The organism is Trabulsiella odontotermitis (genome assembly GCF_001297775.1).
GTDB lineage: Bacteria > Pseudomonadota > Gammaproteobacteria > Enterobacterales > Enterobacteriaceae > Trabulsiella > Trabulsiella odontotermitis.
Window position 1 is genome coordinate 1 of sequence record NZ_LIFX01000016.1, and the last position, 57671, is coordinate 57671.

Below are 57671 nucleotides of genomic sequence, written 5' to 3' on the forward strand. Positions count from 1 at the left end.
TTGATTCAGAGTCCGAAGGATTTTGCGCTGAGACAAGGCGGCAAACGAAGGAAAGGAAGGAGCATACAGAGGTATGTGACTGACTTTACGAGAGCAGCCAACGCGGTATCAGTGTAAAAGACACAGGACAGAGCACAAGAATTTGCCTGGCGGCTTTAGCGCGGTGGTCCCACCTGACCCCATGCCGAACTCAGAAGTGAAACGCCGTAGCGCCGATGGTAGTGTGGGGCTTCCCCATGTGAGAGTAGGACACTGCCAGGCATCAATTTAGCAGTAACCCGGATAAAACCGGGGGTTGTAGACAGTTTCGGTGGAGCGGTAGTTCAGTCGGTTAGAATACCTGCCTGTCACGCAGGGGGTCGCGGGTTCGAGTCCCGTCCGTTCCGCCACCCTAATTAGGGGCGTAGTTCAATTGGTAGAGCACCGGTCTCCAAAACCGGGTGTTGGGAGTTCGAGTCTCTCCGCCCCTGCCATAAAAATAATCCTTTGCTTCGGCAAAGGATTTTTTTTATCTGCTATTTACCGATCGCTTCACGAGGGCATTACGCCCTCATTGTTAATCCAGTACGCTGGTTTTCAGAATGTCGCGGATCTGTGTCTGTTTATCACTGTTTTGTAGCCAGATGGCATACAACGGACGGGAAAGCGTTGCGCTGTCTGTCACCGTATGTAATCCCCCTTTCTCTTTCGCCCAGCTCATGGGTAACCAGGTACAACCATTAAGCGGAGAAAGTTGCTGTCGCGCCAGTTCCGCAGAACTGGTCGTCAGGCTGGGGATGTCATCGCTGGCCAGCAAGCCCACTTCATGTTGTTGAAAATCCGGCCCCCATTCCAGGCGCAGATAATTGAGATCCGCCTTCACTTGCGCAGGTTCGGCTGCATACAGCGCAAGTGTGAAATGACCCAGCAACTGGCTGCTAAATTCATCCATTTTCGGCGATTCAGTGGTGATCAGCAGATCAAGCTGCCGTTCATGCAATTGCTTGACCAGTGACTGACGTTGGGCAATTCGTGCTTCGAACTGCAGGTTATTGGGTATTTTGTAGAGCCTGCCCAGCCAGCTATTCAGCATACATTCCCAAAGTGATGCGCTGGCACCAATGGAAAACTCATTGTGTCGTGACGTATGCGCAACCTCTTTACGCGCGGCCTGCCAGGTATTCATCAATGTTTCTGCGTAAGGCAGCAGTTTTTCGCCAGCGGGCGTAAGCCGTATGTTATTGCGGTGTCGGGTAAAAAGGTTTACGCCGAGCTGATTTTCCAACTGACGAATGCGAAAACTGACGGCTGATTGTGTCAAATAGAGCGCTTCAGCAGCGCGTCCAAAGTGACGAGTTCTGCTGACTTCGAGGAAAGTTTTAAGCAATTCCGTATCCACAACCTTCTCCGCAAAATTATTTGTCGTTATGATTTAAATCTTTTGTTTTACACTCTGTCAAGCGTAACTAATACTCCGCGCCATAAATAGCTCGGCCAAAGAATTAGGAGCGTGTAGGATGGCGGAAAGCTTTACGACGACAAATCGTTTTTTCGACAATAAAAATTATCCGCGTGGTTTCTCCCGTCATGGTGATTTCACCATCAAAGAGGCACAACTACTTGAACGTTATGGTTATGCCCTTAACGAACTGGAGCTGGGTAAGCGCGAACCTGTAACCGAAGACGAGAAACAATTTGTTGCGGTGTGCCGCGGTGAACGTGAACCAACCACAGAAGCAGAGCGTGTATGGTTTAAGTATATGGCGCGGATTAAGCGTCCGAAGCGTTTCCATACGCTGTCCGGTGGTAAACCGCAGATGGAAGGCTCTGACGATTACACAGAAAGCGATGATTAAATAAATAAAGGGCTCCGGCCCTTTTTTTACGCCAGCAGTTTCTGCAAATGAATCAGTAAGCGATCGATCGCCCGGTAACTTAATGCCTCCTGCAGATGCTGCCGCGTAATACGCTCAGCCTGCTCCAGATCGGCAATCGTGCGAGCCACTTTCAGCAGGCGCTGCCATGCGCGTATCGATAACCCCAGTTGCGTCAGCGTTTGTTCTAACCAAAGGGCATCGTCGTCATTCAGCAGGCAATGCTCCCGTATTTCTCCCCCTTCAAGGCGTGCGTTGAGCTTTTGCTGTCGCGCATACTGACGTGCCTGCGCCTGTATTACCCGTTCCCGAATCGTCGCGGTGCTCTCACCGGGGGCCGTTACCTTGCTCAGCAATCCCGGCGGTGGAAGGGGGATCTCCAGTGAGAGATCGAAACGGTCGAGAAAGGGGCCGGACAGGCGGCTCAGGTAGCGCATCGTCTGTTCCGGCGTCGTGCGATTATGATTTCCCTGATAGTGGCCTGTCGGGCTGGGATTCATGGCGGCAATAAGCTGGAAACGTGCCGGATAAGTGATTTTTGCTCGCGTGCGCGAAATGTGGATCTGACCCGATTCAATCGGTTCCCGCAGCGCATCCAGTACGCGCCGTTCAAATTCAGGGAGCTCATCAAGAAACAGAATGCCGTTGTGCGCCAGCGAAATCTCGCCAGGCATGGGAATGGAGCCACCACCTACCATGGCGTTCAATGATGCGCTGTGATGCGGAGAACGAAAGGGACGCTGGCGCCACTGCGCTTTAACACTCGTCGCATTTACCAGACTAATGATTGCCGCGCTTTCGAGCGCTTCGTCGTTGCTCAGCGGAGGCAGCAAACCATTCAGTCGGCTGGCAAGCATCGTTTTGCCGGTTCCTGGCGGGCCGATGAACAGCAGATTGTGACCGCCCGCAGCGGTGATCTCGAGCGCACGTTTTCCCTGGCTTTGGCCGATCACATCGCGAAGATCATCATGCGGCGATTCTGCTGCCTCTGCGTGCGTTTGCGGTGCCAGGTTCAGCGTGTGTTTCCCCTCCAGGAAAGCACAGACTTCCTGCAGATGATTTGCGATAAAACAACATGTGCCGCCAATCAGCCCCACTTCGGCGGCGTTATCTTCCGCCACGATAATGCTCCGCCCGGCTCGAATGGCTTCCATGGCCCCTGAAATAGCGCCAGGGATCCCCCGTAGCGCGCCGGTAAGGACCAGTTCACCCACAAACTCATACTGGCTCAGTTTTGCCCCGTTAAGCTGTTCAGAGGCCACCAGAAGCGCTATAGCGATAGGTAAATCGTATCGACCGCCTTCTTTGGGCAGATCAGCAGGAGCAAGGTTGATGGTGATTTTTTTCGCCGGGAACTCATAACCACTGTTTATGATTGCGCTGCGTACCCGATCTCTGGCCTCTTTGACGGTCGTTTCCGGCAGACCAACCAGCGTTAAGCCGGGTAAACCATTGCTGATATGTACCTCGACGGTAATAAGCGGCGCGGTAACGCCAAGTGCTGCACGAGTGTAGACCACTGATAACGACATAGAGCCTCCTGAGGGCGACACTATATCGGTTGATAAACGCGGTAATAGAGGCAACTTATGTAAAATACGAGGCAGATTCCTGCTTTTTTACGGATTTTCACCGCATTGCAGTAAAGCTGGAACCCCTCTCGCAGGGACGAAAATAATGACTGACGGTCCCCCAGTGAGGCTGAAAATAACTGAAATTTTTTCAATTGCGATTTTTCTTATAAAAAACAATGTGTTTAACGTAATTCGTTAGCGGGCTCACGAAACGCGTCATAAAAAAATCTTGTGTTACCTCCACTGCCTGTGATAACTCTTTAGGTATTCCTTCGAACAAGAAGCCGAAAGTAGACAAAATGAAAGCCCTTCTACGAGTGATTAGCCTGGTCGTGATTAGCGTGGTGGTGATTATTATCCCACCGTGCGGGGCTGCACTTGGACGAGGAAAGGCTTAGAAATCAAGCCTTAACGAACTAAGACCCCCGCACCGAAAGGTCCGGGGGTTTTTTTATGACTTAAATACTGAAGCGAGGAACAGACAATGACCAACAGCACAATATTCTGTTTCTCACAATTTATGGCGGGGATGTAACTATGAATGGAGCTCAGTGGGTGGTGCATGCATTGCGCGCACAGGGAGTTGACACTGTATTCGGCTACCCGGGTGGCGCAATCATGCCGGTTTACGATGCCTTGTATGACGGCGGCGTGGAACATCTTCTGTGCCGTCACGAACAGGGCGCTGCGATGGCGGCCATCGGTTACGCCCGTTCGACGGGTAAAACCGGCGTCTGCATCGCCACGTCTGGCCCGGGCGCGACGAACCTGATCACCGGCCTCGCAGATGCATTGCTCGACTCTGTTCCCGTCGTCGCCATCACCGGACAGGTGGCGTCACCGTTTATCGGTACCGACGCGTTTCAGGAAGTGGACGTTCTTGGTTTGTCGCTGGCCTGCACCAAGCACAGTTTTCTGGTGCAATCTCTCGAAGAGTTGCCGCGGGTAATGGCGGAAGCGTTCGAGGTGGCAAACTCAGGCCGTCCGGGCCCGGTACTGGTCGATATCCCGAAAGATATTCAACTGGCACAAGCGGCGCTGGAACCGCACTTCTCCACCGTTGAAACTCCCGAAACCTTCCCTCACGCTGAAGTTGAACAGGCATACCAGATGCTGGCGCAGGCGCAAAAACCGATGCTGTACATCGGCGGTGGCGTGGGTATGGCGCAGGCGGTTCCGGCACTGCGCGCGTTTATCGCTACCACGCAAATGCCCGCGGTGTGCACCCTGAAAGGCCTCGGCGCGGTGGAGGCTGATTATCCGTACTATCTCGGTATGCTCGGGATGCATGGCACCAAAGCGGCGAATCTGGCGGTGCAGGAATGTGATCTGCTGATCGCTGTCGGCGCGCGCTTTGACGATCGTGTGACTGGCAAGCTGAATACCTTTGCGCCGAACGCCAGCGTGATCCACATGGATATCGACCCGGCGGAGATGAACAAGTTGCGTCAGGTCCATATCGCGCTGCAGGGTGATCTGAATGCCATGCTGCCTGCTCTGACGCAGCCGTTGTCTATCGACGCCTGGCAGCAGCAGGTGGCTGAATTACGCGCCGAACACGCCTGGCGTTACGATCATCCGGGCGAGTCCATCTATGCGCCTCTGTTGCTGAAGCAACTGTCCGATCGCAAGCCAGCTGACTGTGTGGTCACCACTGACGTGGGCCAGCATCAGATGTGGTCGGCGCAGCACATGACCTACTCCCGCCCGGAAAATTTCATCACCTCCAGCGGTCTGGGGACGATGGGCTTTGGCTTACCTGCCGCCGTTGGCGCGCAGGTGGCGCGTCCGAATGATACGGTTATCTGTATCTCCGGTGACGGCTCGTTCATGATGAATGTTCAGGAGCTGGGCACCGTAAAACGAAAACAGCTGCCACTGAAGATCGTTTTACTGGATAACCAGCGATTAGGCATGGTTCGCCAGTGGCAGCAGCTGTTTTTTCAGGAACGTTATAGCGAAACAACCCTTACCGATAATCCCGATTTCCTCACGCTGGCCAGCGCCTTCGGCATTCCAGGACAGCACATCACCCATAAAGACCAGGTTGAAGCGGCACTCGACACCATGCTGTCAAGCGAGGGGCCTTATCTGCTTCATGTCTCAATCGATGAGCTTGAGAACGTCTGGCCATTGGTGCCGCCAGGTGCCAGTAACTCGCAAATGCTGGAGAAATTATCATGATGCAACATCAGCTCGCCGTTCAGGCTCGCTTCAACCCGGAAACATTAGAGCGTGTTTTACGCGTGGTACGCCATCGCGGTTTTCAGATTTGTTCTATGAATATGGAGACCGCAACTGATGCGCAGAATATTAATATCGAATTGACCGTTGCCAGTCCTCGTCCAGTCGAATTACTGTTTAGTCAGTTGAGCAAACTGGTCGACGTCGCCTGTGTCGAGATCCAGCAACGAACAACATCATCACAACAAATCCGCGCCTGAGCGCAAAAGGAAGAAATAATGACGACGAAAAAAGCTGATTACATCTGGTCCAATGGCGAGATGATTCGTTGGGAAGATGCCAAAGTGCACGTAATGTCCCACGCACTGCATTACGGTACTTCCGTTTTTGAAGGGATTCGCTGCTACGATTCTCACAAAGGGCCAGTGGTGTTCCGTCACCGTGAACACATGCAGCGTCTGCGTGATTCAGCCAAAATTTATCGTTTCCCGGTGTCTCAGAGCGTCGATGAACTGATGGAAGCCTGCCGCGCGGTGATCCGCAAAAACAACCTGACCAGCGCTTATATTCGCCCGCTGGTGTTTGTCGGTGACGTCGGTATGGGCGTGAACCCGCCTCCGGGATACACCACCGATGTCATCATCGCTGCCTTCCCGTGGGGCGCCTATCTCGGTGCGGAAGCGCTGGAGCAGGGCATTGATGCAATGGTTTCGTCCTGGAACCGCGCAGCGCCGAATACCATTCCGACCGCCGCGAAAGCGGGCGGTAACTACCTTTCCTCTCTGCTGGTTGGCAGTGAAGCGCGCCGCCACGGTTATCAGGAGGGTATCGCACTGGACGTTAACGGTTATATTTCCGAAGGCGCTGGCGAAAACCTGTTTGAAGTGAAAGATGGCGTGCTGTTCACCCCGCCGTTTACTTCTTCTGCGCTGCCAGGCATCACCCGCGACGCCATCATCAAACTGGCGAAAGAGCTGGGTATCGAAGTGCGCGAGCAGGTGCTGTCCCGCGAATCGCTGTATCTGGCCGACGAAGTGTTCATGTCCGGTACCGCCGCGGAAATCACGCCGGTACGCAGTGTTGACGGTATTCAGGTTGGCGAAGGCCGCTGTGGTCCGGTCACCAAACGTGTTCAGAAAGCGTTCTTTGGCCTCTTTACCGGCGAAACCGAAGATAAATGGGGCTGGCTGGATCCAGTAAATCAATAATTAATATTATATTTTCCCAAAATAATTCACGTTGCAGGAAGGCGGCAACGCAGCAAATCCCCAAGAGCATACTGGAGTAAGTGACTGGGGTGAGCGAGGCAGCCAACGCACCTGCAGCGTGAAGAATGAAGGGAAAAGACACCGGGAGTAAACAAAGCATGCCTAAGTACCGTTCCGCCACCACCACCCACGGCCGTAATATGGCGGGTGCCCGCGCGCTGTGGCGCGCCACCGGCATGACCGATGCCGATTTCGGCAAACCGATCATTGCCGTTGTGAACTCTTTTACCCAGTTCGTGCCAGGCCACGTTCATCTGCGCGATCTTGGCAAGCTGGTTGCCGAACAAATCGAAGCGGCAGGCGGCGTGGCGAAAGAGTTCAATACGATTGCTGTTGATGACGGCATCGCGATGGGCCACGGAGGCATGCTTTATTCACTGCCATCGCGCGAGCTGATCGCCGATTCTGTTGAATACATGGTCAACGCCCACTGCGCGGATGCGATGGTCTGCATCTCCAACTGCGACAAGATTACCCCAGGGATGCTGATGGCTTCCCTGCGCCTCAACATTCCGGTGATTTTCGTCTCCGGCGGCCCGATGGAAGCGGGTAAAACCAAACTCTCCGATAAGCTCATCAAGCTGGATCTGGTTGATGCGATGATTCAGGGCGCGGACCCGAAAGTGTCCGACGCGCAGAGCGATCAGGTGGAGCGCTCCGCGTGCCCGACCTGTGGCTCCTGTTCCGGTATGTTCACCGCCAACTCAATGAACTGTCTGACCGAAGCGCTGGGTCTGTCGCAGCCGGGTAACGGCTCGCTGCTGGCGACGCACGCCGACCGTAAACAGCTGTTCCTCAATGCCGGTTCACGCATTGTTGAGCTGACCAAACGGTATTACGAGCAGGATGACGCCAGCGCGCTGCCGCGCAACATCGCCAGCAAGGCGGCGTTTGAGAATGCCATGACGCTGGATATCGCGATGGGCGGTTCCACCAATACCGTGTTGCACCTGCTGGCGGCAGCCCAGGAAGCAGAAATTGATTTCACCATGAGTGATATTGATAAGCTGTCGCGCAAAGTGCCGCAACTGTGCAAAGTGGCGCCGAGTACGCAGAAATATCACATGGAAGACGTTCACCGCGCTGGCGGGGTGATTGGCATTCTGGGCGAACTGGATCGTGCGGGCCTGTTGAACCGTGACGTGAAAAACGTCCTTGGCCTGACGCTGCCGGAGTCGCTGGCGCAATATGATGTCATGCTGACCGACGATGCGGCGGTGAAAGCGATGTATCGCGCCGGTCCGGCGGGCATTCGCACCACCCAGGCATTTTCTCAGGATTGCCGTTGGGAAACGCTTGATGATGACCGCGCTGAAGGTTGCATCCGCTCGCTTGAACACGCTTACAGCAAAGATGGCGGGCTGGCGGTGCTGTACGGCAACATCGCCGAAAATGGCTGCATTGTAAAAACCGCGGGCGTTGATGACAGCATCCTGAAATTCACCGGCCCGGCAAAAGTGTACGAAAGCCAGGAAGAGGCGGTAGACGCCATCCTCGGCGGCAAAGTGGTGGAAGGTGATGTCGTCGTGATCCGCTACGAAGGGCCGAAAGGCGGACCGGGCATGCAGGAAATGCTCTATCCGACCACCTTCCTGAAATCGATGGGTCTCGGCAAAGCCTGTGCGCTGATCACCGACGGACGTTTCTCCGGTGGCACCTCGGGTCTCTCGATTGGTCACGTTTCACCGGAAGCCGCCAGCGGCGGCAGCATTGCGCTGGTTGAAGATGGCGACCTGATTGCCATTGATATCCCGAACCGTGACATTCAGCTGCAGGTCAGCAATCAGGAGATGGCGGCGCGTCGTGAAGCGCAGGAAGCGCGTGGTGATAAAGCCTGGACGCCACGCGATCGTCAGCGTGACGTATCCTTCGCCCTGCGGGCTTATGCGAGCCTGGCCACCAGTGCGGATAAAGGCGCTGTACGCGACAAATCCAAACTTGGAGGCTAATGATGGCCGAATCCCTATCTGCTGCCCCTGAGGGGGCAGAATATCTCAGAGCCGTGCTGCGCGCGCCGGTGTATGAAGCCGCGCAGGTCACGCCGCTACAGAAGATGGAAAAACTGTCGTCGCGCCTCGAAAACGTCATTCTGGTGAAGCGCGAAGACAGGCAGCCGGTGCACAGCTTTAAGCTGCGCGGCGCGTACGCGATGATGGCCGGGCTGACTGAAGAGCAAAAAGCACGGGGCGTCATCACGGCATCTGCAGGCAACCATGCGCAGGGTGTCGCGTTTTCGTCTGCACGCCTCGGCGTGAAGGCGTTAATTGTCATGCCGGTTGCCACCGCAGATATCAAAGTTGACGCGGTACGCGGCTTTGGTGGTGAAGTACTGCTGCACGGCGCGAATTTTGATGAAGCGAAAGCGAAAGCCATTGAACTGTCACAACAGCAGGGCTTTACCTGGGTGCCGCCGTTCGATCATCCAATGGTGATTGCGGGTCAGGGCACGCTGGCGCTGGAGTTGCTGCAACAGGATGCGCATATCGATCGCGTTTTTGTTCCGGTCGGCGGCGGTGGGCTGGCGGCGGGCGTGGCGGTGCTGATCAAACAGCTGATGCCGCAGATCAAAGTGATTGCCGTTGAAGCGGAAGATTCCGCCTGCCTGAAAGCGGCGCTGGACGCCGGTCATCCGGTTGAGCTGCCACGCGTCGGGCTGTTTGCCGAAGGGGTGGCGGTGAAACGCATTGGCGACGAAACATTCCGTCTGTGTCAGATGTACCTCGATGACATCATCACCGTTGACAGCGACGCCATCTGTGCGGCGATGAAAGATCTGTTCGAAGACGTGCGTGCGGTGGCGGAGCCGTCTGGCGCGCTGGCGCTGGCGGGTATGAAAAAGTACATCGCGCAGCACAACATTCGTGGCGAACGGCTGGCGCATATTTTGTCTGGCGCAAACGTGAATTTCCACGGCCTGCGCTACGTGTCTGAACGTTGCGAACTGGGCGAGCAGCGCGAGGCGTTGCTGGCAGTAACCATTCCTGAAGAGAAGGGCAGCTTCCTGAAGTTTTGCCAGTTGCTCGGCGGGCGTTCGGTCACGGAGTTCAACTACCGTTTCGCCGATGCCAAAGACGCCTGCATTTTCGTTGGCGTACGCCTGAGTCGTGGTCTGGAAGAGCGCAAAGAGATCCTCGACATGCTGCGCAACGGCGGTTACAGCGTGGTGGATCTCTCCGACGACGAGATGGCGAAACTGCACGTGCGCTACATGGTGGGTGGTCGTCCGTCGAAACCCCTGCAGGAACGGTTGTTCAGTTTTGAATTTCCGGAATCACCCGGCGCGTTGCTGAAATTTCTCTATACGCTCGGCACCCACTGGAACATTTCGCTGTTCCACTACCGCAGTCACGGCACCGATTACGGCCGCGTGCTGGCGGCGTTTGAACTGGGCGAGCACGAACCGGATTTCGAAACACGGCTTAACGAGCTGGGCTATGACTGTCATGACGAAACCCACAACCCGGCGTTTCGCTTCTTTCTGGCGGGTTAGTGATTATTAAGGACAAGCAGATGGCAGGACACTTTCAGGGATTTGCACAAGAAGGGCTCGATTTTCTTCAACAGGTCAAAGCGAAAAATGATAAGGCGTGGTTTGAAGAGCACCGGTTTATTTACGATCGCAGTGTACTGAACCCGTTTCGGGCGCTGGTGGATGATCTGGCGCTCGTGATGCTGGAGATTGATCCGTTAATTGAAACGCGGTCAGCGATTGGCAAGACGCTCTCGCGTATCCATCGCGACACCCGTTTCTCGCAGGATAAATCCCTTTACCGTGACCGGATGTGGCTGACCTTCAAGCGCCCGGCGAAAAACTGGGCCGATGCCCCGGCGTACTTTTTCGGTATCGCGCCGGATTCCGTACACTATGGCCTCGGGTATTACAGCGCCAGCAAATCGACGATGGATCTCTTTCGGCATACGCTGAAACAGCGCCCGACTCAGTTTCTGGAAGTCGCCGGGTGTTGCCGGGAACCGTTTGAGCTGATCGGCGAGAGTTACAAACGCCCCCTGATAAAAGATCTCGATCCCGCCATTGCCACCTGGTACAACCGCAAATCCTTCGCGGCCATTGTTGACAGCCCGGATATGAAACCCCTCTTCCACGCCGATCTGGTGACGCGACTGGCTGACGGATTCCGTCAACTGGAGCCGCTGTATCAGTGGCTAATGACGATAGAAACGATGAAGCAAATCGACCCGGCTGATTTATAACGCTCACTTTCCTTCGTCGATTTTTCTTTCCAGCACAATCTTCCAGAAGGCATCAATCAGCGGCTCATGCAGCCGCTTTTTTTGTGCGCATACGCCAAGCTCAAACGGCGTTTTCTCGTCGCTGCGCTCCAGAATCATCACACGATTACGCACGGGCTCCGGGCTGTTTTCCAGTACCACTTCCGGCAACAGCGCCACGCCGCAGCCGAGCGCGACCATCGACACCATCGCCTCGTGGCCGCCAACCGTGGCGTAGATCGACGGGTTGCTGATTTTCTGGCGGCGAAACCATAGCTCAATGCGACGGCGTACTGGCCCCTGATCGGCCATAATGAACGGGACTGTTGACCAGTCGGGTTTCTCCTGCGTGACCTGAGTGCGCACCGGGCAGGGCAGCGCCGGGGCAATCAGCACCACCGCCAGATTCTCCAGCATGGAAAACGCTACCGCGCCGGGCAGGGTTTCCGGTTTCCCGGCAATCGCCAGATCGGCTTCGCCGGTGACGACTTTTTCCATCGCATCGGCGGCGTCACCCGTGGTGAGCTTGATTTCAACGGAGGGATGCTCGGCGCGGAAGCGGTCGAGGATTGGCGGTAAATGGCTGTACGCGGCGGTCACGGAGCAGAAAATATGCAGTTCGCCAGACAGCGACGGCCCTTTCTGATCGATGGTGTGGCGCAGTTGCTGATACTGCAACAGCATCTGTTGCGCAAATGTCCGTAGCTCCTCACCCGCTTCAGTCAGTGTGACCGTGCGGTTGTCGCGCACAAACAGCGGCTGGCCGAGATCTTCTTCCAGCCGTTGGATCTGACGGGACAACGTGGACGGGCTGACGTGCATCGCCCGCGCGCTGCGGCCAAAGTGGCGGCTATCCGCCAGATGCAGAAAGGTTTTTAGATCGCGTAAATCCACGGGCGAGGCTCCACAGGTTGGTATTGCAGAAATTGCAATGTGACGTTGTGAATATATCAATTTCCGCAATACTTTTCCTGTCATATAGTGGGTTCATTCTCGCAAAAAGCGAACTGAACCGAACAATAAGCACGACACACATCACGGGGTTATAAACATGGCTAACTACTTCAATACACTGAATCTGCGTCAGCAACTGGCGCAACTGGGCAAATGTCGCTTTATGGCGCGCGACGAATTTGCCGATGGCGCGAGCTACCTTCAGGGTAAAAAAGTGGTCATCGTCGGCTGTGGCGCTCAGGGTCTGAACCAGGGCCTGAACATGCGTGACTCCGGCCTGGATATCTCTTACGCCCTGCGTAAAGAAGCGATTGCTGAAAAGCGCGCATCATGGCGTAAAGCGACCGAAAACGGCTTCAAAGTAGGCACCTATGAAGAGCTGATCCCGCAGGCTGATCTGGTGGTTAACCTGACGCCGGACAAGCAGCACTCTGACGTGGTACGTTCCGTACAGCCGCTGATGAAAGACGGCGCGGCACTGGGCTATTCCCACGGTTTCAACATCGTGGAAGTGGGCGAGCAGATCCGTAAAGACATCACCGTGGTGATGGTCGCGCCGAAATGCCCGGGTACCGAAGTGCGTGAAGAGTACAAACGCGGTTTCGGCGTGCCGACCCTGATCGCCGTTCACCCGGAAAATGATCCGAAAGGCGAAGGCATGGCGATTGCCAAAGCCTGGGCTGCCGCGACTGGCGGTCATCGCGCTGGTGTGCTGGAATCTTCCTTCGTTGCGGAAGTGAAATCTGACCTGATGGGCGAGCAGACTATCCTGTGCGGCATGCTGCAGGCCGGTTCTTTGCTCTGCTTCGACAAGCTGGTGGAAGAAGGCACCGACCCGGCATACGCGGAAAAACTGATTCAGTTTGGCTGGGAAACCGTGACCGAAGCGCTGAAGCAGGGCGGTATCACCCTGATGATGGATCGCCTGTCCAACCCGGCGAAACTGCGTGCTTATGCGCTGTCTGAGCAACTGAAAACCATTATGGCGCCGCTGTTCCAGAAACACATGGACGACATCATCTCTGGTGAGTTCTCTTCCGGCATGATGGCGGACTGGGCGAACGACGACAAAAAACTGCTGACCTGGCGTGAAGAGACCGGTAAAACGGCCTTCGAAACCGCACCGCAGTTTGAAGGTAAAATCGGCGAGCAGGAGTACTTCGACAAAGGCGTACTGATGATCGCGATGGTGAAAGCGGGCGTTGAACTGGCGTTCGAAACCATGGTTGATGCGGGCATCATCGAAGAGTCAGCGTACTATGAATCCCTGCATGAGCTGCCGCTGATTGCCAACACTATCGCGCGTAAGCGTCTGTATGAAATGAACGTGGTTATCTCTGATACCGCCGAATACGGTAACTATCTGTTCTCTTATGCGTGCGTACCGCTGCTGAAAGAATTCATGACCACCCTGCAGCCGGGCGATCTGGGTAAAGCAATTGCTGAAGGCGCGGTAGATAACGCTCAACTGCGAGATGTGAACGACGCCATACGCAGCCATGCGATCGAAAAAGTGGGTCAGAAACTGCGTGGCTATATGACCGATATGAAACGTATTGCGGTAGCAGGATAAAAAATATCGGGTTACAGATGTAAGCCCGGTGAGCGTTAGCGCCACCGGGCTTTTTTATTACTTGCGGTACAGCACCTTAATGATGTGGTAACCGAACTGCGTATGCAGCGGGCCGGTTGGCTCGAGTACCGGGCAGGAGAACACCACTTTATCGAATGCCGGCACCATCTGGCCCTGACGGAATTCACCTAAATCACCACCACGTTTGCCTGACGGGCAGATAGAGTGTTTCTTCGCCAGCTTGCCGAAGTCGGCGCCGTTTTTAATCTGTTCCAGGAGATCCAGAGCCAGTTTCTCTTCTTTAACAAGAATGTGCAGTGCTGCTGCCGTTTTTGCCATTATTCCGTTCTCACTTCTCAAAGGTAGCCCGCCATTTTATCACTCCTTAGGGTCTCAGACATATACTCTTCGACAGCCCAGGACAGATGTCCCGCCCGGTTTAATGAAGCGGGAGATGAGCAACAGTATTGTCCACGGAATACCACATTGCCCGGGACGCCCGTCCTGTCCTTCCGGCAAGAGAGCGAGATAACATGAACACAATGAAAAACACAGAATTTTCAGGTGACTGGCTTTCAGGGCTGACCCAGGTGGTCCGCGATCCTGTGCTGTATGAATTACTCAAATACTGCCCGCTTGAGATCATGCAACGCTGGCGCTTTGAGGACATTCCACGCGGGGCGTTTATTTGCCGTCAGGGCGACATTTGCCAGCAATTTTCGCTGATTGTCACTGGCGAGGTGGATGTCTTTTTTGAAGCCGAAGATGGCCGTCGTTACCGGCAGGCGCATTACAGCAAAGGTGACATGCTGGGCGAGCTGGAAATTTTCGAGTCACGCAATTACATCTGTTCCGTTGCTGCGGTCAGCCCTGCGCAATTGCTCACGTTGTCGCAGGAACATTTTTTCCGCTGGCTGGCGTTAGATAACCATTTTAATCAGCGGATGCTGCGGTTTTTTAGTCAGCAGTATTACCAGCTGTCGAAAAAGGCCAGCAGCGACAACCTGTATTCGTTGCATCAGCGCGTCTGTCAGGCACTGTGGCAACGGTATCAACAGCAGGGAACACCCACGATTTTGCTCGATAAGCAAAATCTCAGTCAGGAATTTGCGGCGACCACACGCAGTATTAACCGCATTTTGCACGATCTGAAAACGCTGCGGATTATCGACACCGATGGTGAACGGATTGTGCTGTTAGCCCCCGACAAACTCAGACAGGAGGCTGGCATCTGAATCTGAAATCAGATGAAAGATAAGGAGACGGGGGAATGTCGCTTCAACCACATATTCGACTCAGCGAGAGCAGCACAGGCGCGCAGTATGCGTTGCTGCCGGGCGACCCACAGCGGGTGGATCGTATCGCTCAGTTTCTTGATAACCCTGAACCGCTGGGGCAGAACCGGGAGTTTCGTTCGCTGCGTGGCTGGTATCGGGGCGTTGAGATCCTGGTCGTATCGACGGGGATCGGCGGGCCATCCACTGCTATCGCCATAGAAGAACTGCGCCAGACAGGCATAAAAACGCTGATTCGCATTGGCAGTTGTGGCGCACTACAGGATTTTCTGGTGCCCGGTGATGTGGTTATCGCGCAGGGCGCAGTTGCAGACGAAGGTACCAGCAAATCCTATGCACCAGCCAGTTATCCCGCGTGTGCTGACCCGCAATTAACCACCCTGTTAATTCAGCAGGCAAAGCAGCTGCAAATCTCCGCCTTTTGTGGGCTGGTGCGTAGCCATGACAGTTTCTATACCGATCACGAGGCGGCACTGGATGCCGAATGGTCCGCGCGCGGCATCCTCGGCGCTGACATGGAAAGCGCAGCGCTGATGGTGGTCGGGTCGTTGCGCGGCTTACGGACAGCGTCACTGCTGAACGTGGTCGTCGCGCATAACGGTTGCCTCGATAGCAGTATCAATGATTTTGTTCAACAGGATGCGTTGTGCCTGCAGGGGGAAGCGCGTCAGATATCCCTGGCGCTTCACGCCATCTATTCCGATAGCCAGCAAGGAGAGCAATGATGGACTTTTTCAGTATTAACAATGTGATGGTCAATATTCCTCTCGGCGAAGGCGGCTATGCCCTGTCGTGGATTGAAGCCATCGGCACCGTATTCGGTTTACTGTGCATCTGGTATGCCAGCCGCGAAAAGATCATTAACTATCTGTTCGGTCTGATTAACGTCACGCTGTTCGCCGCGATCTTTTTCCAGATCCAGCTTTATGCCAGCCTGTTGCTGCAGGTGTTCTTCTTCGCGGCCAATATTTATGGCTGGTATGCCTGGAGCCGTCAGAACGAAGCCAATGAAGCGGAGCTGAAGGTGCGCTGGCTTTCTCGCCAGCAAACGCTCATGCTGAGTGGCGTGTGTGTTGCCGCTATCTTGTTGATGACGTTTTTTATCGATCCGGTCTTCGCCCTGCTGACCCGCATTATGCTTGCAGTATTGCAGATGGTGGGCGTTTCAGTGGCGATGCCCGATTTGCAGCCGGATGCCTTCCCGTTCTGGGACGCCACCATGCTGGTGCTGTCGATTGCGGCAATGGTGCTGATGACCCGCAAATACGTCGAGAACTGGCTGCTTTGGGTGCTTATCGACGTGATTAGCGTGGTTATCTACGCAGTGCAGGGCGTTTATGCGATGTCGCTCGAATATGTCCTGCTGACCGCGATTGCGGTGATGGGATCTTACAGCTGGATTATCAGCGCGAAACGCAACGGCTATGCGCCGCTGGCTGCCCCTGCTGCCTGATTGATTCATTTTCAGGCTGCCTGAAAGGGCAGCCTGCTGCTCCATCGGCCCCGGTTTCTGCTACAATCCCTTCCCCGTTCGAAGATTGAGCAATACTCCCATGCGTTTAAACCCCGGACAGCAACAAGCCGTCGAATTTGTTACTGGACCCTGCCTGGTGCTGGCGGGAGCAGGCTCAGGCAAAACCCGCGTGATCACCAATAAAATCGCGCATCTGATCCGTGGCTGCGGTTATCAGGCGCGGCATATCGCCGCGGTGACCTTTACCAATAAAGCGGCGCGCGAAATGAAAGAACGCGTGGCGCAGACGCTTGGCCGCAAAGAGGCGCGTGGGCTGATGATCTCGACGTTCCACACGCTGGGGCTGGAGATAATCAAACGCGAATTTGCCGCGCTGGGGATGAAATCGAACTTCTCGCTGTTTGACGATACCGATCAGGTGGCGCTGCTGAAAGAGCTGACCGAAGGGTTGATTGAAGATGATAAAACTCTGCTGCAACAGTTGATCTCGACGATCTCCAACTGGAAAAACGATCTGCTGACGCCCGCCCAGGTCGCGGCGCAGGCGAAAGGCGAACGGGACCGCATTTTCGCACACTGCTATGGCCTGTACGACGCGCACATGAAAGCCTGTAACGTGCTGGATTTCGACGATCTGATCCTGCTGCCAACGCTGCTGTTGCAGCGCAACGAAGAGGTGCGCGAGCGCTGGCAGAACCGGATCCGCTATCTGCTGGTGGATGAATATCAGGACACCAACACCAGTCAGTATGAGCTGGTAAAACTGCTGGTGGGCGCCCGCGCCCGCTTCACTGTGGTGGGCGACGACGATCAGTCGATTTATTCCTGGCGCGGCGCGCGTCCGCAGAACCTGGTGTTACTCAGCCAGGATTTCCCGGCGCTGCAGGTGATCAAGCTTGAGCAAAACTACCGCTCATCGGGCCGTATTCTGAAAGCGGCGAACATCCTGATTGCCAATAACCCGCACGTGTTTGAAAAGCGTCTGTTTTCGGAGCTGGGTTATGGCCCGGAACTGAAAGTGCTGAGCGCAAACCATGAAGAGCATGAGGCGGAACGCGTGACCGGGGAGCTCATCGCCCATCACTTTGTGAATAAAACGCAGTACAAGGATTACGCCATTCTCTATCGCGGCAACCATCAGTCGCGCGTATTTGAAAAAATGCTGATGCAGAACCGCATCCCGTACAAAATTTCCGGCGGTACCTCGTTTTTCTCCCGCCCGGAAATCAAAGATTTGCTCGCCTATCTGCGCGTGCTGACCAACCCGGATGACGACAGCGCATTCCTGCGTATTGTGAATACGCCAAAGCGCGAGATCGGCCCGGCGACGCTGCAAAAGCTGGGCGAATGGGCATCCACCCGCAACAAGAGCCTGTTTACCGCCAGCTTCGACATGGGGCTGACGCAAACCCTGTCAGGACGCGGTTATGACGCATTAACCCGCTTTACCCACTGGCTCGGCGAGATCCAGCGTCTGTCGGAACGTGAACCGGTTGCCGCCGTGCGCGATCTGATCCACGGCATTGATTACGAATCATGGTTGTTTGAAACCTCGCCAAGCCCGAAAGCGGCGGAGATGCGCATGAAAAACGTCAACCAGCTGTTCAGCTGGATGACGGAAATGCTGGAAGGCTCCGAACTGGAGGAGCCCATGACGCTGACCCAGGTGGTGACCCGCTTTACGCTGCGCGACATGATGGAGCGCGGCGAGAGCGAAGAAGATATGGATCAGGTTCAACTGATGACGCTGCACGCCTCGAAAGGGCTGGAATTCCCGTATGTGTTTATGGTCGGGATGGAAGAGGGCTTTCTGCCGCACCAGAGCAGCATCGATGAAGACAATATCGATGAAGAGCGGCGGCTGGCCTACGTGGGCATTACCCGCGCGCAGAAAGAACTGATTTTCACGTTGTGCAAAGAGCGCCGTCAGTATGGTGAACTGGTGCGCCCGGAACCGAGCCGCTTTTTACTGGAACTGCCGCAGGATGATGTGATCTGGGAGCAGGAGCGTAAGGTTATTACCGCAGAAGAGCGAATGCATAAAGGTCAGGCGAACGTGGCCAACATCAGGGCGATGCTGGCGAAAGCGAAAGTAAAGTAAACTTACTTCACCTCAAGCGGCCAGTGGACGTAACTCTGCCACTGGCACTCCTGTTCAACCATTTCCGCGCCAAGCGGATGATCCGCCAGCCAGCGATCCGGCAGCGTCAGTACGAGTTGCTCGTCGTGAACATGCAGCGTAATTTCCGGCAGCAGATCGTCCCGGCGTCGGCTGGCGAACAAAATGGCCAGACGCAGCAGACGACACATGTGCTCCGCCACGCGCGGAGGAACGGCGTTTTGCTGATGCAGTGACGGCAGATCCACCGGGTTGGTTTGATTGAGTACCAGCGTCGCCAGCAGTTTTTTCTGCGCAGGCGTAAAGCCCGGCAAATCCAGATTCCGCACCAGATAAGCCGCGTGCTGCGGCGATTGTTTGAAATCGACGCTCAGCCCAATCTCATGCAACTGGCAGGCGCTCAGTAACAGCTCACGGCTAATCGGCTCCAGATCCCAGCTCTCTTCCACTGCGGTTGCAAACTGTGCGGCGAGTTTCGCCACGCGCTGGGCCTGTTCGGTATCGACCAGAAAACGGCGTTGAATGATGCGCAACGTGCGGCTGCGGATGTCCTGATCCACCGCCAGATGCAGCATGCCATACACCAGACCTTCACGCAGCGCGCCGCCAGCCAGCGTCATGCTCTGAATATCCAGCTCGGTAAAAATGGCGATGAGAATGGCCAGGCCGCTGGGGAATACCAGCGCCCGCTCCAGCGTCAGCCCTTCGATTTCAAGCTCTTCCAGACGCCCGCACTGAATGGCGCGCTGTTTCAGCTGCTGTAGTTTCGGCAGCGTGATGCGCTCGTCCATCCCCTGCGCCATCATGATTTCCTGCAGCGCCTGCACCGTACCGGAGGCGCCCACGCAGACTTTCCAGCCGTGGTAACGCAGGTTATCAGCGACCGGGCGCAGCACCTCACGCGCCGCGCGCTCGGCCTCATCGAAATGTTCCTGCGCCAGGTTGCGGTCGGTAAAATAGCGCTCAAGCCAGGTGACGCAACCCATCGACAGGCTAAACAGTGAAGTCGCCTGCGCGCCAGTGCCTGTCACTAATTCCGTGCTGGCGCCGCCGATATCCACCACCAGACGACGATCATCGCCACCGGTGGTGTGCGCCACGCCCTGATAAATCAGGCGCGCTTCTTCTTCACCCGTGATGACCTGCACCGGGCAGCCGAGGATCTCTTGCGCTTTGGCGATAAATTCACTGGCATTGATCGCCAGACGAAGGGTGGCGGTAGCAACAACACGGATTTGAGTCGGGGGGATGTCCTGCAGACGTTCAGCGAAGAGTCGTAAACACTGCCAGCCGCGTTCCATGGCTTCTGCAGAAAGACGGTTTTCGCTGTTCAGACCCGCCGCCAGACGCACTTTGCGTTTGATGCGGGTCAGCGTCTGAATACTGCCCTCCACCTCGCGCACGACCAGCATATGAAAACTATTCGAACCGAGATCAATAGCCGCATAAAGCGAGTGCGAGGTAGAGCTGAGCATATTTTTTAACCTGAGCGACGACGGTTACGCGGTGCGCCCGAACGGCGCGGTCCATTACCCTGACGAGTCCGGGTCAGACGCAACGGTTTCGGTAAATCCGTCATCAGGGCGTCTGAATTGTATTTACTGACCGGGATCGAGTGACCGATATAGGTTTCAATCGCTGGCAGATTCAGTGCGTACTCTTCGCAGGCCAGGCTTATCGAATGACCGCTTGCGCCCGCACGACCGGTACGGCCGATACGGTGAACGTAGTCTTCACAGTCGTCTGGTAAATCATAGTTGAACACGTGCGTAACGGCCGGGATATGCAGGCCACGCGCGGCAACGTCGGTCGCGACCAGAATATCGAGATCGCCACGGGTAAATTCATCCAGAATGCGCAGGCGTTTTTTCTGCGCCACGTCGCCGGTCAGCAGGCCCACGCGATGGCCGTCGGCAGCCAGATGACCCCAGATATCTTCGCAACGGTGTTTGGTGTTGGCGAAAATAATAGTGCGGTCCGGCCATTCTTCTTCCAGCAGCGTTTGCAGCAGACGCATTTTTTCGTCGTTGGAAGGGTAGAACAGCTCTTCTTTAATACGGTGGCCGGTTTTTTGTTCCGGTTCGACTTCGACGTACTCGGCGTTGTTCATTTGTTCAAACGCCAGTTCGCGAACGCGGTAAGAAAGGGTTGCGGAGAACAGCATGTTCAGACGCTGATTCGCCGGTGGCATACGGCGGAACAGCCAGCGAATATCTTTAATAAAGCCCAGATCGTACATGCGATCGGCTTCATCCAGCACAACCACCTGAATCGCGCCAAGGTTAACGTGGTTCTGCTTGGTGTAATCAATGAGACGGCCCGTGGTGCCAATCAGGATATCGACGCCGCTTTCCAGCACTTTCAGCTGTTTGTCGTAGCCATCGCCACCGTAAGCCAGCCCGAGCTTCAGGCCCGTTGCGCTCGCCAGAGGCTCTGCATCGGCATGAATCTGCACCGCCAGCTCACGCGTTGGCGCCATGATCAACGCGCGCGGTTGGTTAACCTGGCGGTTTTCTGGCACGGGGTGAGAGAGAAGATAATGAAACGTTGACGTAAGAAACGCCATCGTTTTGCCGGTACCGGTTTGCGCCTGCCCGGCAACGTCACGACCCGCCAGTGTCAGTGGCAGTGCGAGCGCCTGAATGGGCGTACAATTATGAAACCCTTTAGTTTCAAGGGCTTCAATCACCATTGGGTGCAGGGCGAAGTCGGAAAACTTCTGTTCTGTTAAATGTGTTTTGCTCATAGTGTGGTAGAATATCAGCTTACTATTGCATTAAGAAAGCGTATCCGGTGAAATAACGTCAACCTTTTAGTTGGCTAAAGCAACATCAACGTGTCGTTGATTGTTGATTAATGCTACACCAACGCACCAGGCTTATTCCTGCGGAGTTAAATATGAGCGATAAAATTATTCACCTGACTGACGACAGTTTTGACACGGACGTACTCAAGGCTGAGGGGCTGACCCTCGTCGATTTCTGGGCAGAGTGGTGTGGTCCGTGCAAAATGATCGCCCCGATTCTGGATGAGATCGCTACTGAGTATGCGGGCAAGCTGACCGTGGCTAAACTGAACATTGACGAGAACCCGGGCACTGCACCGAAATACGGTATCCGCGGTATCCCGACGTTGCTGCTGTTTAAAGGCGGCGAAGTAATCGCGACCAAAGTGGGCGCCCTGTCCAAAGGTCAACTGAAAGAGTTCCTCGACACCAACCAGGCGTAACGCTTTTGATTCAGGCGTCCGGTATTCCTAATTAATGTGGAACGCTGGACGCCTGCCTTCAGTCGTGCTAAGTTAGTTTTGACTTCGTTTTAAACATACCTTTGTTTGAATCTTGTTTTACCCGACGCTTCCCGTATTCAATACTACGCGTGAGGCAAAAAAATTCCGGGCTTGTCACTCATTCCGTTATGTCGTTTCAGTTCTGCGTTTTTTTCCTGTAACCAGGCAGCGTACAGACGTGAGTTGATGGCCGTAAACAGGCATGGATGACCCTGCCATACCATTCACAACATTAAGTTCGAGATTTACCCCGAGTTTAAGAACCCACACCATTATGAATCTTACCGAATTAAAGAATACGCCGGTTTCTGAGCTGATTACTCTCGGCGAAAATATGGGGCTGGAAAACCTGGCTCGTATGCGCAAGCAGGACATTATTTTTGCCATCCTGAAGCAGCACGCGAAGAGTGGCGAAGATATTTTTGGCGACGGTGTGCTGGAGATATTGCAGGATGGATTTGGATTCCTCCGCTCCGCAGACAGCTCCTACCTCGCCGGCCCTGACGACATCTACGTATCCCCCAGCCAAATCCGCCGTTTCAACCTCCGCACTGGTGACACCATCTCTGGTAAGATTCGTCCTCCGAAAGAGGGTGAGCGTTACTTTGCGCTGTTGAAAGTTAACGAAGTAAACTACGACAAACCGGAAAACGCGCGTAACAAGATTCTGTTCGAAAACTTAACTCCGCTGCACGCGAATTCCCGCCTGCGTATGGAGCGTGGTAACGGCTCAACTGAAGATTTAACGGCGCGCGTTCTGGATCTGGCCTCGCCGATCGGTCGCGGTCAGCGTGGTCTGATTGTCGCACCGCCGAAAGCCGGTAAAACCATGCTGCTGCAGAACATCGCGCAGAGCATTGCTTACAACCATCCTGACTGTGTGCTGATGGTGCTGCTGATTGACGAACGTCCGGAAGAAGTGACCGAAATGCAGCGCCTGGTGAAAGGCGAAGTGGTCGCGTCGACCTTTGACGAACCGGCTTCCCGCCACGTGCAGGTTGCGGAAATGGTTATCGAGAAAGCCAAACGTCTGGTTGAGCACAAGAAAGACGTTATCATTCTGCTCGATTCCATCACCCGTCTGGCGCGTGCCTACAACACCGTCGTACCGGCTTCCGGTAAAGTATTGACCGGTGGTGTGGACGCCAACGCCCTGCATCGTCCGAAGCGTTTCTTCGGTGCGGCGCGTAACGTGGAAGAGGGTGGCAGCCTGACCATCATCGCGACGGCGCTGATCGATACCGGCTCCAAAATGGACGAAGTTATCTACGAAGAGTTTAAAGGCACCGGTAACATGGAGCTGCACCTCTCGCGTAAGATCGCTGAAAAACGCGTCTTCCCGGCTATCGACTACAACCGCTCTGGTACGCGTAAAGAAGAGCTGCTTACCACGTCGGAAGAGCTGCAGAAAATGTGGATCCTGCGTAAGATCATTCACCCGATGGGCGAAATCGACGCGATGGAATTCCTCATTAATAAGCTGGCGATGACCAAAACTAACGACGATTTCTTCGACATGATGAAACGTTCGTAATTCGCCTTAAACGAAAAACGCCACGCCTCGCGTGGCGTTTTTGTTTTTTAAGGACATACTTCAGTGGAAACTAACTCAAATATGCGGATGATAACCATTTATCCGAATCAGTGATGTAAGGCCAATTTTTTTGTATAAAAAACAGGCTGATTCGGTGAATCTCATCCGACTTCCTCTTCTGATGAAGGGCCATCATAGGTATACTTTCGCCATTACTATTTGCTGAGAGCATTTATTGTGAATTTGCTGACTGCAGGTGCTGATCTGATCAGTATTTTTTTATTCACAACCCTGTTCCTTTTTTTTGCACGCAAGGTAGCTAAAAAGGTCGGTTTAGTGGATAAACCAAACTTCCGAAAGCGTCACCAGGGTCTTATTCCGTTGGTGGGGGGAATTTCGGTTTATGCTGGTCTGTGTTTTACATTTGGGATCGTCAACTACTACATTCCTCATGCCGCGCTCTATCTGATGTGCGCGGGTGCGCTGGTGCTGGTCGGCGCGCTGGACGATCGCTTTGATATCAGCGTCAAAATTCGTGCGACAGTTCAGGCCGCCGTCGGTGTTGTGATGATGGTCTTCGGCAAACTCTACCTGAGCAGCCTGGGCTACATTTTCGGCTCCTGGGAACTGGTGCTCGGGCCATTCGGTTTCTTCCTCACACTGTTTGCCGTCTGGGCCGCGATTAACGCCTTCAACATGGTCGATGGTATTGACGGCCTGCTGGGCGGGTTATCCTGCGTGTCGTTTGCCGCGATGGGGATGATCCTCTGGTTCGACGGGCAACAGAGCCTGGCCATGTGGTGTTTCGCGATGATCGCCGCCATTCTGCCTTACATCATGCTGAACCTCGGCATTCTCGGCCGCCGCTATAAAGTTTTTATGGGCGACGCGGGCAGTACGCTGATTGGCTTCACGGTCATCTGGATCCTGATGGAAACCACGCAGGGCAAAACCCATCCGATTAGCCCCGTCACCGCGTTGTGGATTATCGCTATCCCGCTGATGGACATGGTCGCTATTATGTACCGCCGTCTGCGTAAAGGGATGAGCCCGTTCTCACCTGACCGCCAGCATATTCATCACCTGATCATGCGTGCCGGTTTTACTTCCCGTCAGGCTTTTGTTCTTATTACGCTTTCAGCAGCGTTACTGGCATCAATTGGTGTACTTGCAGAATATACTCATATCGTTCCTGAATGGGTCATGTTGGTATTATTCTTGCTAGCCTTTTTCCTGTACGGTTACTGCATCAAACGTGCCTGGAAAGTAGCGCGTTTCATTAAACGTCTGAAGCGCAGGATGCGCAGGAACAGTGATAACAATCCTAATTTAACCAAGTAAAGCTGGGGAAGTGATGACTCAACCATTACCAGGAGCACAGTCAGTCGGCGCGGAGAATGAACTGGACGTTCGCGGTCTGTTTCGTACGCTATGGATGGGGAAGTTCTGGATTGTGGGGATTGCGTTACTCTTTGCGGTGATTGCGCTGGGTTACACTTTCTTTGCCCGCCAGGAGTGGAGCGCGACGGCAATCACCGACCGCCCCACCGTCAATATGCTGGGCGGGTATTACTCCCAGCAGCAGTTTTTACGCAATCTGGACGTCAAAGCTGATATGGCCTCGGCCGATCAGCCGTCGGTAATGGATGACGCCTATAAAGAGTTCATCATGCAACTCGCCTCATGGGATACCCGCCGTGAGTTCTGGTATCAGACCGACTACTACAAGCAGCGGATGGTGGGGAACTCCCGCGCCGACGCCGCATTGCTTGACGATCTTATCGACGACATCCAGTTTATGCCTGGCGACGCGCTGCGCAGCATCAGCGATAGCGTCAAGCTGACCGCAGAAACGGCGGCGGATGCCAACAACCTGTTGCGCCAGTACGTGGCTTTCGCCAGCCAGCGCGCGGCGGGCCATCTGAACGAAGAGCTGAAAGGGGCCTGGGCTGCCAGAACCATTCAGATGAAGGCGCAGGTCAAACGCCAGGAAGAGGTGGCGCAGTCTATCTTCGATCGTAAAACGCACAGCGTAGAAGAAGCGCTGAAAGTGGCGCAACAGAATAATATTTCCCGCAGCGAAACCGACGTGCCTGCCGAGCAATTACCCGACTCTGAGCTATTTTTACTGGGGCGCCCGATGCTACAGGCGCGCCTGGAGAATCTGCGCGCCGTAGGGCCGGATTTTGACCTGGATTACGATCAGAACCGCGCGATGCTGACGACGCTGAATGTCGGGCCGACGCTGGATCCTCGTTTTCAGACCTATCGATATTTGCGAACACCAGAAGAACCCGTGAAACGCGATAGCCCACGTCGTGCTTTCCTGATGGTGATGTGGGGAATCGTAGGTGCACTTATCGGTGCAGGCGTAGCATTGACGCGACGTCGTATTCAGTGAATACACCTTGTGTGATGAGGATCAGTCGATCCTCATCATCTTATCGAAGAGAATCGACGTGAAAGTACTTACAGTGTTTGGCACCCGTCCGGAGGCGATAAAAATGGCGCCTCTGGTACATGCGTTGGCCAGGGATCCTCACTTCGAGGCGAAAGTGTGCGTAACCGCACAGCACCGTGAAATGCTTGATCAGGTGTTGTCCCTCTTTTCCATCGTACCGGATTACGATCTTAATATTATGAGCCCAGGACAGGGGCTGACCGATATCACCTGCCGTATTCTGCAAGGTTTACGGCCGGTGCTGGAATCGTTTAAACCTGATGTGGTGCTGGTGCATGGCGATACCACCACCACGGTGGCGGCGAGCCTGGCCGCGTTTTATCAGCGCATCCCCGTCGGGCATGTTGAAGCCGGTTTACGTACCGGCGATCTCTATTCCCCGTGGCCGGAAGAGGCCAACCGGACCCTGACCGGGCACCTGGCGGTCTGGCATTTCGCGCCAACCGAAAATTCCCGCCAGAATTTACTGCGTGAGAATCTACAGGATAAGCAGATTTTCGTCACCGGCAATACGGTGATTGACGCCCTGTTCTGGGTGCGTGACCGTGTACTGACAGATGCGTCGCTGCACGCCGGGCTGTCTGAGCAATATCCCTTCCTCGACGCCAGCAAAAAAATGATTCTGGTTACCGGCCACCGCAGAGAAAGCTTCGGTCGTGGTTTTGAACAGATTTGCCATGCGCTGGCGGAGATCGCCGCGCAGCATCCCGATGTACAAATTGTCTATCCGGTTCATCTCAACCCGAACGTGAGCGAGCCGGTGAATCGCATTCTCGGTCATGTCGATAACGTCATTCTCATCGAGCCGCAGGATTACCTGCCTTTTGTCTGGCTGATGAATCGTGCGTGGCTGATCCTGACCGATTCCGGCGGCATTCAGGAAGAGGCGCCGTCGCTCGGCAAGCCGGTTCTGGTGATGCGCGAGATGACAGAACGCCCGGAAGCGGTGGAGGCCGGAACGGTACGTCTGGTCGGCACCAATCGACAACGCATTGTCGAAGAGGTCACGCGCTTGCTGCGTGATGAAGAAGAATACGAAACGATGAGTCGCGCCCATAACCCTTACGGGGACGGGCAAGCCTGCAGCCGTATTTTGACAGCACTTAAAAATAATCAGGTAACGCTATGAGTTTTTCTACCATTTCTGTGATTGGCCTTGGCTACATTGGTCTACCGACGGCGGCGGCGTTCGCCTCCCGGCAAAAAAAGGTGGTGGGGGTTGATATCAATCAGCATGCGGTAGACACCATCAACCGCGGTGAAATTCATATTGTCGAGCCTGAACTGGGCGAAGTGGTGAAAGCCGCTGTCGCGCAGCATTTTTTACGTGCGACCACGACCCCGGAAGCCGCCGATGCGTATCTGATTGCCGTGCCGACGCCGTTTAAAGGCGATCACGAGCCGGACATGGTGTATGTCGAAGCGGCCGCCAAATCGATAGCACCGGTGCTGAAGAAAGGGGCGCTGGTGATCCTCGAATCCACTTCACCGGTGGGCGCAACGGAACAGATGGCGCAATGGCTGGCGGACGCTCGCCCGGATTTAACCTTCCCGCAGCAGGCGGGAGAGCAAGCAGACATCAACATCGCCTACTGCCCGGAGCGTGTGCTGCCGGGCCAGGTGATGGTTGAACTGATTAAAAACGATCGTGTGATTGGCGGCATGACGCCAGTCTGCTCGGTGCGCGCCAGTGAGTTGTACAACATCTTCCTCGAAGGAGAGTGTGTGGTCACTAACGCCCGCACGGCCGAAATGTGCAAGCTGACCGAAAACAGCTTCCGTGACGTCAACATCGCCTTCGCCAACGAACTGTCACTGATTTGCGCTGACCAGGGCATCAATGTCTGGGAGCTGATTCGCCTCGCGAACCGCCACCCGCGCGTCAACATTCTGCAACCGGGGCCGGGCGTTGGCGGTCACTGCATCGCGGTCGACCCCTGGTTTATCGTCGCGCAGAATCCGGAACAGTCGCGGCTTATCCGCACGGCCCGCGAAGTGAACGATCACAAACCTCACTGGGTGATTAACCAGGTGAAAGCCGCGGTGGCGGATTGCCTGACCAGCAGTGGTAAACGGGCGAATGAACTGAAGATTGCCTGCTTCGGGCTGGCCTTTAAGCCCAACATCGACGATCTTCGCGAAAGCCCGGCAATGGAAATTACCCAACTGATTGCGCAGTGGCACAGCGGCGAAACGCTGGCGGTGGAACCGAACATTCATCAGTTGCCGAAAAAGCTGGAAGGACTCTGCCGTCTCGCCACGCTGGACGAGGCGTTGAACGACGCCGATGTGCTGGTGATGCTGGTGGACCACAACCCGTTTAAAGCGCGGAGCGCGGAAAGCATCCAGCAGCGCTACATCGTTGATACAAAAGGAGTATGGCGTTGAAAAAGATTCTGGTTACCGGTGGCGCCGGGTTTATTGGCTCGGCGGTGGTACGCCATATCATCAACGAAACATCAGACAGCGTGGTGGTGGTGGATAAACTCACCTATGCCGGAAACCTGGCGTCTCTGGCACCGGTGGCGGCAGATCCGCGTTTTGCCTTCGAGCAGGTGGATATCTGCAACCGTAGCGAACTGGATCGCGTATTTGCGACGCACCAGCCTGATCTGGTGATGCATCTGGCCGCAGAAAGCCATGTGGATCGTTCCATTGATGGCCCGGCGGCGTTTATTGAAACCAACGTCGTCGGCACTTACACGCTGCTGGAAGCGGCTCGTCTGTACTGGAATGCGTTACCAGAAGCGAAAAAATCCGCGTTTCGTTTCCATCACATCTCCACCGATGAGGTGTATGGCGATCTGCACGGCAGCGATGATTTCTTTACCGAAACCACCCCGTACGCGCCGAGCAGCCCTTATTCCGCCTCGAAAGCGGGCAGCGACCATCTGGTCCGCGCCTGGCTGCGTACTTACGGGCTGCCAACCCTGGTGACCAACTGTTCGAATAACTACGGTCCTTACCATTTCCCGGAAAAACTGATCCCGCTGACCATCCTCAACGCGCTGGCGGGAAAACCGCTGCCGGTTTACGGCAACGGTCAGCAGGTACGTGACTGGCTGTTTGTCGAAGACCACGCCAGAGCGCTTTATCTTGTTGTCACAACAGGTAAAATCGGCGAGACCTACAACATTGGCGGCCATAATGAACGCCAGAATCTGCAGGTGGTGGAGACGGTTTGCGATTTGCTGGAAGAGCTTGCGCCCCGGAAACCGCAGGGTCTCGACAGTTACCGCTCGCTGATTACGTTTGTCACCGACCGCCCCGGGCACGATCTGCGCTACGCCATTGATGCAGCGAAAATCGCCCGCGAGCTGGGCTGGACGCCGCGTGAAACCTTCGAAAGCGGCATGCGGAAAACCGTTCAGTGGTATCTGGCGAACGAAAACTGGTGGCGGCAGGTGCAGGATGGCAGCTATCAGGGCGAGCGACTCGGACTCAAAGGCTAACGCCGGGAGAGGATATCGATGAAAGGCATAATTCTGGCGGGTGGTTCCGGTACACGGTTACATCCGATTACCCGCGGCGTGTCGAAGCAGTTATTACCGATCTACGACAAGCCGATGATTTACTACCCGCTATCGGTACTGATGCTGGCCGGGATCCGCGAAATTCTGATCATCACCACGCCGGAAGATAAGCTCTATTTTCAGCGGCTGCTGGGGGATGGTTCTGAATTTGGCATCGAACTGCACTATGCCGAACAGCCCAGTCCGGACGGACTGGCGCAGGCGTTCATTATTGGTGAAACCTTCCTTAACGGCGAACCTTCTTGCCTGGTGCTGGGAGATAACATCTTCTTCGGCATGGGCTTCAGTCCGAAACTGCGCAAAGTGGCGGCGCGAACGGAAGGAGCGACGATCTTTGGCTATCAGGTGATGGATCCTGAGCGCTTTGGCGTGGTCGAGTTTGACGATAACTTCAATGCCATTTCGCTGGAAGAAAAGCCGAAGCAGCCGAAATCAAAATGGGCGGTAACCGGCCTCTATTTCTATGACAGCAACGTCGTCGAGTACGCCAGACGGGTGAAACCGTCAGAACGTGGCGAGCTGGAAATCACGTCCATTAACCAGATGTATCTGGAAGCCGGCAAGCTGAACGTCGAACTGCTTGGCCGTGGTTTTGCATGGCTCGATACCGGCACGCATGACAGCCTGATCGAAGCCAGCACCTTTGTGCAGACGGTAGAAAAACGGCAGGGCTTCAAAATTGCCTGTCTGGAAGAAATCGCCTGGCGCAACGGCTGGCTTGACGATGACGCGCTAAAACGCTCCGCCACCCAACTGGCGAAGACCGGTTACGGTCAGTATCTGCTGGAGATTATCCGTGCACGTCCACGCCAGTATTGAACCCCTGACGTGGGAAAATGAATTTTTCGGCGTGAAAAGCGCAATATTGCGTTTCACGGAAGATGCCCCTGCGCTGAAGCCCAAAAAGCTGGTGGGCTGGTGGCGGGTGCAGGCGAAAATCCCCGCGCAACGTACCGATTTGCTGGACGCGTTACAACAGCTCGATTTCCGGCTGGTGGAAGGTGAGGTGGATTTGGTGCTGCCGGTTGTCGACGTTATCGATCCCCGGGCAGACATTGCCCGCGACGCCGATATCCCGGTGTTGCGTGAGCAGGCGGCGCAGGCCTTTGCCCAAAGCCGTTTCCGCGCGCCCTGGTATGCGCCGGACGCCAGCGGGCGCTTCTATGCCCGATGGATTGAAAATGCCGTGAAGGGCGTTTTTGATCACCAGTGTCTGGTGTTTCGTTCCGCAGAGGGCGGTATTCGCGCTTTTGTGTCGATGCGGCAACTGAATGACACCGACGCGCGCATCGGGCTGCTGGCGGGGCGGGGCGCCGGGGCTGAACTGATGCAGGCGGCCATCTACTGGGCGCAACAGCGCGGGCTGACAACATTGCGGGTGGCGACCCAGATGGGCAACACCGCCGCACTTAAACGTTACATTCAAAGCGGTGCCAGTATCGAGAGCACCGCTTACTGGCTATACAGGTGAAAAGATGATTCCATTTAACGCGCCGCCGGTGGTGGGAACCGAAATCGATTATATACAATCAGCCATGGGCAGCGGCAAGCTGTGCGGTGATGGCGGTTACACGCGCCGTTGCCAGCAGTGGATGGAGCAGCATTTTGGCAGCGCGAAAGTGTTGCTGACGCCGTCCTGTACCGCGTCGCTGGAAATGGCGGCGTTGCTGCTGGATCTCCAGCCGGGCGATGAAGTCATTATGCCGAGCTACACCTTCGTCTCCACCGCCAATGCGTTCGTGCTGCGCGGCGCCAGAATCATCTTTGTGGATATTCGCCCCGACACGCTGAACATTGATGAGACGAAGATTGAAGCCGCCATCACCGAAAGGACCCGCGTCATTGTGCCGGTTCACTATGCGGGCGTGGCCTGTGAGATGGATACCATCATGGCCATCGCCAGAAAGCATAATCTGTTTGTCGTGGAAGATGCGGCGCAGGGCGTGATGTCGACTTACAAAGGCCGCGCGCTGGGCACCATCGGCCATATCGGCTGTTTCAGTTTCCATGAAACCAAAAACTACACCGCAGGCGGCGAAGGCGGCGCGACGTTAATTAACGAACGCGCGCTGATCGAACGTGCGGAGATCATTCGCGAAAAAGGCACGAACCGCAGTCAATTTTTCCGTGGTCAGGTCGATAAATATACCTGGCGGGATATTGGTTCGAGTTATCTGATGGCAGACCTTCAGGCCGCCTATCTGTGGGCGCAACTGGAAGCCGCTGAGCGCATCAACCAGCATCGTCTGACGCTGTGGCAAACCTATTACGATGCCCTGCTGCCGCTGGCGAAAACCGGGCGTATTGAGCTGCCCACCATTCCGGCGGACTGCAAACAGAACGCGCATATGTTCTACATAAAGCTGCGCGACATTGACGACCGCAGCGCGCTGATCAGTTGGCTGAAAGAAGCGGAAATCCTCGCCGTGTTCCATTATATTCCGCTGCACGCGAGCCCGGCGGGCAAGGCGTTTGGCGAATTCCACGGTGAAGATCGTTTTACCACCCGCGAAAGCGAACGCCTGCTGCGCCTGCCGCTGTTCTATAACCTGTCGTCAGTTAACCAGCGCACGGTGATTAACTCTTTACTGAGCTTCTTCGGCTGATATGTCGCTGGCAAAAGCGTCAGTGTGGACGGCAGCGTCCACGCTGGTAAAAATCGGTGCAGGCCTGCTGGTCATTAAACTGCTGGCGGTCTCGTTTGGACCGTCAGGGGTCGGGCAGGCGGGGAACTTTCGCCAACTGGTGACGGTGCTCGGCGTGCTGGCGGGCGCCGGGATCTTCAATGGCGTCACTAAATATGTCGCCCAGTATCATGACTCGCCGGATCAACTGCAGAAAGTGGTCGGCACCTCGTCAGCGATGGTGCTGGGGTTTTCTTCGCTGCTGGCGGTGATTTTCGTGCTGGCCGCCGCGCCGATTAGCCAGGGGCTGTTTGGTCATACGCACTACCAGGGGCTGGTGCGTCTGGTGGCGCTGGTGCAGATGGGGATCGCCTGGGCGAACCTGCTGCTGGCGTTGATGAAAGGTTTTCGTGATGCGGCGGGCAATGCGCTGTCGCTCATCACCGGCAGCATTATCGGCGTGCTGGCGTACTACGCCTGCTATTATTTCGGCGGCTATCAGGGCGCGCTGCTCGGGCTGGCGCTGGTCCCGGCGTTAGTCGTGATTCCGGCGGCCATCATGCTCTCCCGTCGCGGCACGATCCCGCTGCGTTATCTCAAACCGCAGTGGGATAAATGGCTGGCCAGTCAACTGGGCAAATTTACGCTGATGGCGCTCATCACCTCCGTGACGCTGCCGGTGGCGTACGTGATGATGCGAAACCTGCTGGCGGCGCATTACAGCTGGGATGATGTGGGGATCTGGCAGGGGGTCAGCAGCATTTCTGACGCTTACCTGCAGTTTATCACCGCCTCATTCAGCGTGTACCTGTTACCCACGCTCTCGCGGCTGACGGCCAAAGCGGAGATCACCCGCGAGATTGTGAAGTCGCTGAAATTCGTCCTTCCCGCAGTGGCGGCTGCCAGTTTTACCGTCTGGTTGCTGCGTGATTTCGCCATCTGGCTGCTGTTTTCAGCGAAATTTACCGCCATGCGCGATCTCTTTGCCTGGCAACTGGTGGGGGATGTACTGAAAGTCGGCGCTTACGTTTATGGCTATCTGGTGATCGCCAAAGCGTCGCTGCGGTTTTATATTCTCACCGAAATCAGCCAGTTTGCCTTGCTGACGGCGTTTTCGCACTGGCTGATCCCGGCGCATGGCGCACTGGGGGCAGCACAGGCCTATATGGCAACGTATATCGTTTATTTTGCGCTCTGTAGTGGCGTGTTTTTACTTTGGCACAGGCGAGCATGACAGCACTGATACACATACTGGGATCGGATATCCCTCACCATAACCGAACCGTTCTGGCTTTCTTTAACGACGAGCTGGCAGCGGGGAGCGTGCATGCGCGCGAGTTTATGGTGGCCGGATCCGGGGACGGACTTCGCGACGCATTTCCGGCGCTGTCATTAACGTTCTATCCAGGCAAAAAAGCGCTGGCGCAGGCGGTGGTGGCCCGGGCAAAACAGGATCGTACTCAGCGCTTCTTCTTTCACGGGCAGTTTAATACCGGCCTGTGGCTGGCGCTATTAAATGGCGGCATTAAGCCGCAGCAGTTTAACTGGCATATCTGGGGCGCTGATCTGTATGAAGTGTCCCGTGGCTGGAAATTCCGGCTGTTTTATCCGTTGCGCCGCATGGCGCAGGGGCGTGTCGGGCGAGCTTTCGCGACACGAGGCGATCTGAATTATTTAGCGCAGTTGCATCCGCGTGTGCCGGGTGAGTTGCTTTATTTCCCGACACGCATGGACCCATCACTCAATAACATGGTGAATGACACACCACGGGAAGGAAAACTGACGATCCTGGTCGGCAACTCCGGTGATCCCAGCAATGAACATATCGCCGCGCTGAAGGCGGTTCATCAGCAGTTTGGCGATACGGTCAATGTGATTGTGCCGATGGGCTATCCGGACAACAATGCGCGTTATATCGAGGAAGTGCGCAGTGCCGGGCTGGCGCTGTTCAGCAGCGACAATCTGCACATCCTCAGCGAAAAAATGGCGTTTGATGATTACCTGGCGCTGCTGCGTCGCTGCGATGCGGGCTATTTCATCTTTGCCCGTCAGCAGGGGATCGGCACGCTGTGTCTGTTGATTCAGGCGGGTGTGCCGTGCGTGCTGAACCGCGAAAACCCTTTCTGGCAGGATATGGCTGAGCAACACATACCGGTGCTGTTCACGACCGATCCGCTCAATGCGGAGGTGCTGCGCGAGGCGCAGCGGCAGTTGCTGACCGTTGATAAAAGCCAGATCGCATTTTTCCGGCCGAAATACCTTGAACCGTGGCATCAGGCGCTGCGTGTCGCCGCAGGAGAGCGCGCATGAGTCTGATGCAATTTACCGGCTTATTCGTGGTCTGGCTGCTGTCGACGCTGTTTATCGCCACGCTGACGTACTTCGAGTTTCGGCGCGTGCGCTTTAACTTCAACGTCTTTTTCTCGTTGCTTTTTTTACTGACCTTTTTCTTCGGCTTCCCGCTGACCTGCACGCTGGTGTTCCGTTTCGACGTCGGTGTTGCGCCGCCGGACATCCTGCTGCAAACGCTGCTGGCCGCCGTTTGCTTTTACGCCGTTTACTATGTCACCTATAAAACGCGTCTGCGCGCCGCCACGTCATCGGCGCCGCGCCGTCCGTTGTTTACCATTAACCGGGTGGAGGCGCATCTTACCTGGATGATGTTGATGGGGATTGCGCTGCTGAGTGTCGGCACCTTCTTCATGCATAACGGTTTTCTGCTGTTCAAGCTGCACTCTTACAGCCAGATTTTTTCCAGTGAAGTTTCCGGCGTGGCGTTGAAACGCTTCTTCTACTTCTTTATTCCGGCGATGTTAGTGGTCTATTTTCTGCGTCCGGGCTGGAAAGCGTGGTGCTTTTTCCTCGTCAGCACTGTGGCGTTTGGCTTACTGACGTATGCCATCGTCGGCGGCACGCGCGCCAATATCATTATCGCCTTCGCTATTTTCCTGTTCATCGGCATTATTCGCGGCTGGATTTCGCTGTGGATGCTGGCGGCGGCGGGCGTGCTGGGGATTGTCGGTATGTTCTGGCTGGCGCTGAAACGCTATGGCCTGAACGTCAGCGGTGACGAAGCGTTTTACACGTTCCTGTATCTGACCCGCGACACCTTCTCGCCGTGGGAAAACCTCGCGCTGCTGCTGCAAAATTACGACAAGATCGATTTTCAGGGACTCGCGCCGATTGTGCGTGATTTCTATGTCTTTATCCCGAGCTGGCTGTGGCCGGATCGTCCTGGCCTGGTGCTCAACACCGCGAACTATTTTACCTGGGAAGTGCTGAACAACCATTCCGGGCTGGCGATTTCACCGACGCTGATCGGTTCGCTGGTGGTGATGGGCGGCGTCTGGTTTATCCCGCTGGGCGCGGTGGCTGTCGGGCTTATCATCAAGTGGTTTGACTGGCTGTATACGCTGGGGAATCAGGAAACCAATCGCTATAAAGCGGCGATCCTGCACAGTTTCTGCTTTGGCGCGATTTTCAACATGATTGTCCTGGCGCGAGAGGGGCTGGACTCCTTCGCCTCGCGCGTCGTCTTTTTCCTTGTGGTTTTCGGTCTCTGTCTGCTGATTGCTAAACTGTTGTACTGGCTCCTGGAAAACGCAGGGTTGATCCACAAGCGGATACGCCCCCTGTCGCAACCTCAGGTCTGATAAGGAACCTCATGACTGATCCAACCTCCGCGCCGCTGTATACATTGCGTGGCTTACAACTTATCGGCTGGCGTAACATGCAACATGCGCTGGATTACCTCTATGCGGGCGGAACGCTGAAACCCGGTACGCTGGTGGCCATTAATGCGGAAAAAATGCTGGCCGCCGAGGGGAATACCGAAGTCAGGACGCTGATTGAAGCGGCGGAATTTAAATACGCTGATGGCATCAGCGTCGTGCGATCGGTACGCAAAAAATTTCCGCAGGCGGACGTTTCCCGCGTGGCGGGCGCCGATCTGTGGGAAGCGCTGATGGCGCGCGCCGGGGCCGAAGGGACGCCGGTATTTTTAGTCGGCGGTAAACCGGACGTGCTGGCACAGACCGAAGAAAAACTCCGCCAGCAGTGGAACGTCAATATTGTCGGCAGCCAGGATGGCTATTTCTCGCCAGAGCAGCGTGATGCGCTGTTTGAACGTATCCGCGACAGCGGGGCGGAAATTATCACCGTGGCGATGGGATCGCCGAAGCAGGAAATTTTCATGCGCGACTGTCGGCAGGTCTACCCGGGCGCGCTGTATATGGGGGTGGGTGGCACCTATGACGTCTTCACCGGGCACGTCAAACGCGCCCCGAAGGTCTGGCAGAATCTGGGGCTGGAATGGCTTTACCGTCTGCTCTCCCAACCGAGCCGTATTAAGCGGCAACTGAAACTCCTCCGCTATCTCCGCTGGCACTACACCGGCCAACTCTGATCCTCGCTCATCACTGGAAGCATTGAACGTTTATTATGCAATGCTTCCAGTTTTTTAAGACTTTGTTTGCCATTTCCAGGAAATTGTTAAACCATTCGCTGCCTGAATGGCAGTCTGCTGCGATTTTTGACTGCTCTTCACCATCCGATAAAGCACGTTACCTATAAAAATAACCGGCAATGACCGGAACAATGCAAACACAAGAGGATCTATGGCTGAGAAAAAACCGGAGCTCCAGCGCGGTCTGGAAGCCCGTCATATTGAATTAATCGCCCTAGGGGGCACCATCGGCGTCGGCCTGTTCATGGGGGCCGCGAGCACCCTGAAATGGGCCGGGCCTTCCGTTCTGCTGGCCTATATCGTTGCCGGTCTGTTTGTCTTCTTCATCATGCGATCGATGGGCGAAATGCTGTTCCTGGAGCCAGTGGCAGGCTCATTCGCCGTTTACGCGCACCGCTACATGAGCCCGTTCTTCGGCTACTTAACCGCCTGGTCCTACTGGTTTATGTGGATGGCGGTGGGGATCTCCGAAATCACGGCCATCGGCGTTTACGTACAGTTCTGGTTCCCTGAGCTTCCCCAATGGATACCCGCCATTATTGCGGTAGCGCTGGTGGCGCTGGCGAACCTGGCGGCAGTCAGACTGTACGGTGAACTGGAGTTCTGGTTCGCGATGATCAAAGTCACCACGATTATTGTGATGATTGTGATCGGGCTGGGCGTCATTTTCTTCGGCTTCGGTAATGGGGGACATTCGGTAGGTTTCGGCAACCTGACGGAGCACGGCGGTTTCTTTGCCGGGGGCTGGAAAGGGTTCCTGACGGCACTCTGTATCGTGGTGGCGTCGTATCAGGGTGTCGAGCTTATCGGTATTACCGCCGGTGAAGCGAAGAACCCGCAGGTGACGCTGCGCAGCGCGGTCAGCAAGGTGCTGTGGCGTATCCTGATTTTCTACGTGGGCGCCATTTTCGTTATCGTCACCATTTTCCCGTGGAATGAGATCGGCACCAACGGCAGCCCGTTCGTGCTCACCTTCGCGAAAATCGGTATTACCGCGGCGGCCGGGATCATCAATTTTGTGGTACTGACGGCGGCGCTGTCCGGTTGTAACAGCGGCATGTACAGTTGTGGACGTATGCTGTACGCGTTAGCCAAAAACCGTCAGTTACCGGCAGGTATGGCGAAACTGTCCCGCAGTGGCGTACCGGTGGCGGGCGTGACGATCTCCATTATCATTCTGTTGCTCGGCTCCTGCCTGAACTACATCATTCCTAATCCGCAGCGGGTGTTTGTCTACGTCTATAGCGCCAGCGTGTTGCCGGGAATGGTGCCGTGGTTCGTCATCCTGATTAGCCAGTTGCGTTTCCGTGACGCACACAAGGAAGCGATCGCCAGTCACCCCTTCCGTTCAGTTTTGTTTCCCTGGGCGAACTATCTGACGATGGCGTTCCTGGTTTGCGTGTTAATCGGCATGGGATTCAACGACGACACGCGTATGTCGCTGTTTGTCGGCATTATCTTCCTGGCCGCCGTGACGCTGATTTACAACGTGTTTGGCCTGAATCGTCATGGTTCAGCAGACAAGGTGAGGGAATAAGCGGCAAAATGCGCAAAGCATAACCAAACGCGCATTTTCTTAAAAAAAGCACTAGACAGGCGCGCCTTAAGTCCGTACTATCCACCCCCGCAACGGCGCTAAGCGCCCGTAGCTCAGCTGGATAGAGCGCTGCCCTCCGGAGGCAGAGGTCTCAGGTTCGAATCCTGTCGGGCGCGCCATTTTACCCGGCGCTGGAGCTGCGGTGGTCTGTGAAGTTAAGCAGGGCCGCGTGAAAGAATACAGTGGTGGCTATAGCTCAGTTGGTAGAGCCCTGGATTGTGATTCCAGTTGTCGTGGGTTCGAATCCCATTAGCCACCCCATTAATTTGAAGTTGTGATACGCGAAGGTGGCGGAATTGGTAGACGCGCTAGCTTCAGGTGTTAGTGTCCTTACGGACGTGGGGGTTCAAGTCCCCCCCCTCGCACCACGACTTAACAGATTGAACTAAAAATTCAAAAAGCAGTACATCGGCGAGTAGCGCAGCTTGGTAGCGCAACTGGTTTGGGACCAGTGGGTCGGAGGTTCGAATCCTCTCTCGCCGACCAATTTTGGACCCCGCTTCGGCGGGGTTTTTTGTTTTCTGTGCCATTTCAATGTTTTATCCCGCTGTCACCACACCGCGACAACTCGTCAGAACACTGTTGCCAGCAGGTGACATATAACTAACTGATTTTACCGCCCCTTTTTCATATCGTTCGTTTATGTCTCCATCCGGCGACATCTCCTCAATTCTTAAAGGTTGCGAAGCCACGCAGAATGGGGATGCAACTCTGGCACGCGTTGTGCAATAATATGCGTGTAGATGCTCATTCCATCTCTTATGCTCGCCTTAGTGCTTCATAAACTCAGGAATGATGCAGAGCCATTTACGGTGCTTATCGTCCACAGACAGATGTCGCTTCGGCCTCATCAAACACCATGGACATAACGTTGAGTGAAGCACCTATTTATGTTGTCAAACAGACCTGTTTTAACGCCTGCACTGGAAACAGCGCAGGCGTTTTTTTATGTCACGCGCGGAAGGATTATTGTGGCGGGTTGTTCTGCAGCGTCAGCATCAGACCATCACGGCGCATGGTGGCCGCTTCTTCAGGCTGATGGAGACGGTCAAGCGTATCGGCGAGCCAGGCGTAGTCAAAGGCATCCGGGCGTTGTTTCAGCGCCGCGCGGAAGGCGAAGCTCGCTTCCTGCCATTCGCCATGTTTCATCAACGACTGACCCAGCGTGCTCCACAACAGCGGGCGATCGCCTACAGTTTTGATTTGCTGACGCAGCACTTTTTCCAGCTGTTCCGGGTTGTTGGTTTTCAGCCGCGGGATCAGCATCACCAGCCGATCGTCATACTGACGTTTTAAGCCATCGATGATGATCTGCTGCGCGGTGTCATGATCGTTACATTCAATGAGATGATCCGCCATCGCCACCTGCAGCGCGATCTGATGACGCGTCTTGCGGCTCTGATTCTTCCACCACTCACGCAGACCGTCGCTGCCCTGATCGGCGCGCGCCTGATCCATCAGCCCAATCCACGCCTGCTGTTCCAGCGCGGCACGATGCTCATCGTCACCGACGTTGGCTTTTGCCATCGACGGAATGATGTCGAGCAGCGAGCTCCATGCGCCGGTGCGAATAAACGCCTGTTCCGCGAGACGCAGCACTTCGGGGTGACGCGGCGTCACTTCCAGCAGCCTGTCTGCGCCGTGGCGCGCCGCATGGTTTTCGTTTCGCGCCAGTTGCAGACGCACACGGGCAATTTCCACCGGGATCATATCGTTACCGGCAAGCTCTGAGGCGCGCTCCAGGTGCTGATTCGCGCGGATCTCATCGCCGCGCTGCTGAGCCGCTTCCGCCGCCAGCAGATAATTCACTACCGGTTGCTCGGCGTGATCAGCGTTTTTCGCCATCAGCTTTTCAACCTGCTGGTAGTCGCCTTCCGCCAGTTTCAGCAGCGCCTGTTCCGTCTGCTTACGGGCGCGGCGGCGTTTACGACCAACAAACCAGCCACGCGTATGCGCGCCGGTGCGGAACACACGACGCAACAGCCACTCGATGGCGAACAGCACGACCATCAACAGAACAAGAATAATCACCAGACCGGTAACGCTGGTCTCAATGTTGTAGTTATCCGTCTGGATGAGCACATAACCCTGATGACCGGCGACGATCGGGCCGAGCACAATGCCGGCGATCAACAACGCAAAGAGCAATAGCACTTTCAGCATGATTATTCTCCTTGCGGTGCCGCGGCCGGGGCGTCAGCTTGTGGTGCAGCATCTGCTGTGGCTGGCGCGGCGGGCTGAGCAAGCAGATTACGCACCCGTGTTTGCATCAGCTTTTCCAGAATCGCCTGGCTTTGCAGCGTGTCAGGGATATCCATGGAAATGCTCTGCTGGCTGAGCTTATCGATCTCTTCAAGGAAGCCTTTGGTCGTCGCGTCTTCGGTATCGTAGTAAGCACGAACCCAGGTGGAGACGTTGTCCAGCGCTTGTTTGTAGGTTTCGTCCTGATGGCGCGGCACGGCCTGCGCCGCGACTAACAGGCGGGAACGAATGTTTTCACGCAGATAGACATCCTGATTCGGCGCCAGCAGCGGAACTGCGGTTTCATCACGACGACGCACGGTAATAAAGTTGTCCATAAAGTTCTGCCAGCTCTTTTGCAGGTTCACCCGCCATTCGCTGAGCGAGCTGGAGAGTTCGCTGCTGTCGTCCTCATCCATCGGCGAGTCGTCGTCGTTGTTATCGGCCAGACGCAGGTTATCGACCTGATTCGCCAGCTGGTTAACCTTCAGGATAATACCGTCGTAATCCACTTGTGTGACGCCAGACAGGCTGGCGATATCGTCAGTAATGGCGCGACGGGCAGTGATCAGGCTGGGATCGTTCATGTCGGCGAGACTGGCGTCCGCGCTTTTCAGCAGCGCCGCCGCGGTGGTCACGTCCTGATCGCTCCACAGTTTGCGACCGGCAAGTTTGACCAGGTAATCCGCCTGCGCCAGCAGCCAGGTTTTGGCGTCGCTGCCGGAAATGGTGGCGACTTTTTGCTGCACTTCGTCGAGCTGTTTCGTCAGCGCCTCTTGCTGGCGTTTCGCATCGGCCAGCTGATCTGCCTGCTGTTTGATGATCCCTTCGAATTCGGTTTTTTGCGTTTCTTGCGATTTCTGTAAAGCAATCAATTGATTAGCAAGGGTGTCATTCGCCGTCGTTTGCGTCACCGCCTGCTGTTTTCCCCAACCGTACAAGCCAACGCCCGCCGCCAGCGCGATAGCAATGGCGACAGCGCTCAGCACCAGGCTGGTCTTGTTGCCACTGCCTTTGGGTGCCGTTTTCTGCGGTTCTGGGGTTTTTTCTGGCTGTGGTGTTGTTTCCACGGCCTCCCTGGTCTCTTCAACCACGGCGGAGGAATGTTGTTGTTCCGTCATTATGGCTTCCAGTTTTGAGAGTTATTGTAACGCGCGCAGCAGCGCATCGTTGTCGGCGCTTTCGGCAATCTGAATCTCTTGCCAGCCCAATTCCCTGGCGAGGTGCGCCAGTCGCTCGCTGACAACCAGCAGCCGACAGCGTAGTAGCCAGTGTTCACGATACCACGGCGGAATCAGCGACCAGAGCTGTTGTAACATTTCACCGCTGGTAATGACCAGCGTGGTCACCCCGCGTGATTGCCAGCGCATGGCTTCTTCCGCGCCATCGTAGTGTTTTGCCGTACGCTGATAGCATTCGCAAAATGTCACTTCAGCGCCGCGCGATTGCAGCGTTTCGCCGAGCAGTTCCCGCCCGCCGTTGCCGCGCAATATCAGCGCTTTCTTTCCCGCAATTTTTTGTAATTCAGGTAATTGTAGCAAGACTTCGCTGATTTCCTGATCTTGTGGATAGCGAATCGTTTTGCTGCTGACCTGATGTAACGCCAGCGCCGTGGTGCGGCCAATGGCGAAATAGTGAGGCGCCTGCGGCCAGTGAGCCTGCTGCTGGTGTAGCTGCGCGTCGGCAAACGCCACCGCGTGGCGGGACAGCGCAAACAGCAGATCATTTTCGCTGAGGTTATTCAGCAGGCCGCTAAGCTGTGGTAATTCCCGCCCGGGGGTAAATTCGATCAGCGGGAAACTCCAGGCCACTCGCCCCAGTGTGCGCAAGCGGCTCACTAATTCTTCTCCCTGTGGAGACGGGCGGGTGACCAGAATACTCATGCAGGCGATTCTCCGTCATAGACCGCCGCCAGGATAGCGCGCGCGCCGTTTTGCAGTAGTTCTTCCGCCAGCGAAATGCCCAGTTGTTCCGCCTCTTCCGGTTTACCGCGGCGTTCGCCACGCACCATCTGCGAACCGTCCGGGGCGCCGACCAGGGCGCGTAGCCAGATTTCGCCGTCAATGAGCTCAGCATAGCTGCCAATCGGCACCTGGCAACCGCCTTCAAGGCGCGTGTTCATGGCGCGCTCCGCCTTAACACGGATTGCCGTTTCTGTATGGTTCAGCGGTGCCAGCAACGCTCGGGTCCAGTCGTCGCCGAGGCGGCATTCAATGCCAACCGCGCCCTGACCGACAGCCGGTAATGAGGTTTCCGGCGGCAGCGCCATGCGGATGCGTGACGCCAGCCCCAGGCGAATCAGCCCGGCGGTGGCGAGAATAATGGCGTCATAGTCGCCGTTGTCCAGTTTGCTCAGCCGCGTTCCGACGTTGCCACGCAGGGAGCGGATCACCAGATCAGGACGCAGAGCGGCAAGCTGACACTGGCGGCGTAAACTGGAGGTGCCAACAACGCTGCCCGCGGGGAGGTCGTCCAGAGACGTATAGTGATTTGAGACGAAGGCGTCGCGCGGATCTTCACGTTCGCAAATGGTGACCAGCCCAAGTCCCTCGGGGAATTCCACGGGCACGTCTTTCATTGAGTGAACGGCGATATCCGCACGATTTTCAAGCAGCGCCAGCTCCAGCTCTTTGACAAACAGCCCTTTACCGCCGACTTTGGCCAGAGGGGTATCGAGGATCACATCGCCGCGGGTTACCATCGGCACAAGTTCGACATCCAGTCCGGGGTGACAGGCCATGAGGCTATTTTTAACATAATGTGCCTGCCACAATGCGAGGGGACTCTGCCGTGTGGCAATTCTCAAAACTTTGTCTAACATGCTTGTTACCGTCATAATCGTCCACCAACCATCCTAACACTGTTGCCTTAAGGATGTCAGTTTTCACGGTTTTTTGCGGGAAGTGGGAAGCGGAATTGTCTCGTCGTTATGCGATCAGTTGCGTAACCCCGCCCGGACCGCTTTCAGAAATTTTCGTATATTAATTGATGCTACACTTGTATGTAGCGCATCTTTCTTTACGGTCAATCGGCAAGGTGTTAAATTGATCACGTTTTAGACCATTTGTTCGTCAACGCGACCAAAACGAAAACGACGACAAACGGTAACGGTATTTGTTGAATTACTGAAACCCACATCGTATCTCTGGCGGCTCATCGCCCTGGGTACCCGGGTTTGAACATCAGGCGAAATGTCTTGTACCTCTACATTGAGACACTTAAACAGAGACTGGATGCCATCAATCAATTGCGTGTGGATCGCGCGCTTGCTGCCATGGGGCCTGCATTCCAACAGGTCTACAGTCTACTGCCGACATTGCTGCATTATCATCACCCGCTGATGCCGGGTTACCTTGACGGTAACGTTCCCTCTGGCATCTGCCTTTTCACGCCTGATGAAACCCAACGCCACTACCTTGATGAACTCGAATTGCACCGTGGTATGCCGCGGCAGGAAACCCCGCAGGGTGAATTGCCGATCACTGGCGTGTACACCATGGGCAGCACCTCATCGGTAGGGCAAAGCTGTTCCTCTGATCTGGATATCTGGGTCTGCCACCAGTCGTGGCTCGACAACGACGAGCGTCAGTTGCTGCAACGTAAATGCAGCCTGCTGGAAAGCTGGGCCGCGTCGTTGGGCGTTGAGGTCAGTTTCTTCCTGATTGATGAAAACCGCTTCCGCCATAATGAAAGCGGCAGCCTCGGCGGCGAGGACTGCGGTTCAACGCAGCACATCCTGCTGCTCGACGAGTTTTACCGTACTGCCGTGCGTCTCGCCGGGAAACGTATTCTGTGGAATATGGTGCCCTGCGATGAAGAAGAGCATTACGACGATTATGTAATGACGCTGTACGCGCAGGGCGTACTGACCCCGAACGAGTGGCTGGATCTTGGCGGTCTCAGCTCGCTGTCGGCGGAAGAGTACTTTGGCGCCAGCCTGTGGCAGCTCTATAAAAGCATCGACTCGCCGTACAAAGCGGTGTTGAAAACCCTGCTGCTGGAAGCCTATTCCTGGGAATACCCCAACCCGCGCCTGCTGGCGAAAGACATCAAACAGCGCCTGCACGACGGCGAGATCATCTCGTTTGGTCTCGACCCGTACTGCATGATGCTGGAGCGCGTCACCGAATATCTCGTCAATATTGAAGACGAAACGCGTCTTGATCTGGTGCGCCGCTGTTTCTATCTCAAAGTGTGCGAAAAACTGAGCCGCGAACGTGCCTGCGTCGGCTGGCGTCGTGAAGTGCTCACCCAGTTAGTGAAAGAGTGGGGCTGGGACGATGCGCGCCTGACCATGCTCGACAACCGCGCGAACTGGAAAATCGATGAAGTGCGCAATGCGCATAACGAGCTGCTCGACGCGATGATGCAGAGCTACCGTAACCTCATCCGTTTCGCCCGCCGTAACAACCTGAGCGTCTCCGCCAGTCCGCAGGATATCGGCGTGCTGACGCGGAAACTGTATGCCGCGTTTGAAGCCTTACCGGGTAAAGTGACGCTGGTGAACCCGCAGATTTCCCCGGATCTTTCCGAGCCGAATCTGACGTTTATCTATGTGCCGCCGGGCCGTGCTAACCGTACGGGTTGGTATCTCTACAACCGCGCGCCGAACATGGAATCCATCGTCAGTCATCAGCCGCTGGAATATAACCGTTATCTTAATAAGCTGGTGGCCTGGGCCTGGTTTAACGGCCTGCTGACGTCACGCACCCACCTGTTTATTAAGGGCAACGGTCTCGTTGATTTAGCGAAACTGCAGGAAATGGTGGCAGACGTGTCTCATCACTTCCCGCTGCGCCTGCCCGCACCGACGCCAAAAGCGCTGTACAGCCCCTGTGAAATCCGCCATCTGGCGATTATCGTTAACCTCGAATACGATCCGACGGCGGCGTTCCGGAATCAGGTAGTGCATTTCGATTTCCGTAAGCTGGACGTGTTCAGCTTTGGCGAAGCGCAAAACTGCCTGATTGGCAGTATTGATCTGCTGTACCGCAACTCGTGGAACGAAGTGCGTACGCTGCATTTCAACGGCGAGCAGGCGATGATCGAAGCGTTAAAAACGATTCTCGGCAAGATGCACCAGGATGCCGCACCGCCGGACAGCGTTGAAGTCTTTTGCTACAGCCAGCACCTTCGTGGTCTGATCCGCACCCGCGTCCAGCAATTAGTTTCTGAATGTATCGAGTTGCGCCTTTCCAGTACGCGTCAGGAAACCGGGCGCTTCAAAGCGCTGCGTGTCTCCGGGCAGACCTGGGGTCTGTTCTTCGAGCGTCTGAACGTATCAGTTCAGAAGCTGGAAAACGCCATCGAGTTTTATGGCGCCATTTCGCATAACAAACTGCACGGCCTGTCCGTTCAGGTGGAAACCAATCAGGTTCAGTTGCCGCCAGTCGTTGACGGCTTCGCCAGCGAAGGGATCATCCAGTTCTTCTTTGAAGATACCAGTGATGACAACGGTTTTAATATTTACATTCTGGATGAGACAAACCGGGCGGAGGTCTACCACCACTGCGAAGGGAGTAAAGAAGAGCTGGTTCGCGACGTCAGCCGCTTCTATTCATCGTCTCACGACCGCTTTACCTACGGCTCCAGCTTTATTAACTTCAACCTGCCGCAGTTCTACCAGATTGTGAAAATAGACGGGCGCGTACAGGTTATTCCGTTCCGCACCCAGGCGATTGGCACGGCCGCCGCGATCGATCAGGACAACACGGCGCCGTTACTGCAGCAGTATTTTTCGTAGGATCGCGCCAGACCGCGTTTAGCGGAAACTGACCGGTTCTCCCGCCTGCTGCGTGGCAGCCTGCTCTAAAAGATCCCAGAACGTTTCGCCGCTGCGATCGCACACCCACTCATCACCTTTCAGGTCAAAGTGATAGCCGCCCTGTTTCGTTGCCAGCCACACCTGGTGCAACGGCTCCTGACGGTTAATAATAATTTTGCTGCCGTTGTCGAAAGAGAGCGTCAGCACGCCGCCGTTAATTTCGCAGTCGATATCGCTGTCGCCGTCCCGGTCGTCGAGGCGTTCTTCGATGGTCAGCCACAGGCTGTCCGCAAGGCGATGAAATTCACTGTCGTTCATTTTTGTTTCCCATTTTTTAGTGATGGCGGCAGTATAACGCGAAACATAATGCGTTGCAGTTAGGCGCTAAACGCTTGCTTTTACGTCTTCTCCTGCGATGATAGAAAACAGAAAGCATGAACAACAGGCATTTTAGAATGAAAAACGTTTACCGAACGCTCGCCATACTACTGACGATGTTCAGCCTGACCGGCTGTGGACTGAAAGGGCCGCTTTATTTCCCTCCGGCAGATAAAACCGCACCGCCGCCGACAAAACCGGTTGATAGCACAATTCAGAGTTCTACGCCGGATCGTAACGATCGTGGCGACAATGGCGGCCCGACTCAGGTGAATTACTGACGGTTCCGTTCTCAATCCCGTGAATGGAGTAGATGATGCAGTTCTCTAAAATGCACGGTCTGGGTAACGACTTCATGGTCGTCGATGCGGTAACGCAGAATGTGTTTTTTTCTCCCGAGCTGATCCGCCGGTTATCGGATCGGCATCTCGGTGTTGGTTTCGATCAGTTGCTGATCGTCGAACCGCCGTACGATCCTGAGCTGGATTTTCACTACCGTATTTTTAATGCTGATGGCAGCGAAGTCTCACAGTGCGGCAACGGTGCGCGCTGCTTTGCGCGCTTTGTGCGCCTGAAAGGGCTGACGAATAAACGTGATATTCGCGTCAGTACGGCGAATGGCCGTATGGTATTAAGCGTAACAGATGACGATCTGGTTCGGGTAAACATGGGTGAGCCCAACTTTGAGCCGTCACAGGTGCCGTTTCGCGCGAACAAAGCGGAAAAGACCTATATTATGCGTGCGGCCGAGCAGACAATATTGTGCGGCGTGGTGTCGATGGGCAATCCACACTGCGTTATTCAGGTTGATGACGTCGACACGGCGGCCGTAGAAACGCTGGGGCCGGTGATGGAGAGTCACGAACGTTTTCCCGAGCGCGCTAACATCGGCTTTATGCAGGTGGTCAAACACGACCATATTCGCCTGCGTGTTTATGAGCGCGGCGCAGGGGAAACGCAGGCCTGCGGCAGCGGCGCGTGCGCGGCCGTCGCTGTTGGCATTCAGCAAGGGCTGCTGGCTGAAGAAGTACGCGTGGAATTACCAGGCGGGCGACTTGATATCGCCTGGAAAGGTCCGGGTCAACCGTTGTTTATGACTGGCCCGGCGGCACATGTCTACGACGGGTTTATCCATTTATGAAACAAGTCGGGGAAGAACAGCAGGATGTGGTCACGGCGCTGGACGATCGCGCCGTGGTGGAGTATCTGCTGCAACATCCTGAATTTTTTACCCGCAATGCGCAGTTCGTCGAGCAGATGCGGGTTCCTCATCCGGTTCGCGGCACCGTATCGCTGGTGGAATGGCATATGGCGCGGGCGCGCAACCACATCAGCACGCTGGAAGAAAACATCTCATTGTTAATGGAACAGGCCACGACAAACGAAAGCCTGTTCTATCGCCTGTTGCATCTGCAAACCCGTCTGGCGGCGGCCGACAGTCTCGATGACATGCTGACTCGCTTTCACCGCTGGGCACGGGATCTCGGCCTTGCTGGCGCGTCGGTTCGTCTGTTCCCTGACCGCTGGCGCATTGGCGCGCCGACCAGCGCCACGCATCTGGCGTTGTCCCGTCAGGCGTTTGAACCGCTGCGTATCCAGCGACTGGGCCACGAACGCCATTATCTTGGCTCACTGAACGGACCGGAATTGCTGGTCGTTCTGCCGGACGCGAAAGCCATCGGCTCTGTCGCAATGTCGATGCTTGGCAGCGACAGCGATCTCGGCGTTATCCTCTTTAGCAGCCGTGATGCGCATCACTATCAGCAGGGGCAGGGCACCCAGCTGTTGCATGAAATTGCGCTGATGCTGCCCGGTCTGCTGGAGCGCTGGATTGAACGCGTATGACCGATTCCTCAATGCACGACGCCGTCGAACGCTTCCTTCGCTATCTGGGCGTTGAGCGACAGCTCAGCCCCATCACCTTACTTGATTACCGGCAACAACTTGATGCCATCATCCGGATCGCGGGCGATACCGGTATCACCAGTTGGCAAAAGTGTGACGTTGCTGTGGTGCGTAACTTTGCGGTTCGCAGTCGGCGTAAAGGTCTTGGCCCGGCAAGCCTGGCGTTGCGGCTCTCAGCACTACGCAGTTTCTTTGACTGGATGGTGTGGCAGGGCGAACTGAACGCCAATCCGGCGAAAGCGGTCTCCGCGCCAAAAGCGCCGCGCCATTTGCCGAAAAATATCGACGTTGATGATGTTAACCGGTTGCTGGATATCGATCCTAACGACCCGCTGGCGGTACGCGACCGCGCGATGCTGGAAATCATGTACGGCGCCGGGCTGCGTCTGTCTGAACTGGTGAATCTGAATATCAAAAGCCTTGATCTCACCACTGGAGAAGTGTGGGTCGTCGGCAAAGGCAGCAAGGAACGTCGCTTACCCATCGGCCGTACCGCGGTAACGTGGATTGAACACTGGCTTGATCTTCGCGGCCTGTTCGGGGGCGATGATGACGCGCTGTTTATATCAAAACAGGGCAAGCGAATTTCAGCGCGCAACGTGCAAAAGCGTTTTGCCGAGTGGGGCATTAAGCAGGGGCTGAACAGCCATGTGCATCCGCATAAGCTCCGTCACTCATTTGCCACTCATATGCTGGAGTCGAGCGGTGATCTGCGCGGTGTGCAGGAACTGCTGGGCCACGCCAATCTGGCGACGACTCAAATCTATACCCATCTTGATTTTCAACACCTTGCCTCGGTGTACGATGCGGCGCACCCACGCGCCAAACGGGGGAAATAATGCGTTTTTACCGCCCATTAGGTCAGATTTCCGCACTGACGTTTGACCTGGACGATACCCTTTACGATAACCGTCAGGTGATCCTGAAAACGGAGCAGGAATCGCTGGCGTTTCTGCAAAATTATCATCCTGCGCTCAGCGGTTTTGAGAGCAGCGACTTTGTACAATTGCGACATGCGTTGCGCAAAACCGAACCGGATATTTACCACGACGTCACGGAATGGCGCCGCCGGGCGGTGGAACAGGCCATGCTACAGGCGGGCCTGAGCGCCGAAGAGGCGTCGGTTGGCGCGACGGCGGCGATGGTGAATTTCGCCAAATGGCGCAGCCGGATTGATGTTCCGCAGGAGACGCACAACACGCTGGCCGCGCTGGCAAAACGGTGGCCGCTGGTGGCGATCACCAACGGCAACGCCCAGCCGGAGCTGTTTGGGCTGAGCGACTACTTCGAGTTTGTGCTGCGCGCGGGCCCGGACGGTCGCTCCAAACCCTTCGCCGATATGTACCACCTGGCGGCGGAGCGTTTAAATGTGCCGCTCGGCCAGATCCTGCACGTTGGCGACGACCTGACAACAGACGTCGCAGGATCGATCCGCTGCGGCATGCAGGCGTGCTGGATCAACCTGTTTGAAGGCTCGCTGATGCAAATCAACGACAGTCGCCTGCTGCCGCACATCGAAATTTCCCGGTTGGCATCCCTCACGACGCTGATATAATCACCAGCAGTTCTGTATAAATTCCCAGGGTTTTGATGGAGAGCGTCACGCTTTCCGTCCCCGACACATATTCGGCGGTGCCAATGGACGTTTCTTACCTGCTCGACAGCCTCAATGATAAACAGCGTGAAGCCGTGGCGGCGCCGCGCACCAATATGCTGGTGCTGGCAGGGGCGGGCAGTGGTAAGACGCGTGTGCTGGTGCATCGTATCGCCTGGCTGCTGAGCGTGGAAAACAGCTCGCCGTATTCGATCATGGCGGTGACGTTTACCAACAAAGCGGCGGCGGAAATGCGCCATCGTATTTCACAATTGATGGGCACCTCCCAGGGCGGCATGTGGGTCGGCACCTTCCACGGTCTGGCGCATCGCCTGTTGCGTGCGCATCATCTGGATGCCAACCTGCCGCAGGATTTTCAGATCCTCGACAGCGAAGATCAGTTGCGTCTGCTGAAACGCCTGATCAAAGCCATGAACCTTGATGAGAAGCAATGGCCGCCGCGTCAGGCGATGTGGTACATCAACGGTCAGAAAGATGAAGGGCTGCGCCCGCATCATATCCAGAGTTACGGTAACCCCATGGAACAAACCTGGATAGATGTCTATAAGGCCTATCAGGAAGCCTGCGACCGTGCCGGGCTGGTGGATTTTGCCGAACTGCTGCTGCGCGCCCATGAATTGTGGCTCAACAAGCCGCATATCCTGCAACACTACCGCGAACGCTTCACCAATATCCTCGTCGACGAATTCCAGGATACCAACAACATTCAGTACGCGTGGATCCGTCTGCTGGCGGGCGATACCGGCAAAGTGATGATCGTCGGCGATGATGATCAGTCAATCTACGGCTGGCGCGGCGCGCAGGTGGAAAACATCCAGCGCTTCCTGAATGATTTCCCCGGTGCGGAAACCATCCGCCTGGAGCAAAACTACCGTTCGACCAGCAATATTCTCAGCGCGGCGAACGCCCTGATCGAAAACAACGACGGTCGCCTCGGTAAAAAGCTGTGGACCGACGGGGTCGATGGCGAACCGATTTCTCTCTACTGCGCCTTCAACGAACTGGACGAAGCGCGTTTTGTGGTTAACCGGATCAAAACCTGGCAGGACAACGGCGGCGCGCTGGAACAGTGCGCCATTCTTTATCGCAGCAACGCCCAGTCGCGTGTGCTGGAAGAGGCGTTGCTGCAGGCGAGTATGCCGTATCGCATTTATGGCGGTATGCGCTTCTTCGAACGCCAGGAAATCAAAGATGCGCTCTCCTATTTGCGCCTGATCGCCAACCGCAATGATGACGCAGCGTTTGAGCGTGTGGTGAATACCCCGACGCGCGGCATTGGCGATCGTACGCTGGACGTGGTGCGTCAGGCGTCGCGCGATCGTCAACTGACGCTGTGGCGGGCCTGTCGCGAACTGTTACAGGAAAAAGCCCTCGCCGGGCGTGCAGCCAGCGCATTACAGCGTTTTCTGGAACTGATTGACGCGCTGGCGCAGGAAACGGCCGACATGCCGCTGCATGTTCAGACCGACCGGGTCATCAAAGACTCCGGCCTGCGAATGATGTACGAACAGGAAAAAGGCGAGAAGGGCCAGACGCGTATCGAAAACTTAGAGGAACTGGTGACGGCAACGCGCCAGTTCAGCTATCAGGATGAAGACGAAGATCTGCTGCCGCTACAGGCATTCCTGTCTCACGCCGCGCTTGAAGCGGGTGAAGGGCAGGCGGATACCTGGCAGGATGCTGTTCAACTGATGACGCTCCATTCGGCAAAAGGGCTGGAGTTCCCGCAGGTGTTTATCGTCGGTATGGAAGAGGGGATGTTCCCGAGCCAGATGTCGCTGGATGAAGGCGGTCGTCTGGAAGAAGAACGCCGTCTGGCCTACGTGGGCGTAACCCGTGCGATGCAAAAACTGACGCTGACCTACGCCGAAACGCGCCGTCTGTATGGCAAAGAGGTGTATCACCGTCCGTCACGGTTTATCGGCGAACTGCCAGAAGCCTGCGTTGAAGAAGTACGGTTACGCGCGACGGTGAGCCGCCCGGTCAGCCATCAGCGTCTGGGTACGCCGGTGACGGAGAACGATACCGGCTACAAGCTGGGCCAGCGCGTGCGTCATGCGAAGTTTGGCGAGGGGACTATCGTCAATCTGGAAGGCAGCGGTGAGCATAGCCGGTTGCAGGTGGCGTTCCAGGGCCAGGGCATCAAATGGCTGGTTGCCGCTTACGCGCGCCTTGAAACCGTGTAACGTTCAGAAAAATATCATTTTTTTGTAATAATCTGCTAGCCTTATATGCCAGAGGGGAATTAATACTCTCTGGCGTTTCGTTGTCTGTTGACGCTGCATTTTTGCTGGCGTAACATGCGCGCACGATTACGCTAAGAGGACATTCGCCTTGGACACACCCAGTAGATACTGGCTCAACTTCCTGTCTATCAGGAACAACTCCTAAGGCTATCCTCTTATGCTGATAGCCTTAGCGGTTGTCGGCGACCTGTCTCTATCCCGTCGCGCTGAGTCAGACTTAATGGTCTGAAACTCCATTCGTTTCTGTGTGCCCTCCGAACTGTCCGATAATATTTTGCATTGGGAGTCCCGGTCATGCTGAGCGCATTTCAACTGGAAAATAACCGCTTAACGCGTCTTGAGGCGGATGAGATCAAACACCTGGCCAGTTCCGTATGGGTGGATCTCGTCGAGCCGGACGATGACGAGCGAAGCCGTGTGCAAACGGAATTGGGCCAGAACCTGGCGACACGACCTGAACTGGAAGACATCGAAGCATCCGCGCGTTTTTTTGAAGACGAAGACGGACTGCACATTCACTCATTTTTCTTTTTTGAAGATGCGGAAGACCACGCCGGTAACTCCACCGTCGCATTTACCATTCGCGAAGGGCGTCTTTTCACGCTGCGCGAACGTGAACTACCGGCATTTCGTCTCTATCGTATGCGCGCCCGCAGCCAGGAAATGGTCGACGGCAACGCCTATGAACTGCTGCTGGATCTGTTCGAAACCAAAATCGAACAGCTGGCGGATGAAATTGAAAATATTTACAGCGATCTGGAAAAGCTGAGTCGCGTCATCATGGAAGGCCATCAGGGTGATGAATACGACGAGCCGCTCTCCACGCTGGCGGAACTGGAAGATATCGGCTGGAAGGTTCGCCTGTGTCTGATGGATACCCAGCGCGCGCTGAACTTTCTGGTGCGTAAAGCGCGCATTCCGGCTGGTCAACTGGAGCAGGCACGCGAGATCCTGCGAGATATCGAATCCCTGTTGCCGCATAACGAATCGCTGTTCCAGAAGGTGAACTTCCTGATGCAGGCGGCGATGGGTTTTATCAACATCGAGCAGAACCGCATCATCAAGATCTTCTCGGTAGTTTCTGTGGTATTCCTGCCGCCGACGCTGGTGGCTTCAAGCTATGGGATGAACTTCGAGTTTATGCCGGAGCTGAAGTGGAGCTTTGGCTACCCGGGCGCGATTATCTTTATGATCCTCGCCGGGCTGGCGCCGTACCTTTACTTCAAGCGCAAGAACTGGCTGTAAAAAACGGGCGGGTGGCGTTGCGCTTACCCGCCCATCTTCTAGCTCTGACGTCCTCGTCTCTGCGTATACACAGCATCTATCACGAAAATAGCCAGCGCGACCCAGATAAACGCGAATGTCACCATTTTATCTGCGCCCGGTGTTTCGCCATAGAATGCGACCGCCAGCAGGAACATCAGCGTCGGGCCAATGTACTGGAAAAAGCCGAGTGTGGAGAGACGCAGACGCGTTGCGGCGCCGGTAAAGCACAGCAGTGGAACGGTGGTCACCACCCCTGCCGCCATCAGCAGCAGATTAAGCGACATCGGGTTTTGCCCCATATGGCTGGTGGCGCTGTCGGTGATGCCAAACAGATAGACAGCCGCCACTGGCAACAGCCACAGCGTTTCAACCAGCATGCCGGTCTGCGCATCCACCGCGATTTTCTTCCGCACCAGGCCGTAAAAGGCAAAACTGAACGCCAGCCCAAGGGCGATGATCGGCAGCGAACCAAACGTCCACAACTGAACCAGTACGCCGCACACTGCCAGCGCAACGGCCACCCACTGCATCCGACGAAAACGCTCGCCGAGAAAAATCATCCCCAGCAGGATATTCACCAGCGGATTGATAAAGTAGCCGAGACTGGCTTCCAGCATATGGTGATTATTCACCGCCCAGATAAACAGCAGCCAGTTTCCCCCGACCAGCACAGCCGACAGCGCCAGCAGGAAAATCTTCTTTGGCGTATGCAGCAGTTTTTTGACCTGCGGCCACTGACGGCTGAGGCTTATCAGCGCCACCATAAAGAAAAATGACCAGATGACCCGATGCGTGAGGATTTCATCAGCAGGAACGTAATAAATCAGTTTGAAGTAGGCTGGTGCGATACCCCAGATAAAATAAGCGGCGAGTGCAAGCAACACACCCAGCCGCGTCTGTTTAGCATCCATCGGTTCAATTCCTTGCAAAAAAGTGAAGGGATTTTACCCGAAAAATGTGACTCAACCCACCATATAAGTTGCCGTTGCACTGGCGATGTACACTTGTTCTTCGTTGTGCAACTCCACGCGCGCCACGGCGACTTTGTTCCCCGCCCGCAGCAGGCTGCTGGTCGCGGTAAAACGATTGCCGCGCCCCGGCCGCAGATAATCCACGCGCAGATCAATCGTCCCCATCCGCGACAGACGCTGGCGAAGCTCTTCTTCGCTGATGGTATCGTGACGTGTCAGCGTGCTACCCACGCAAACCAGACCTGCCGCCACGTCCAGCGCGGAGGCAATCACGCCGCCGTGCAGAATGCTTTGCGCCCAGTTGCCGACCATCATCGGCTGATTGTTAAAGCTCAATTGCGCAAACTCTTTTTCGTAGCGTTCCAGCTCCAGGCCCAGTGCACGGTTAAACGGCATGTGATACACAAAGATTTCGCCCACCATGTTGAGTACCGCTTCGGCGGTTAATTCAGCAGACATAACAGCTTATCCGTTAGTTAATGAAATGTTGATTTTATGATTATCAATTGTTGATTTCCACTGTTAAGAAAGGATATTCAGGCAAGCGTTGTGTCATGTAAGTCTGTAGAATGAGGCGCAGAATAATAACTCTGGCAAATAATCTAAGGTTCGGGAGAACAGAAGCGATGCGTATTTTTCTGGGTTGGCTGCTGACAATGGTCGGGCTGTCATTTTCAGCCCTCGCGCAGGAAGCGACAATTAAGGAAGTACATGACGCGCCTGCGGTTCGCGGTAGCATCATCGCGAATCTGCTGCAGGAGCACGATAATCCTTTTACGCTTTATCCTTACGAGAGCAACTATTTGCTCTACACCTGGACCAGCGATCTGAACAAAGAAGCGATTCGTAGCTACGACTGGTCGGAGAATGCACGCAAAGATGAAGTGAAATTCCAGTTGAGCCTGGCCTTTCCGCTCTGGCGCGGCATTCTGGGCGATAACTCCGTGCTGGGGGCGTCGTATACGCAACGCTCGTGGTGGCAGCTTTCTAACAGCAAAGAGTCCGCGCCGTTTCGTGAAACTAACTATGAACCTCAGCTGTTTCTCGGTTTTGCCACCGACTATTCCTTTGCCGGCTGGACGTTACGTGACGTGGAGTTCGGCTACAACCACGACTCGAACGGCCGTTCCGACCCGACTTCCCGTAGCTGGAACCGTCTCTATACCCGCCTGATGGCGCAGAACGGCAACTGGCTGGTGGAAGTAAAACCCTGGTATGTGATTGGCAGCACCAACGATAACCCGGATATCGCTAAATACATGGGCTATTACCGGCTGAAAATCGGCTATCAGCTTGGTGATGCGGTGCTCAGCGCGCAGGGCCAGTACAACTGGAATACAGGCTATGGCGGTGCGGAAGTGGGCGTCAGTTACCCCATCACGAAGCATGTGCGTGTTTATACTCAGGTTTATAGTGGCTATGGCGAATCGTTGATCGATTACAACTTTAACCAGACGCGCGTCGGCGTTGGCGTTATGCTCAACGATCTGTTTTAAAACATTGCAGTTTCGCTCACAGGCGCTGAAAATAGCGCCTGTTTTTATGCTGAGAAATGGGGTCACTGTGGCACAGGCGGAAGTACTCAATCAGGAATCACTGGCGAAACAGGTTTTGCAGGAAACCTTTGGCTACCAGCAGTTCCGCCCGGGCCAGGAAGCGATCATCAATACGGCGCTGGAAGGGCGCGACTGCCTGGTGGTGATGCCGACAGGCGGTGGAAAATCGCTCTGTTATCAGATCCCGGCGCTGGTGCTCGATGGGCTCACGGTTGTCGTATCGCCGCTGATTTCATTGATGAAAGATCAGGTCGACCAGTTGCTGGCGAACGGCGTGGCGGCGGCCTGTCTCAACTCCACGCAAAGCCGCGAACAACAGCTTGAAGTGATGGCTGGCTGCCGTACCGGCAAAATTCGCCTGCTGTACATCGCGCCTGAACGCCTGATGCTCGACAACTTCCTCGATAACCTCAGCCACTGGAATCCGGTGATGCTGGCGGTGGACGAAGCGCACTGTATTTCGCAATGGGGCCATGACTTCCGCCCGGAATATGCGGCGCTGGGGCAGTTGCGTCAGCGTTTCCCCTCCGTGCCGTTTATGGCGCTGACGGCGACCGCTGACGACACCACCCGCCTCGATATCGTGCGTCTGCTGGGGCTGAACGATCCGCTGATTCAGATCAGCAGTTTTGACCGCCCGAACATCCGCTACATGCTGATGGAAAAATTCAAACCGCTCGATCAACTGATGCGTTACGTGCAGGAACAGCGCGGTAAATCCGGCATTATTTACTGCAACAGCCGGGCGAAAGTGGAAGATACCGCCGCGCGTCTGCAAAGCCGCGGCATCAGTGCCGGGGCATATCACGCAGGGCTGGAAAACGACGTCCGTGCCGATGTGCAGGAAAAATTCCAGCGCGATGATTTGCAAATCGTGGTGGCGACGGTGGCGTTCGGCATGGGTATCAACAAGCCTAACGTGCGCTTTGTGGTGCATTTCGACATCCCGCGCAATATCGAATCCTACTATCAGGAAACCGGCCGCGCCGGGCGTGACGGTCTGCCTGCCGAAGCCATGCTGTTTTACGATCCGGCTGATATGGCGTGGCTGCGCCGCTGCCTGGAAGAGAAACCCGCCGGACAACTGCAGGACATCGAACGTCACAAGCTCAATGCCATGGGTGCTTTTGCCGAAGCGCAAACCTGTCGTCGTCTGGTGCTGCTCAACTATTTCGGCGAAGGTCGACAGGAGCCCTGCGGTAACTGCGATATCTGCCTTGATCCGCCGAAGCAATACGATGGCGTGAGCGATGCGCAGATCGCGCTCTCCGCCATTGGCCGCGTCAATCAGCGCTTTGGGATGGGCTATGTCGTTGAAGTGATTCGCGGCGCCAATAATCAGCGTATCCGCGAGTTTGGGCACGATAAGCTCAAGGTTTACGGCATGGGGCGGGAAAAGAGCCACGAACACTGGGTCAGCGTGATCCGTCAGCTGATCCACTTAGGGTTTATCACACAGAATATTGCTCAGCATTCCGCATTGCAATTGACCGATGCCGCGCGCCCGTTGCTGCGTGGCGAAGCGCCGTTGCAGCTCGCCGTACCGCGTATCGTCGCCCTGAAACCGCGTGTGATGCAGAAAGCGGCGGTAGGTAATTACGACCGCAAACTGTTCGCTAAACTGCGTAAGCTGCGTAAAGCCATCGCCGATGAAGAGAACATCCCGCCTTACGTGGTCTTTAACGATGCGACGTTGATTGAAA

At 55.4% G+C, this 57671-nt stretch carries 52 protein-coding genes, 6 tRNA genes and 1 rRNA gene (1 of these 59 running past the window's edge); 46 read left to right on the plus strand and 13 right to left on the minus strand.

Features of this window, described 5'->3' with window-relative positions; all coding sequences use genetic code 11:
* Nucleotides 1-145: 145 nt before the first annotated feature.
* The 3 genes from rrf (at nt 146) to AOY23_RS19725 (ending at nt 473) form a co-directional block, all read left to right on the plus strand.
* Nucleotides 146-261, plus strand: a 5S ribosomal RNA gene (gene rrf / locus AOY23_RS19715).
* Between the two features lie 51 nt (nt 262-312).
* Nucleotides 313-389 (plus strand) — tRNA-Asp (locus AOY23_RS19720).
* An 8-nt stretch (nt 390-397) separates the two neighbouring features.
* Nucleotides 398-473, plus strand: a tRNA-Trp gene (locus AOY23_RS19725).
* Nucleotides 474-556: 83 nt separating this feature from the next.
* On the opposite strand, the gene hdfR is transcribed toward AOY23_RS19725, so the two are convergent.
* Nucleotides 557-1408 carry an HTH-type transcriptional regulator HdfR gene (hdfR, locus tag AOY23_RS19730; protein ID WP_407830038.1) on the minus strand — a complete coding sequence of 284 codons (852 nt, stop codon included), beginning with the start codon at nt 1406-1408 and terminating at the stop codon, nt 557-559.
* Between the two features lie 88 nt (nt 1409-1496).
* Between hdfR and AOY23_RS19735 the strand changes: the two genes are divergently transcribed.
* Nucleotides 1497-1835, plus strand: coding sequence for a MaoP family protein (locus tag AOY23_RS19735; protein ID WP_038160338.1), 339 nt, complete (start codon nt 1497-1499; stop codon nt 1833-1835).
* Nucleotides 1836-1861: 26 nt separating this feature from the next.
* On the opposite strand, the gene AOY23_RS19740 is transcribed toward AOY23_RS19735, so the two are convergent.
* A complete protein-coding gene (locus AOY23_RS19740; protein ID WP_054180973.1) occupies nt 1862-3385 on the minus strand; it encodes a YifB family Mg chelatase-like AAA ATPase in 1524 nt (507 codons plus the stop codon).
* A gap of 341 nt (nt 3386-3726) precedes the next feature.
* On the opposite strand from AOY23_RS19740, the gene ilvL reads away from it, so the two are divergent.
* The 7 genes from ilvL to AOY23_RS19770 all read left to right on the plus strand — a co-directional run bounded on the left by ilvL (nt 3727) and on the right by AOY23_RS19770 (nt 11091).
* The gene (gene ilvL, locus AOY23_RS22140) at nt 3727-3825 is read left to right on the plus strand and encodes an ilv operon leader peptide (protein ID WP_015966468.1); all 99 of its coding nucleotides are present in this window, start codon (nt 3727-3729) and stop codon (nt 3823-3825) included.
* Nucleotides 3826-3964: 139 nt separating this feature from the next.
* Nucleotides 3965-5611 carry an acetolactate synthase 2 catalytic subunit gene (gene ilvG, locus AOY23_RS19745; RefSeq protein WP_054180974.1) on the plus strand — a complete coding sequence of 549 codons (1647 nt, stop codon included), beginning with the start codon at nt 3965-3967 and terminating at the stop codon, nt 5609-5611.
* Nucleotides 5608-5871 carry an acetolactate synthase 2 small subunit gene (gene ilvM, locus AOY23_RS19750; protein WP_038160346.1) on the plus strand — a complete coding sequence of 88 codons (264 nt, stop codon included), beginning with the start codon at nt 5608-5610 and terminating at the stop codon, nt 5869-5871. The genes ilvG and ilvM overlap by 4 nt, the downstream gene beginning before the upstream one ends.
* Nucleotides 5872-5889: 18 nt before the next feature.
* Nucleotides 5890-6819, plus strand: a complete 930-nt coding sequence (ilvE, locus tag AOY23_RS19755) for a branched-chain-amino-acid transaminase (RefSeq protein ID WP_054180975.1) — start codon at nt 5890-5892, stop codon at nt 6817-6819.
* 158 nt (nt 6820-6977) lie between these two features.
* Complete coding sequence (gene ilvD, locus AOY23_RS19760; RefSeq protein ID WP_054180976.1) at nt 6978-8828, plus strand: dihydroxy-acid dehydratase; 1851 nt, start codon at nt 6978-6980, stop codon at nt 8826-8828.
* Between the two features lie 2 nt (nt 8829-8830).
* Nucleotides 8831-10369 (plus strand): threonine ammonia-lyase, biosynthetic, encoded by a 1539-nt coding sequence (gene ilvA / locus AOY23_RS19765; RefSeq protein ID WP_152958650.1) that lies wholly within the window; start codon nt 8831-8833, stop codon nt 10367-10369.
* 20 nt (nt 10370-10389) lie between these two features.
* Entirely contained in the window at nt 10390-11091 is a 702-nt protein-coding gene (locus tag AOY23_RS19770; RefSeq protein ID WP_054181038.1) for a DUF2461 domain-containing protein, read from the plus strand.
* Between the two features lie 3 nt (nt 11092-11094).
* Here the strand turns inward: AOY23_RS19770 and ilvY are convergent, their stop codons facing one another.
* A complete protein-coding gene (gene ilvY / locus AOY23_RS19775) occupies nt 11095-12087 on the minus strand; it encodes an HTH-type transcriptional activator IlvY (RefSeq protein ID WP_072171071.1) in 993 nt (330 codons plus the stop codon).
* A 73-nt stretch (nt 12088-12160) separates the two neighbouring features.
* Here ilvY and ilvC point away from each other — a divergent pair, with 73 nt between their 5' ends.
* Nucleotides 12161-13636 carry a ketol-acid reductoisomerase gene (gene ilvC / locus AOY23_RS19780; RefSeq protein WP_054180979.1) on the plus strand — a complete coding sequence of 492 codons (1476 nt, stop codon included), beginning with the start codon at nt 12161-12163 and terminating at the stop codon, nt 13634-13636.
* A gap of 57 nt (nt 13637-13693) precedes the next feature.
* Here ilvC and ppiC read toward each other — a convergent pair whose 3' ends face one another.
* Nucleotides 13694-13975: a peptidylprolyl isomerase PpiC gene (ppiC, locus tag AOY23_RS19785; protein ID WP_004886861.1), complete on the minus strand. Its 282-nt coding sequence runs from the start codon at nt 13973-13975 to the stop codon at nt 13694-13696.
* A 194-nt stretch (nt 13976-14169) separates the two neighbouring features.
* Here ppiC and AOY23_RS19790 point away from each other — a divergent pair, with 194 nt between their 5' ends.
* The 4 genes from AOY23_RS19790 (at nt 14170) to rep (ending at nt 18506) form a co-directional block, all read left to right on the plus strand.
* Nucleotides 14170-14871, plus strand: coding sequence for a Crp/Fnr family transcriptional regulator (locus AOY23_RS19790; RefSeq protein WP_054180980.1), 702 nt, complete (start codon nt 14170-14172; stop codon nt 14869-14871).
* Nucleotides 14872-14906: 35 nt separating this feature from the next.
* Nucleotides 14907-15656 carry a nucleoside phosphorylase gene (locus AOY23_RS19795; protein WP_054180981.1) on the plus strand — a complete coding sequence of 250 codons (750 nt, stop codon included), beginning with the start codon at nt 14907-14909 and terminating at the stop codon, nt 15654-15656.
* Nucleotides 15656-16384: a nicotinamide riboside transporter PnuC gene (gene pnuC / locus AOY23_RS19800; RefSeq protein ID WP_054180982.1), complete on the plus strand. Its 729-nt coding sequence runs from the start codon at nt 15656-15658 to the stop codon at nt 16382-16384. The genes AOY23_RS19795 and pnuC overlap by 1 nt, the downstream gene beginning before the upstream one ends.
* Before the next feature lie 100 nt (nt 16385-16484).
* Complete coding sequence (gene rep / locus AOY23_RS19805; protein ID WP_054180983.1) at nt 16485-18506, plus strand: DNA helicase Rep; 2022 nt, start codon at nt 16485-16487, stop codon at nt 18504-18506.
* A 2-nt stretch (nt 18507-18508) separates the two neighbouring features.
* On the opposite strand, the gene gppA is transcribed toward rep, so the two are convergent.
* Nucleotides 18509-19999 carry a guanosine-5'-triphosphate,3'-diphosphate diphosphatase gene (gene gppA / locus AOY23_RS19810; protein WP_054180984.1) on the minus strand — a complete coding sequence of 497 codons (1491 nt, stop codon included), beginning with the start codon at nt 19997-19999 and terminating at the stop codon, nt 18509-18511.
* Nucleotides 20000-20004: 5 nt separating this feature from the next.
* Entirely contained in the window at nt 20005-21270 is a 1266-nt protein-coding gene (gene rhlB / locus AOY23_RS19815) for an ATP-dependent RNA helicase RhlB (protein WP_054180985.1), read from the minus strand.
* Nucleotides 21271-21422: 152 nt separating this feature from the next.
* On the opposite strand from rhlB, the gene trxA reads away from it, so the two are divergent.
* From trxA to AOY23_RS19910, 19 genes are all read left to right on the plus strand, one after another.
* Nucleotides 21423-21752, plus strand: coding sequence for a thioredoxin TrxA (gene trxA, locus AOY23_RS19820; protein ID WP_054180986.1), 330 nt, complete (start codon nt 21423-21425; stop codon nt 21750-21752).
* Nucleotides 21753-22086: 334 nt separating this feature from the next.
* Entirely contained in the window at nt 22087-23346 is a 1260-nt protein-coding gene (gene rho, locus AOY23_RS19825) for a transcription termination factor Rho (RefSeq protein ID WP_038160391.1), read from the plus strand.
* A 237-nt stretch (nt 23347-23583) separates the two neighbouring features.
* Complete coding sequence (gene wecA / locus AOY23_RS19830) at nt 23584-24687, plus strand: UDP-N-acetylglucosamine--undecaprenyl-phosphate N-acetylglucosaminephosphotransferase (RefSeq protein WP_054180987.1); 1104 nt, start codon at nt 23584-23586, stop codon at nt 24685-24687.
* Between the two features lie 13 nt (nt 24688-24700).
* On the plus strand, nt 24701-25747 hold the full coding sequence (wzzE, locus tag AOY23_RS19835; RefSeq protein WP_049847164.1) for an ECA polysaccharide chain length modulation protein: 1047 nt from the start codon (nt 24701-24703) through the stop codon (nt 25745-25747).
* Between the two features lie 58 nt (nt 25748-25805).
* A complete protein-coding gene (gene wecB, locus AOY23_RS19840; RefSeq protein ID WP_072171072.1) occupies nt 25806-26936 on the plus strand; it encodes a non-hydrolyzing UDP-N-acetylglucosamine 2-epimerase in 1131 nt (376 codons plus the stop codon).
* Nucleotides 26933-28195 (plus strand): UDP-N-acetyl-D-mannosamine dehydrogenase, encoded by a 1263-nt coding sequence (gene wecC, locus AOY23_RS19845; protein WP_054180989.1) that lies wholly within the window; start codon nt 26933-26935, stop codon nt 28193-28195. The genes wecB and wecC overlap by 4 nt, the downstream gene beginning before the upstream one ends.
* The gene (rffG, locus tag AOY23_RS19850; RefSeq protein ID WP_054181039.1) at nt 28192-29259 is read left to right on the plus strand and encodes a dTDP-glucose 4,6-dehydratase; all 1068 of its coding nucleotides are present in this window, start codon (nt 28192-28194) and stop codon (nt 29257-29259) included. Before wecC ends, rffG begins: the two co-directional genes overlap by 4 nt.
* Before the next feature lie 18 nt (nt 29260-29277).
* The gene (gene rfbA / locus AOY23_RS19855) at nt 29278-30159 is read left to right on the plus strand and encodes a glucose-1-phosphate thymidylyltransferase RfbA (protein WP_054180990.1); all 882 of its coding nucleotides are present in this window, start codon (nt 29278-29280) and stop codon (nt 30157-30159) included.
* Nucleotides 30137-30811, plus strand: coding sequence for a dTDP-4-amino-4,6-dideoxy-D-galactose acyltransferase (gene rffC / locus AOY23_RS19860; protein WP_054180991.1), 675 nt, complete (start codon nt 30137-30139; stop codon nt 30809-30811). Before rfbA ends, rffC begins: the two co-directional genes overlap by 23 nt.
* Nucleotides 30812-30815: 4 nt before the next feature.
* Nucleotides 30816-31946 carry a dTDP-4-amino-4,6-dideoxygalactose transaminase gene (rffA, locus tag AOY23_RS19865; protein WP_054180992.1) on the plus strand — a complete coding sequence of 377 codons (1131 nt, stop codon included), beginning with the start codon at nt 30816-30818 and terminating at the stop codon, nt 31944-31946.
* A gap of 1 nt (nt 31947) precedes the next feature.
* Nucleotides 31948-33198, plus strand: coding sequence for a lipid III flippase WzxE (gene wzxE, locus AOY23_RS19870; RefSeq protein WP_054180993.1), 1251 nt, complete (start codon nt 31948-31950; stop codon nt 33196-33198).
* Nucleotides 33195-34274, plus strand: a complete 1080-nt coding sequence (locus AOY23_RS19875) for a TDP-N-acetylfucosamine:lipid II N-acetylfucosaminyltransferase (RefSeq protein WP_054180994.1) — start codon at nt 33195-33197, stop codon at nt 34272-34274. The genes wzxE and AOY23_RS19875 overlap by 4 nt, the downstream gene beginning before the upstream one ends.
* On the plus strand, nt 34271-35617 hold the full coding sequence (gene wzyE / locus AOY23_RS19880; RefSeq protein ID WP_054180995.1) for an ECA oligosaccharide polymerase: 1347 nt from the start codon (nt 34271-34273) through the stop codon (nt 35615-35617). The genes AOY23_RS19875 and wzyE overlap by 4 nt, the downstream gene beginning before the upstream one ends.
* Nucleotides 35618-35628: 11 nt before the next feature.
* Entirely contained in the window at nt 35629-36369 is a 741-nt protein-coding gene (wecG, locus tag AOY23_RS19885) for a lipopolysaccharide N-acetylmannosaminouronosyltransferase (protein ID WP_054180996.1), read from the plus strand.
* A gap of 211 nt (nt 36370-36580) precedes the next feature.
* Nucleotides 36581-37966, plus strand: coding sequence for a bifunctional threonine/serine APC transporter ThrP (gene thrP, locus AOY23_RS19890; protein WP_054180997.1), 1386 nt, complete (start codon nt 36581-36583; stop codon nt 37964-37966).
* Between the two features lie 102 nt (nt 37967-38068).
* Nucleotides 38069-38145, plus strand: a tRNA-Arg gene (locus AOY23_RS19895).
* A 66-nt stretch (nt 38146-38211) separates the two neighbouring features.
* Nucleotides 38212-38287, plus strand: a tRNA-His gene (locus AOY23_RS19900).
* A gap of 20 nt (nt 38288-38307) precedes the next feature.
* Nucleotides 38308-38394: transfer RNA gene (locus AOY23_RS19905), tRNA-Leu, on the plus strand.
* Nucleotides 38395-38435: 41 nt separating this feature from the next.
* A tRNA-Pro gene (locus AOY23_RS19910) sits at nt 38436-38512 on the plus strand.
* 480 nt (nt 38513-38992) lie between these two features.
* Here AOY23_RS19910 and hemY read toward each other — a convergent pair.
* The 4 genes from hemY to hemC are packed head-to-tail and all read right to left on the minus strand — an operon-like array spanning nt 38993 to nt 43088.
* Nucleotides 38993-40189 (minus strand): protoheme IX biogenesis protein HemY, encoded by a 1197-nt coding sequence (gene hemY / locus AOY23_RS19915; protein WP_054180998.1) that lies wholly within the window; start codon nt 40187-40189, stop codon nt 38993-38995.
* Between the two features lie 2 nt (nt 40190-40191).
* The gene (hemX, locus tag AOY23_RS19920; RefSeq protein ID WP_054180999.1) at nt 40192-41388 is read right to left on the minus strand and encodes a uroporphyrinogen-III C-methyltransferase; all 1197 of its coding nucleotides are present in this window, start codon (nt 41386-41388) and stop codon (nt 40192-40194) included.
* A 21-nt stretch (nt 41389-41409) separates the two neighbouring features.
* Nucleotides 41410-42150 carry a uroporphyrinogen-III synthase gene (hemD, locus tag AOY23_RS19925; RefSeq protein WP_054181000.1) on the minus strand — a complete coding sequence of 247 codons (741 nt, stop codon included), beginning with the start codon at nt 42148-42150 and terminating at the stop codon, nt 41410-41412.
* Nucleotides 42147-43088, minus strand: coding sequence for a hydroxymethylbilane synthase (hemC, locus tag AOY23_RS19930; RefSeq protein ID WP_054181001.1), 942 nt, complete (start codon nt 43086-43088; stop codon nt 42147-42149). The genes hemD and hemC overlap by 4 nt, the downstream gene beginning before the upstream one ends.
* A 375-nt stretch (nt 43089-43463) precedes the next feature.
* Between hemC and cyaA the strand changes: the two genes are divergently transcribed.
* Nucleotides 43464-46010: a class I adenylate cyclase gene (cyaA, locus tag AOY23_RS19935; protein WP_054181002.1), complete on the plus strand. Its 2547-nt coding sequence runs from the start codon at nt 43464-43466 to the stop codon at nt 46008-46010.
* A gap of 18 nt (nt 46011-46028) precedes the next feature.
* Here cyaA and cyaY read toward each other — a convergent pair whose 3' ends face one another.
* On the minus strand, nt 46029-46349 hold the full coding sequence (gene cyaY, locus AOY23_RS19940; protein ID WP_054181003.1) for an iron donor protein CyaY: 321 nt from the start codon (nt 46347-46349) through the stop codon (nt 46029-46031).
* Between the two features lie 137 nt (nt 46350-46486).
* On the opposite strand from cyaY, the gene lptM reads away from it, so the two are divergent.
* From lptM to corA, 8 genes are all read left to right on the plus strand, one after another.
* Entirely contained in the window at nt 46487-46690 is a 204-nt protein-coding gene (gene lptM / locus AOY23_RS19945; protein ID WP_038160441.1) for an LPS translocon maturation chaperone LptM, read from the plus strand.
* Between the two features lie 35 nt (nt 46691-46725).
* Entirely contained in the window at nt 46726-47550 is an 825-nt protein-coding gene (gene dapF / locus AOY23_RS19950; protein WP_054181004.1) for a diaminopimelate epimerase, read from the plus strand.
* Complete coding sequence (locus AOY23_RS19955) at nt 47547-48254, plus strand: DUF484 domain-containing protein (protein ID WP_054181005.1); 708 nt, start codon at nt 47547-47549, stop codon at nt 48252-48254. The genes dapF and AOY23_RS19955 overlap by 4 nt, the downstream gene beginning before the upstream one ends.
* Nucleotides 48251-49153, plus strand: coding sequence for a tyrosine recombinase XerC (xerC, locus tag AOY23_RS19960; protein WP_054181006.1), 903 nt, complete (start codon nt 48251-48253; stop codon nt 49151-49153). Before AOY23_RS19955 ends, xerC begins: the two co-directional genes overlap by 4 nt.
* On the plus strand, nt 49153-49869 hold the full coding sequence (yigB, locus tag AOY23_RS19965) for a 5-amino-6-(5-phospho-D-ribitylamino)uracil phosphatase YigB (protein WP_054181007.1): 717 nt from the start codon (nt 49153-49155) through the stop codon (nt 49867-49869). The genes xerC and yigB overlap by 1 nt, the downstream gene beginning before the upstream one ends.
* Nucleotides 49870-49952: 83 nt before the next feature.
* Complete coding sequence (gene uvrD / locus AOY23_RS19970) at nt 49953-52115, plus strand: DNA helicase II (protein WP_152958651.1); 2163 nt, start codon at nt 49953-49955, stop codon at nt 52113-52115.
* A gap of 148 nt (nt 52116-52263) precedes the next feature.
* The gene (ysgD, locus tag AOY23_RS23280) at nt 52264-52320 is read left to right on the plus strand and encodes a YsgD/CorL family protein (protein ID WP_407830039.1); all 57 of its coding nucleotides are present in this window, start codon (nt 52264-52266) and stop codon (nt 52318-52320) included.
* A gap of 149 nt (nt 52321-52469) precedes the next feature.
* Nucleotides 52470-53420, plus strand: coding sequence for a magnesium/cobalt transporter CorA (gene corA, locus AOY23_RS19975; RefSeq protein ID WP_038160458.1), 951 nt, complete (start codon nt 52470-52472; stop codon nt 53418-53420).
* Between the two features lie 38 nt (nt 53421-53458).
* Here corA and rarD read toward each other — a convergent pair whose 3' ends face one another.
* Together rarD and yigI are read right to left on the minus strand one after the other, a co-directional pair.
* Nucleotides 53459-54352, minus strand: coding sequence for an EamA family transporter RarD (gene rarD, locus AOY23_RS19980; protein ID WP_054181009.1), 894 nt, complete (start codon nt 54350-54352; stop codon nt 53459-53461).
* A 51-nt stretch (nt 54353-54403) separates the two neighbouring features.
* On the minus strand, nt 54404-54871 hold the full coding sequence (yigI, locus tag AOY23_RS19985) for an acyl-CoA thioesterase YigI (RefSeq protein WP_049847183.1): 468 nt from the start codon (nt 54869-54871) through the stop codon (nt 54404-54406).
* 167 nt (nt 54872-55038) lie between these two features.
* Between yigI and pldA the strand changes: the two genes are divergently transcribed.
* On the plus strand, nt 55039-55908 hold the full coding sequence (gene pldA, locus AOY23_RS19990) for a phospholipase A (protein WP_054181010.1): 870 nt from the start codon (nt 55039-55041) through the stop codon (nt 55906-55908).
* Between the two features lie 67 nt (nt 55909-55975).
* Nucleotides 55976-57671, plus strand: the 5' portion of a protein-coding gene (gene recQ / locus AOY23_RS19995; RefSeq protein WP_152958648.1) for an ATP-dependent DNA helicase RecQ. It continues 134 nt past the right edge of the window; the window shows 1696 of its 1830 coding nt (coding positions 1-1696); it begins with the start codon at nt 55976-55978; its stop codon lies beyond the right edge, outside the window.

Coding starts and splice junctions, on each gene's coding strand:
- AOY23_RS19735 (WP_038160338.1), top strand. CDS start 1,497: ATGGCGGAAAGCTTTACGACGACAAATCGTTTTTTCGACAATAAAAAT.
- AOY23_RS19740 (WP_054180973.1), bottom strand. CDS start 3,385: ATGTCGTTATCAGTGGTCTACACTCGTGCAGCACTTGGCGTTACCGCG.
- ilvL (WP_015966468.1), top strand. CDS start 3,727: ATGAAAGCCCTTCTACGAGTGATTAGCCTGGTCGTGATTAGCGTGGTG.
- ilvG (WP_054180974.1), top strand. CDS start 3,965: ATGAATGGAGCTCAGTGGGTGGTGCATGCATTGCGCGCACAGGGAGTT.
- ilvM (WP_038160346.1), top strand. CDS start 5,608: ATGATGCAACATCAGCTCGCCGTTCAGGCTCGCTTCAACCCGGAAACA.
- ilvE (WP_054180975.1), top strand. CDS start 5,890: ATGACGACGAAAAAAGCTGATTACATCTGGTCCAATGGCGAGATGATT.
- ilvD (WP_054180976.1), top strand. CDS start 6,978: ATGCCTAAGTACCGTTCCGCCACCACCACCCACGGCCGTAATATGGCG.
- ilvA (WP_152958650.1), top strand. CDS start 8,831: ATGGCCGAATCCCTATCTGCTGCCCCTGAGGGGGCAGAATATCTCAGA.
- AOY23_RS19770 (WP_054181038.1), top strand. CDS start 10,390: ATGGCAGGACACTTTCAGGGATTTGCACAAGAAGGGCTCGATTTTCTT.
- ilvY (WP_072171071.1), bottom strand. CDS start 12,087: ATGACAGGAAAAGTATTGCGGAAATTGATATATTCACAACGTCACATT.
- ilvC (WP_054180979.1), top strand. CDS start 12,161: ATGGCTAACTACTTCAATACACTGAATCTGCGTCAGCAACTGGCGCAA.
- ppiC (WP_004886861.1), bottom strand. CDS start 13,975: ATGGCAAAAACGGCAGCAGCACTGCACATTCTTGTTAAAGAAGAGAAA.
- AOY23_RS19790 (WP_054180980.1), top strand. CDS start 14,170: ATGAACACAATGAAAAACACAGAATTTTCAGGTGACTGGCTTTCAGGG.
- AOY23_RS19795 (WP_054180981.1), top strand. CDS start 14,907: ATGTCGCTTCAACCACATATTCGACTCAGCGAGAGCAGCACAGGCGCG.
- pnuC (WP_054180982.1), top strand. CDS start 15,656: ATGGACTTTTTCAGTATTAACAATGTGATGGTCAATATTCCTCTCGGC.
- rep (WP_054180983.1), top strand. CDS start 16,485: ATGCGTTTAAACCCCGGACAGCAACAAGCCGTCGAATTTGTTACTGGA.
- gppA (WP_054180984.1), bottom strand. CDS start 19,999: ATGCTCAGCTCTACCTCGCACTCGCTTTATGCGGCTATTGATCTCGGT.
- rhlB (WP_054180985.1), bottom strand. CDS start 21,270: ATGAGCAAAACACATTTAACAGAACAGAAGTTTTCCGACTTCGCCCTG.
- trxA (WP_054180986.1), top strand. CDS start 21,423: ATGAGCGATAAAATTATTCACCTGACTGACGACAGTTTTGACACGGAC.
- rho (WP_038160391.1), top strand. CDS start 22,087: ATGAATCTTACCGAATTAAAGAATACGCCGGTTTCTGAGCTGATTACT.
- wzzE (WP_049847164.1), top strand. CDS start 24,701: ATGACTCAACCATTACCAGGAGCACAGTCAGTCGGCGCGGAGAATGAA.
- wecC (WP_054180989.1), top strand. CDS start 26,933: ATGAGTTTTTCTACCATTTCTGTGATTGGCCTTGGCTACATTGGTCTA.
- rfbA (WP_054180990.1), top strand. CDS start 29,278: ATGAAAGGCATAATTCTGGCGGGTGGTTCCGGTACACGGTTACATCCG.
- rffA (WP_054180992.1), top strand. CDS start 30,816: ATGATTCCATTTAACGCGCCGCCGGTGGTGGGAACCGAAATCGATTAT.
- wzxE (WP_054180993.1), top strand. CDS start 31,948: ATGTCGCTGGCAAAAGCGTCAGTGTGGACGGCAGCGTCCACGCTGGTA.
- AOY23_RS19875 (WP_054180994.1), top strand. CDS start 33,195: ATGACAGCACTGATACACATACTGGGATCGGATATCCCTCACCATAAC.
- wzyE (WP_054180995.1), top strand. CDS start 34,271: ATGAGTCTGATGCAATTTACCGGCTTATTCGTGGTCTGGCTGCTGTCG.
- wecG (WP_054180996.1), top strand. CDS start 35,629: ATGACTGATCCAACCTCCGCGCCGCTGTATACATTGCGTGGCTTACAA.
- thrP (WP_054180997.1), top strand. CDS start 36,581: ATGGCTGAGAAAAAACCGGAGCTCCAGCGCGGTCTGGAAGCCCGTCAT.
- hemY (WP_054180998.1), bottom strand. CDS start 40,189: ATGCTGAAAGTGCTATTGCTCTTTGCGTTGTTGATCGCCGGCATTGTG.
- hemX (WP_054180999.1), bottom strand. CDS start 41,388: ATGACGGAACAACAACATTCCTCCGCCGTGGTTGAAGAGACCAGGGAG.
- hemD (WP_054181000.1), bottom strand. CDS start 42,150: ATGAGTATTCTGGTCACCCGCCCGTCTCCACAGGGAGAAGAATTAGTG.
- hemC (WP_054181001.1), bottom strand. CDS start 43,088: ATGTTAGACAAAGTTTTGAGAATTGCCACACGGCAGAGTCCCCTCGCA.
- cyaY (WP_054181003.1), bottom strand. CDS start 46,349: ATGAACGACAGTGAATTTCATCGCCTTGCGGACAGCCTGTGGCTGACC.
- lptM (WP_038160441.1), top strand. CDS start 46,487: ATGAAAAACGTTTACCGAACGCTCGCCATACTACTGACGATGTTCAGC.
- dapF (WP_054181004.1), top strand. CDS start 46,726: ATGCAGTTCTCTAAAATGCACGGTCTGGGTAACGACTTCATGGTCGTC.
- AOY23_RS19955 (WP_054181005.1), top strand. CDS start 47,547: ATGAAACAAGTCGGGGAAGAACAGCAGGATGTGGTCACGGCGCTGGAC.
- xerC (WP_054181006.1), top strand. CDS start 48,251: ATGACCGATTCCTCAATGCACGACGCCGTCGAACGCTTCCTTCGCTAT.
- yigB (WP_054181007.1), top strand. CDS start 49,153: ATGCGTTTTTACCGCCCATTAGGTCAGATTTCCGCACTGACGTTTGAC.
- uvrD (WP_152958651.1), top strand. CDS start 49,953: ATGGACGTTTCTTACCTGCTCGACAGCCTCAATGATAAACAGCGTGAA.
- corA (WP_038160458.1), top strand. CDS start 52,470: ATGCTGAGCGCATTTCAACTGGAAAATAACCGCTTAACGCGTCTTGAG.
- rarD (WP_054181009.1), bottom strand. CDS start 54,352: ATGGATGCTAAACAGACGCGGCTGGGTGTGTTGCTTGCACTCGCCGCT.
- yigI (WP_049847183.1), bottom strand. CDS start 54,871: ATGTCTGCTGAATTAACCGCCGAAGCGGTACTCAACATGGTGGGCGAA.
- pldA (WP_054181010.1), top strand. CDS start 55,039: ATGCGTATTTTTCTGGGTTGGCTGCTGACAATGGTCGGGCTGTCATTT.